The following is a 57,213-nucleotide window of genomic DNA, read 5'->3' as shown; positions in this document are numbered from 1 at the left end:
AGCAGCATGTAGGGGGCGGTGATGCCGAAGGTGATCACGCAGGCCACGACGCGACGGTCGAGCCTCAGGTGGTTCATCAGCTTGAGCAGCGGTGGCACCAGCACCGGGATGAAGGCGATATGCACCGGGATCAGGTTCTGGGAGCTGATCGAGAAGGCCAGCAGCACGCCGAGCAGGGTGAGGACGATGGTCTGGCGATGGGGGATGCCCTCGTCGAGATGCAACCCGGCGATGGCCTTCTGGGAGAGCAGCTGGGTGATCCCCGAGCGCGACAGGGCCACGGCGAAGGCGCCGAGCACGGCGTAGGAGATGGCCACGGTGGCGCCGTTGCCGAGGCCCTCGTTGAAGGCGTCCATGATCTCGCCGATCGGCATGCCGGCGTAGAGGCCGCCGGCCAGGGTGGCGGCGATCAGCGCGAAGACCACGGAGACCCGCATCAGGCTGAGGGTGACCATGATCAGGATGGAGAGCACGATGGCGTTCATGTGGGGTCCTTGCTCGAAGGGTGGGCGGGGCGACTGCAAAAGCCGCACATTGTAACGGCGCTGTGGCTGGGTGCCAGTCGTCACCCGGCGTCCGGCGGCGATCCGGCCAGCGTAGTCGAGCGAGGCGGGGGTGGAACGCGGCCGGCCTGCCCTCGGGCAGGCCGGCGTCTGGCGTCTCAGAGGGTCATGGCGGCGAGCCAGCCGAAGGCGATCAGCGGGATGTTGTAGTGCAGGAAGGTCGGCACCACGCTGTCCCAGATATGGTCGTGCTGGCCGTCGGCGTTGAGGCCGGCGGTGGGGCCGAGGGTGGAATCCGAGGCCGGCGAGCCGGCATCGCCCAGCGCCGCGGCGGTGCCCACCAGGGCGATGGTGGCCATCGGCGAGAAGCCGAAGTTGATGGCCAGCGGCACGTAGAGCGAGGCGATGATCGGGATCGTCGAGAAGGACGAGCCGATGCCCATGGTGATGAACAGGCCGACCAGCAGCATCACCAGGGCGGCGAGGCCCTTGTTGTCGCCGATCAGCTCGGTGGAGCTCGTCACCAGGGTCTCGACCTGGCCGCTTTCCTGCATGACGCTGGCGAAGCCGGCCGCCGAGATCATGATGAAGCCGACCAGCGCCATCATGCGCATGCCCTCGGTGAAGATGCCGTCCTGCTCGTGCCAGCGGAAGACGCCGCTCACCGAGAGCAGGGCGAAGCCGAAGATGCCGCCCAGAACCATCGAGCCGGTGACCAGCTGGGTGGCCACGGTGCCGCCCAGGGCGATGGCCAGCACGCCGAGCTGCCAGGGCTTGAGGTGCCCGGCCGCCTGGGCCTGGCTCTCGTCGCCGTGGGCCAGGTCCAGGTCCCGGTACTCCCGCTGGTCGCGATAGCTGAACAGCAGGGCGGCCAGCAGTCCCACTCCCATGCCGCCGATGGGCACGATCATGGCCATCGGCACCATGCTCGCCGACACCTCGAGGCCGAGGCTGGCGCCACTCTCGTTGATGTTGGCTAGCAGGATGTCGTGGAGGAAGATCGAGCCGAAGCCTACCGGCAGCAGCATGTAGGGCGCGGTGATGCCGAAGGTGATCACGCAGGCCACGGCGCGACGGTCGAGCTTCAGGTGGTTCATCAGCTTGAGCAGCGGCGGCACCAGCACCGGGATGAAGGCGATATGCACCGGGATCAGGTTCTGGGAGCTCACCGCGGCGGCCAGCAGCATCCCCAGCAGCCCGAAGCTGATCAGCCGACGCTTGGGGATGCCTTCATCGAGCCGGAGGCCGGCGATGGCCTTACGGGAGAGCAGCTCGGTGATCCCCGAGCGCGACAGGGCCACGGCGAAGGCGCCGAGCACGGCATAGGAGATGGCGACGGTGGCGCCGTTGCCCAGGCCGTCATTGAAGGCGTCCATGATCTCGCCGATCGGCATGCCGGCATAGAGCCCGCCGACCAGGCTGGCGACGATCAGGGAGAAGACCACGGAAACGCGGGCGAGACTCAGCGTGACCATCACCAGGATGGCCAGGACGACAGCATTCATGAAGGGTCCTTGGAAGAGCGGTGTTGTTGTTGGCACTCGAGCGAGCGTCCGCCCGCCCCCGGCCGGGGACGAGCGGGCGTGGAGAGCATCCTCAGTGGCTGGGCAGCAGCTCGGCGGGCACCAGCTGGCTCAGGGTGCGCTCGGCCAGCAGGGCCGTGGCGGCCTCGATGTCCGGGGCGAAGAAGCGGTCGCGGTCGTAGTGGGCGACGCGCTCGCGCAGTGCACGGCGGGCCTCCTCCAGGGGCTCGGTGGTCGCGAGGCCCCGGCGGAAGTCCAGCCCCTGGCAGGCGGCCAGCCATTCGATGGCCAGGATGCCGCGCACGTTGTCGGCCATCTCCCACAGGCGCTTGCCGGCGGCCGGAGCCATGGAGACGTGATCCTCCTGGTTGGCCGAGGTGGGCAGGCTGTCGACGCTGTGCGGGTGGGCCAGGGCCTTGTTCTCGCTGGCCAGGGCGGCGGCGGTGACCTGGGCGATCATGAAGCCGGAGTTGACCCCGCCGTTCTCCACCAGGAAGGGCGGCAGCTGGGACATGTGCTGGTCCATCATCAGCGAGACGCGGCGCTCGGTGAGCGAGCCGATCTCGGCGATGGCCAGTGCCAGGTTATCGGACGCCATGGCCACCGGCTCGGCATGGAAGTTGCCGCCGGAGATGATGTCGCCCTGCTCGGCGAACACCAGGGGATTGTCGGAGACCGCATTGACCTCGACGGCCAGCACCTCGGCGGCCTGGCGGAGCTGGGTCAGGGCGGCGCCCATCACCTGGGGCTGGCAGCGCAGGGAGTAGGGGTCCTGGACCTTGCCGCAATGGGCGTGGGAGTCGCTGATCTCGCTGCGACTGCCCAGCAAGTGGCGATAGGCACCGGCGGCGTCGATCTGGCCGCGCTGGCCGCGCACCTCGTGGATGCGCGCATCGAAGGGCGAGCGCGAGCTCAGGGTCGCCTCCACGGTCAGCGAACCGCACACCGTGGCCGCCGCGAACAGGTCCTCGGCCTCGAACAGGCCCTTGAGGGCGTAGGCGGTGGACACCTGGGTACCGTTGAGCAGCGCCAGGCCCTCCTTGGGCGCCAGTCGGAGCGGCTCGAGGCCGGCCACGGCCAGTGCCTCCGTGGCCGCCAGCCATTCGCCCTGGTGACGGGCCTTGCCCTCGCCGAGCAGCACCACGCTCATGTGGGCCAGCGGGGCCAGGTCGCCGGAGGCGCCGACCGAGCCCTTGAGCGGGATATGCGGATAGACCTCGGCGTTGACCAGGGCCACCAGGGCGTCCAGCACCTCGCGGCGGATGCCGGAGTAGCCTCGGGCCAGGCTGTTGACCTTGAGGACCATGATCAGCCGCACCAGCGCATCACTCATGGGCTCGCCGACGCCGGTGGCATGCGACAGCACCAGCGAACGCTGCAGGTCCTCGAGGTGGTCCCTCTCGATGCGGGTCTGGGCCAGCAGGCCGAAGCCGGTGTTGATGCCGTAGACGGTACGGTCTTCCTCGACCACCCGGTTGACGCAGTCGACGCCCTGCTGGATGTCGGCATTGGCGCTCGCGGGCAGGCTGACCTGCACCGGGGCCTCGAAGGCCTGGCGCGCCTGGGCCAGGATCATCTGGCCGGGATGGATTTCGAGATGGTTCATAGGGGAGTTCCTTGACTGTGCCGGGTCGGAACCTGGCCGGGGCCGGTCGTCGCGAGGGCGCCAGGACCCTGCGCATCGACCCGCCCCGGCGCGTCTTGCCCCGGCGGTCCTTAGGGGAAGACGCTGTTACTGGTTGACCATCGGCAGGTCGAGACCGTTCTCGACGGCGCAGCGCCTGGCGATGTCGTAGCCGGCGTCGGCGTGACGCATCACCCCGGTGCCCGGGTCGTTGCGCAGTACCCGGCCCAGGCGGGCGTGGGCGTCGTCGCTGCCGTCGGCGACGATCACCACCCCGGCGTGCTGCGAGTAACCCATGCCCACGCCGCCGCCGTGATGCAGCGACACCCAGGTGGCGCCGCCGGCGGTATTGAGCAGGGCGTTGAGCAGCGGCCAGTCGGAGACCGCATCGGAGCCGTCCTGCATCGCCTCGGTCTCGCGGTTGGGGCTCGCCACCGAGCCGGAGTCCAGGTGGTCGCGGCCGATGACCACCGGCGCCTTGAGCTCGCCGCTGGCGACCATCTCGTTGAAGGCCTGGCCCAGGCGGGCGCGGTCCTTGAGGCCGACCCAGCAGATGCGCGCCGGCAGGCCCTGAAAGGAGATCCGCTCGCGGGCCATGTCCAGCCAGTTGTGCAGGTGCGGATCGTCCGGGATCAGCTCCTTGACCTTCTGGTCGGTCTTGTAGATGTCCTCGGGATCGCCGGACAGCGCCGCCCAGCGGAAGGGGCCGATGCCCTGGCAGAACAGCGGGCGGATGTAGGCCGGCACGAAGCCGGGGAAGTCGAAGGCGTGCTCGACACCTTCCTCGAGGGCCATCTGGCGGATGTTGTTGCCGTAGTCGAAGGTCGGGATGCCCTGGGCCTGGAAGTCGAGCATGGCACGCACGTGGACGGCCATGGAGTGCTTGGCGGCCTTGACCACCGCCTCGGGCTCGGCCTCGCCGCGGGCCACGTACTCGTCCCAGGTCCAGCCGGCGGGCAGGTAGCCGTGCAGCGGGTCGTGGGCGCTGGTCTGGTCGGTGACCATGTCCGGCCTCACGCCGCGGCGCACCAGCTCGGGGAGCACGTCGGCGGCATTGGCGCACAGGCCGATGGAGATCGCCTTGCCCTCGGCAGTGTAGCGCTCGAGGCGGGCCAGGGCGTCGTCCAGGTCCGTGGCCTGCTCGTCCAGGTAGCGGGTGCGCAGGCGGAAGTCGAGGCGCGACTGCTGGCACTCGATGTTCAGCGAGCAGGCGCCGGCGAGCGTGGCGGCCAGCGGCTGGGCGCCGCCCATGCCGCCGAGGCCGGCGGTGAGGATCCAGCGGCCGGTGAGCTCGCCGGCGTAGTGCTGGCGGCCGGCCTCGACGAAGGTCTCGTAGGTGCCCTGGACGATGCCCTGGGAGCCGATGTAGATCCACGAGCCGGCGGTCATCTGGCCATACATCATCAGGCCTTTCCTATCCAGCTCGTTGAAGTGCTCCCAGGTGGCCCAGGCCGGCACCAGGTTGGAATTGGCGATGAGTACCCGGGGGGCATCCTTGTGGGTCTCGAATACGCCCACCGGCTTGCCGGACTGGATCAGCAGGGACTGGGTGTCCTCCAGGCGCTGGAGGGTCTCGACGATCCGGTCGAAGCATTCCCAGTCGCGGGCGGCGCGGCCGATGCCGCCGTAGACCACCAGGTCCTCGGGGCGCTCGGCGACGTCCGGGTGCAGGTTGTTCATCAGCATGCGCAGCGGCGCCTCACAGAGCCAGCTCTTGCAGGAGAGCTCGGGCCCGGTGGGGGCGGCGATCCGGCGGCCGGGGTCGTGACGGGGATCGGTGGGCAGGGGGTGGTGCTGGGTCATGGCGAGTGTCCTCTCGGGGTAGGGATATCGGGTAGAGGTGCGGAATCGGCCTAGCCGTTCAGGGTCAGCAGATGGACAAGCCGTGCCGCCGCCCTGGCGGTACGGTTGTCGATGTCGTAGGCGGGGTTGAGCTCGGCCAGGTCGGCCAGGCGCAACTTGCCGCTGTCACGGATCACCTCGATCAGCGGCTCGAGCAGCGCCAGCGACACGCCACGGGCGGCGGGAGCGCTGACCCCCGGCGCCTCGGCGGCGGGCAGCACGTCCAGATCGATGGTCAGGTAGAGGTGGTCGCAACGGGCCGCGAAGCGCCCGAGGTCTCGGACGATGGCGTCGAGGCGCTGCGGGACGAAGTCGCGATCCTCGCGGATCAGCACGTCGAGTTCCTCGGCCCGGCGGAACAGTGCCCGGGTGTTGGCGGCCCGGCTGGCGCCCAGGCAGGCATAGCGGAAGGGCCAGCCCCGGGCCCGGCACTGCTCGGCGATCTGGGCGAAGGGCGTGCCGGACGAGCGCACCTGCGACGGGTCGCGCAGGTCGAAGTGGGCATCGAGGTTGACGATGCCGATCCGCGGGGCGCTCTCCCGCGCCGCAACGTGCCGGGCCAGGCCCGACCAGCTGGCATAGGCGACCTCATGGCCGCCGCCCAGCACGATGGGCAGGTGGCCGCCGTCGAGCAGCGGGGCCAGTCGCGCGGCCAGTGCTTCCTGGGCGGCCTCGAGGGCATCGCCCTCGCAGCTCACGTCGCCGGCATCGAAGGCGGGGCCCTGGCGGTGCCAGGCCAGCGGGGCCAGGGCCCGGCGGATGGCCGCCGGGCCGGCCGCGGCGCCGGTCCGTCCCTGGTTGCGAGCCACGCCGGCGTCGCTGGCGAAGCCGACCAGCACGGTGCCGGGGGCGGCCCCGGCCTCGATCGGACGGATGCGCTGATGCCAGCGCTCGCTGTCCGGTTCCGGGTCGGTGCGGCCCTGCCACGGGGTCATGTCGAGGGTCGCGGTGTTGTCGCGCTTAGTCGTCATGGCTGAGGACTCCGTTGAAGACACGCTGACGTAGGCGGCCCGGCTGGACGGCGTAGGCCAGCTCGGCCGGGGCGTCGATGTTCCACACGCAGAGATCGGCCGGCGCCCCCTCGCGGAGCCGCCCCAGTTCCGGCCGGCCCAGGGCCGCGGCGCCGTGGGCGCTCATCCCGGCCAGCGCCTCCGAGGGAGTGAGACGAAACAGGGTGCAGGCCAGGTTGAGCATCAGGGTCGGCATGAACAGCGGCGAGCTGCCCGGATTGGCGTCGGTGGCCACGGCCATGGGCACCCCGGCCTCGCGCAGGGCGGCGATGGGCGGCACCCGGGTCTCGCGCAGGGTGTGGAAGGCGCCGGGGAGGATCACCGCCACGCTGCCGGCCTCGCGTAGGGCCCGGACCCCGGCCTCGTCCAGGTATTCGATATGGTCCGCGGACAGGGCGCCGTGGCGGGCCGCCATGGCGCTGCCGCCGAGATTGGAAAGCTGCTCGGCATGGGCCTTGATAGGCAGGCCGTGGGCCTCGGCGGCCCGGAAGACGCGCTCGCACTGGGCCACCGAGAAGGCGATCGTCTCGCAGAAGACATCGACGGCATCGGCCAGACCCTCGGCGGCGGCCGCCGGGATCATCTCGTCGCAGACCAGGTCGATGTAGCCATCCGGGTCGTCCCGGTATTCCGGCGGCAGGGCATGGGCACCTAGCAGGGTGGTGACGACCCGCACAGGCAGGGCCTCGCCCAGGCGGCGGGCGACGCGCAGCATCTTCAGCTCATCGGCCACCGTGAGGCCGTAGCCCGACTTGATCTCCACCGTGGTCGCGCCGTCGGCGAGCATCGCCTCCAGGCGGGGCAGGGCGGCGGCGAACAGGGCATCCTCGTCGGCCTGGCGGGTGGCCGCCACGGTGCTCAGGATGCCGCCGCCGCGACGGGCGATCTCCGCGTAGCTGGCTCCTTCGAGGCGGGCCTCGAACTCCCCGGCGCGGCCGCCGCCAAAGACGAGGTGGGTATGGCAGTCCACCAGGCCGGGGGTCATGACCCCGCCGTGGCCCATGTCCCGGCAGCCCTCGGCCAGGGCGGCGTCGAGCTGGCGCATCGGGATCAATCGGGCGATGTGCTCCCCCTCGACGATGACTGCCATGGGCTCGGGCCGCGTCGCCAGCCCGTCGAAGACGGTGACGTCGCGCCAGAGCAGGCGGGTCGGCGTTGCCTGAGTCATGAGAAGGTCTCCGGGTTGCTTTGTATATACAAATGCTAGCCGAACTCTCGGTCCGCGTCACCCCCTCGTGGCGAGAACCTGGATCGGGCTTGGCGAGGCGCAGTAGGACGCTAGCCTTATATTTAAAACCTGTAAAAACAAATGTATAAGATGTGATTTGCTTGAGTGGGCACGCGGAGGAGGGTCTCGGGTAGACCAAAGTATAAGGGGGTGGCGCGGGTCTTGGTTGGCGCCGTGAGACAACATATTGTATATACATTACACGGCACCCCGAGGCCGTCCTCACAACGACAACCCAGGAGCCTTCCATGTCTGTTCCCCCCTCCCTTCCCCAGGCCGAGCGACGGCATTCGGCCGCCACCGTGCTGAAACTCTTCCTGCCCAGCCTGCTGGGCGTGCTGATCTTCTTCGTGCCGCTGACCCTCGCGGGTAAGACCACCATCCCGCTGGACCACATGGTCACCGGGGCCAAGGCGCTGCTGGGCGAGGCCAGTGGCGTCTACGCCCTGGCGCTGATCGTGGCGGGGGCCCTCTACCCGCTCTATACGGGCAGCTGGCGGCGCAGCCTGACCGACCGGATCTTCACCGTGCTCAAGTTCGCCGGCATCGCGACCGCGGTGCTGGCGCTGACCGGCTGGGGGCCGGCCTTCCTGCACACGCCGGACATGCTGCCTTTCCTGTTCGAGAAGCTGGTGATCCCGGTGGGGCTGATCGTGCCGATCGGCGCCATCTTCCTGGCGCTGCTGATCGGCTTCGGGCTGCTCGAGCTGATCGGGGTGCTGGTCCAGCCGGTGATGCGCCCGATCTGGCGGACGCCGGGGCGCAGCGCCATCGACGCCGTGGCCTCCTTCGTGGGCAGCTATTCCATCGGCCTGCTGATCACCAACCGGGTCTACCAGGCCGGCGAGTATTCCGCTCGCGAGGCGGCGATCATCGCCACGGGCTTCTCCACCGTCTCGGCGACCTTCATGATCATCGTCGCCAAGACCCTGGACCTGATGGCCGTGTGGAACGCCTACTTCTGGCTGACCCTGGTCATCACCTTCCTGGTCACCGCCATCACCGTGCGGATTCCGCCGCTGTCCCGCATGGATGACGCCAAGACCGCCCCGGAGCCCGAGGCGGCTCCCGGCAAGCGGCTGGCCACCGCCTGGCAGACCGGGCTGGACGTGGCGGCCAGGGCGCCGAGCCTGCCGTCAAGCGTGGCGCTGAACTTTCGCGAGGGTCTGGTGATGGCGATCAGCATCCTGCCGTCGATCATGTCGGTGGGGCTGGCGGGGCTGCTGCTGGCCAAGTACACCCCGGTATTCGAGTGGCTCGGCTGGCTGTTCTATCCCTTCGTCGCCGTCTGGGGTCTCGAGGAGGCGGCGGGCGTGGCCCAGGCCTCGGCCGCCGGTCTGGCCGAGATGTTCCTGCCGGCCCTGCTGATGGGCGATGCCGGTTTCGTGGCGCGCTTCGCCACCGGGGTGGTCTCGGTGTCCGCGGTGCTGTTCTTCTCCGCCTCGATACCCTGCATCCTCTCCACCAGCATTCCGCTGTCGGTGGGGCGCATCGTCATCGTCTGGTTCCTGCGGGTGGCGCTGAGCCTGCTGCTGGCCGTGCCGGCCGGCTACCTGGTCCAGCCGTTGATCGGCTAGCCGGGGGCTCCGCCAGGTCGGCGGAGAATGACGGGACGGGAGGCCCGGGCGGCCGGAGGCGAGAGGCCTCCGGCCGCGTTGCGTTCAGGGATGGCGTCAGCCGGTATGCAGGGAGGAGCGCAGCTTGTAGCGGTCCCCGGGGTGGAGCAGCCGGGCATAGCTGACCAGGTGATCGCCGGACCAGGTGCGCCGGATCATGCGCAGGCAGGGCTGCTCCGGGCGAATCTCCAGTCGGTCGGCGGTGGCGGCATCCACCAGCACGGCCTCGACGACATGTTCCACGTCGCTGATCGGGCAGGCCGCCACCAGCACCTCATTGGGCGTCACGCGGGTGAAGTCCGTCTCCAGGTAGTGGGGCACATGGCGCGGATTGACATAGCGGTCCTCCAGCTGGATGGGCACGCCGTCCTCGCGATGGATGATCAGGGTGTGGAAGACCCGGGTGCCCAGGCGGACCCCGAGGCGCATCGAGACCTCGTCGCCGGCCTCCAGGGCCTCGGCGGACAGCACCTGGCTGGTGTGGCCATGGCCGCGGCCGGCCACCTCGGCGGCGATGTTGTGGACCTCGACGAGGGAGGACTCCGCCTTGTGGTCGGTGACGAAGGTCCCGACCCCCGGCTGGCGCGTCAGGTAGCCCTGCTGCACGAGGTCGCGGATCGCCTTGTTGGCGGTCATGCGACTGACGCCGAAGTCGCGGGCCAGCCGTTCCTCGGGCGGGATCTGGTGGTGAGGGGGCCATTCGCCGTCGCGAATCTTCTCCAGCAGGTGCTGCTGGATCCTGAGGTAGAGCGGGAGAGTGCTGCCCATGGTCGGCCGCGAATCCTTCACTGGTGGTGTCGATGGCGTCGTGCCGAACAGTCTACCCGGGGGCGTGGCTTGGGGCACCCCATGGCGCCCGCATCGGCGCGACGGCGCCTGCTCTCGGCGGCGCGGCATGGCGGCGTCACTTGCCGGGACGTCGAACTTCCATAATGTTGATACTAGAGCGTCCCCTGACGCGCGGGTCGACGACGTCACCGCAATCATTCCACGGGGAAGTTCGCGACGGGAGGTAACAGGTACAGGGAGGCGTGCACCTTGTGGCGTCGTGTCGCCCGCTCCAGCAAGTGGAGGGCGAGTCATGTCACGTCTGTATTTCCTGACTCCTGACCTGGATACGACCGTCAACATCGCCCAGGAACTCGACGACCTCGGGCTGACCCGCGAACAGGTGCATGTCACCGGGCGCGACTGGCAGCATCTCGAGGAGCGCGGAGTCAACAACGCCACGCTGCGCCAGACCTCGGATGTCGTGCATGCCGCCTATCGGGGGGTGCTCTATGGGGCTCCCCTGGGGGTGGTGCTGGGTGTGCTGGTGTATTTCATCCTGGGGCCGGATATCGGTGTCGGCGCCACGCCCATCATCGTCGGCATGGGCATCGGTGGCGGCCTGTTCGGGGTGTGGGTCAGCACCATGGTCGGCGTATCGGTGCACGACGCCAAGGTCGACAAGTACGAGGACGAGCTCGAGCGAGGCGCCTTCCTGATGATGGTCGACGTCTCCGATCAGCGAGAGGAGCGGATCCGCTCGATCATCCACCGCCACCACCCCGAGGTCACCATCGACAAGGTCACCGCCTGGGAGCGCCAGCATCACCTGGGAACGGGCGACTAGCTCCCGCTGGCACCGCCTCCGGCCGGGACGACGTCGCGGGGTCTGTCGGGTTACCATCGCCTGTTCCAGTGACGCGACAATCGAGGTGACCATGACCGATGCCCGCCTGCAGAGTCCCGCCGCCTCGCGCAATCGTGTCCCGCTTCTCGAGGTGCTGGCCGGGCTGCTGCCCGAGCGAGCCCGGGTACTGGAACTGGCCGCCGGCAGCGGCGAGCACGCGCTCCACTTCGCCCGCGCGATGCCCGGCTGGGACTGGCTGCCCAGCGACCCGCAGCCACGTGCGCGCGCCTCCATCGCCGCCTGGCGGGACGCGCTCGGGCCGCCCAACCTGCGTTCACCCCTCGATCTGGACGTCTTCGGCGACTGGCCCGAGGGCGGGTTCGAGGCGGTCGTGGCCATCAACCTTCTGCATATCGCCCCCTGGGACGTGACCGCGACGCTGATGGCGCGGGCCGCGCGGTACCTGGAGCCGGAAGGCGTGCTCTTCCTCTATGGCCCCTATCGGCGGGGTGGGCGGCATACCTCGGACAGCAACGCGGCCTTCGACGCGGACCTCCGGGCGCGTGATCCACGCTGGGGCATTCGCGACCTGGAGGCGGTCACGGCGGAGGCCGAGGGCCATGGCCTGCGTCTCGAGCGAGTGGTGCAGATGCCGGCCAACAACCTCAGCCTGGCCTGGCGCCGGCCCTGAGACCCTGGTTGGCCAGCCGCGCCGAGAGTGGCGGGCTCCCCGCCGAGTCACTAGAGTGACTAGTACGCATGCCGGGCCGTCTCGGCATGGCATGCGGGGAGGGGCCGTCCATGGCTATCGCGATTGCACTGATCGTTCTGGCCGGGGGCTCGGTACTGTTCTATTTCCTCAGCCCCTGGCACCTCACCCCCCTGGCCTCCAACTGGGGCGCCATCGATGACACCATCATCATCACCTTCTGGGTGACCGGCGTGGTCTTCCTGGCCATTTCCCTGTTCATGGCCGTCGCCCTGATCCGCTATCGCCACCAGCACCACCGGCGCGCCCTCTACGAGCCGGAGAACAAGCGGCTCGAACTCTGGCTGACCGGCATCACCACCCTGGGCATCGCTGCCCTGCTGGCCCCCGGGCTCTTCGTGTGGGGCGATTTCGTGCGTGCTCCGGACGATGCCCACGAGGTGGAGGTGGTCGGCCAGCAGTGGCATTGGAGCTTTCGTTTCCCGGGCCGGGACGGTGTCTTCGGCGACGCCCGCAATGCGCTGATCGATGTGGCCAATCCCTTCGGCCTCGTGGCCGATGACCCGCATGGCCAGGACGATGTGCTGGTGGATCATCCCGCTGTGCTGTTGCCCGTCGACCGCCCGGTGCGGGTGCTGCTGCGTTCCAAGGATGCGCTGCACAACTTCAAGGTGCCGGCGTTCCGCGCCAAGATGGATGCGGTCCCGGGCCAGGTCACCTCCTTCTGGTTCACCCCCACGCGTACCGGCGAGTTCCAGGCGGTGTGCGCCGAGCTGTGCGGCATCGCGCACTTCGCCATGCGCGCCCGCGTCCAGGTGGTCGAGCCGCAGCGCTTCGACGCCTGGCTGGCCGAGCAACCCACCCATGGCGAGCGGATCGCCCGGGGGCCGGGCAATCCCGAGGCGGGCCAGGCGCACTATGCGGCCTGCCAGGCCTGCCACGGGCCCCGGGGGCAGGGCCAGCAAGCCACCAACGCGCCACGCCTCGCCGGCCTGGATGCCAGATACCTGCGCCGCCAGCTGCACAACTTCCGCGTCGGCGCCCGCGGCACCCGGGAGGGTGACGACTTTGGTCGGCAGATGCGGCCCTTCGCCCAGTCCCTGCCGGACGAGGCGGCGATCCGCGACCTGGCCGCCTATATCGAGACCCTGCCGCTGGCGCCCACCGCCGCGACCGTCGAGGGCGATCGGCGGCTGGGAGAGCGGCTCTACCGAAGCTGTGCTACCTGCCACGGTCCCCAGGGGCGGGGGCGGGCAGCCTATCGCGCGCCGCGCCTGGCGGGCATGAGCGACTGGTACCTGGTGCGTCAGCTCGAGCACTTCCGCGCCGGCATCCGCGGGCGGCATCCCCAGGATGCCTATGGCAACCAGATGGTCGACATGGCCCAGGTGCTGGTGGATGACGCCGCCGTGCGCAGCGTGGTGGCCTACATCGGTGGCCTGGCCACGGAGGAATGAACCATGGGCGAACGCGAATACGATGCCAGCTCCCACGCTCCGCCGGCCGAGGTCGAGGAGATGGAACTGGTCCATCCCAGGACCTTCCTCGGCAAGTACATCTGGAGCCAGGACGCCAAGGTCATCGCCGTGCAGTACGCGCTCACCGCCACCGCCATCGGCCTGGTGGCCCTGGTGCTGTCGCTGCTGATGCGCCTGCAACTGGGCTTTCCCAACAGTCTCGCGCTGATCGACCCGGGCAGTTACCTGCAGTACGTGACCATGCACGGCATGATCATGGTGGTCTACCTGCTCACGGCGATCTTCCTGGGGGGCTTCGGCAACTACCTGATCCCGTTGATGTGTGGCGCCCGGGACATGGCCTTTCCGTACCTCAACATGCTCAGTTACTGGGTCTACCTGGCGTCGGTACTGATCCTGGTGGCCGGCTTCTTCGTGGGCGGTGGCAGTTCCGGCGCCGGCTGGACGCTGTACCCGCCTCAGTCGATCACCCCGGGCACGCCGGGGGCCGACGCCGGCATCATCCTGATGCTGGTGTCGCTGGCGGTGTTCATCATCGGCTTCACGATGGGGGGGCTGAACTATGTGGTGACCGTGCTCCAGGGGCGGGCCCGAGGCATGACCCTGATGCGCCTGCCGTTGACGGTGTGGGGGATCTTCATGGCCACGGTGATGGCCCTGCTGGCCTTCCCGGCCCTGCTGGTGGCGGTGCTGATGATGCTCCTCGACCGTCTGCTGGGCACCAGCTTCTTCATGCCGGAGATGCTGTCGATGGGCGAGGGCGGCGAGCACCGCGGCGGCAGCCCGCTGCTGTTCCAGCACCTGTTCTGGTTCTTCGGTCATCCCGAGGTCTATATCGTCGCCCTGCCGGCCTTCGGCATCGTCTCGGACCTGATCGCCGTGCATGCCCGCAAGAACATCTTCGGCTATCGCATGATGGTCTGGGCGATCATCATCATCGGCGCGCTGAGCTTCGTGGTCTGGGCGCACCACATGTACGTCAGTGGCATGAGCCCCTATTTCGGCTTCCTGTTCGCGACCACGACGCTGGTGATCGCCGTGCCCACGGCGATCAAGGTCTACAACTGGGTGCTGACCCTGTGGCGGGGCAACATCCATCTCACCTTGCCCATGCTGTTTGCCATCGGTTTCCTGTTCACCTTCGTCAATGGTGGCCTCAGCGGACTGTTCCTCGGCAACGTCACCGTGGACGTGCCGCTGTCGGACACCTACTTCGTGGTCGGCCACTTCCACATGGTAATGGCGGTGGCCCCGGTCCTGGTGATCTTCGGTGCCATCTACCACTGGTATCCCAAGGTGACCGGCCGCCTTCTCGACACGACGCTCGGCAAGATCCACTTCTGGATGACCTTCCTGGGCACCTATGCCATCTACTACCCCATGCATTTCATGGGGCTGCAGGGGGTGCCGCGGCGTTACTATGCCTACGGCGAGACCGCCTTCGTCTCCGACTCGGTCCAGAGCCTGAACGCCTTCATCACCATAGCGGCCTTCGTGGTGGCCCTGGCCCAGTTGCTGTTCCTGTACAACCTGGCCTGGAGCTACTTCCGGGGACGCGAGGCGGGCCCCAACCCCTGGCGGGCCACCACCCTCGAGTGGCAGACGCCGCACACCCCGCCGCGCCACGGCAACTTCGGCGAGGAGCTGCCGGTGGTCTATCGCTGGCCCTATGACTACAGCGTTCCCGGCGTGAAGGCGGACTTCATCCCGCAGAACGTGCCGCCCGAGGCCGTGGAGCGTGAGGCCCCCGTGGGGCGGGGAGGCGGGTCATGACCGTCTCCCTGGTGCTGATGGCGGCATTGATGGCGGGGATCGCCCTCTGGCTGTTCCGTCAGTCGCTGCATGTGCGGCCCTGGGTGGCCGAGTCGGGGCCCGGGCGCAGCGTGCCGGCCCCGATGACCGCGCCACGCACCGGCCTGGGAGTGTTCCTGGCGGTGGTGACCTCCGTGTTCTCGTTGACGATCAGCGCTTACCTGATGCGACGGGAGATGGGCACCGACTGGCGTTCCCTGGCGGTGCCGGGGGTTCTATGGCTCAACAGCGCCCTGCTGGTGCTGGCCAGCCTGGCCCTGCAGCGCGCCTGGCGGGCCGCCGGACACGGGCAGGAGGGGCGGCTGAGGCGGGCTCTGCTGGCGGGAGGCGGGCTGACGCTCGCCTTCGTGGCCGGCCAGGGCGTCGCCTGGGGGCAACTCGAGGCCGCCGGCTATTACCTATCGGCCAACCCGGCCAATGCCTTCTTCTACCTGCTGACGGTCCTGCATGCGCTGCACCTGCTGGGCGGCCTGGTCGCCTGGGGGCGGGTGCTGGTGCGTGCGCGGAGCGGGGTGCCGGCCGCACAGCTGCGCCCCAGCATCGAGCTTTGCGCGCTCTATTGGCATTTCCTGTTGCTGGTCTGGGTCGTGATCCTCGGCCTGGTGCTGGCGACCTGAGGGGAGGACGACACCATGGTGGAGACGACTCGAGGTCCGACCCTGGAGCCCGGCCTGCGAGGGCTGGTCACGGACCTGGCCTCCGATCAGCGTGCCTTCAAGAACGTGCCATGGAGCAAGGCGATGATGTGGCTGTTCCTGCTCAGCGACATCTTCATCTTCGCCTGCTTCCTGGTCGGTTACATGCAGGTGCGGATCACCACGACGGTGGCCTGGCCGAACGCGAGCGACGTCTTCGCGCTCGAGCTCGGTGGGCGGCACGTGCCGTTGCTGTTGATCGCGATCATGACCTTCATCCTGATCAGCAGCAGCGGGACCATGGCCCTGGCCGTCAAGTTCGGCTACGAACAGCGGCGCCTGGCCACCGGGGGGCTGCTGATCCTGACGGCGCTGCTCGGGGCGTCCTTCGTCGGCATGCAGGCCTTCGAGTGGACCAAGCTGATCGGCGAGGGTGTCCGGCCCTGGTCCAACCCCTGGGGGGCGGAGCAGTTCGGTGCCGCCTTCTTCCTGATCACCGGCTTCCATGGCACCCATGTCAGCATCGGGGTGCTCTTCCTGATCATCATGGCGGTGAAGGTGATGCGTGGTTCCCTGGCGGCGGGCCACCCCGGCTTCCTGACCCGTCGTCGGGGACGCTACGAGATGGTCGAGACGCTGGGCCTGTACTGGCACTTCGTCGACCTGGTATGGGTGTTCATCTTCGCGTTCTTCTACCTCTGGTAGGCGGCGCGGGGGAGGCAGACATGGCACATGGCGAGACACAGCAACATCCCATCGGGATCTATCTGTGGGTCTGGTTCCTGCTGTTCGTGCTCAGCGTGGGCTCCTATCTGGTGGACGTCGTCGGCCTGGAGAGCTACCTGCGCTGGACCCTGATCACCCTGTTCATGCTGCTGAAGGCCGGCCTGATCATCGCGGTGTTCATGCACATGGTCTGGGAGCGCCTGGCGATCATCTGCGTCGTGCTGGTGCCGCCAGGCGTGCTGGTTTTCCTGATGCTGCTGATGGCCATCGAGGGCAACCACGTCCTGCTGAGTCGGCTGGCCTATTTCGGCCCGTGAGTCGCTACTCGGGGATCTCGCCGGGCACCCGGTAGCGCACGCCCTCGGCCTGCCGCTCCTCGCGCGTCTTGGTCTCGTCCTCGGCGGGCACGCCCCACACCGTCTCGCGGCTGCCGTCGGGCCAGGTGTAGGTCGTGCAGCCAGCGGCGGTCGCGGTCAGCAGCAGCGTCGCCAGCAGGAGGACGCGATGGGGGCGGGGCATGGCATGTCTCCGGGGAAAGCGTGAGTGTCGATGGCGGTGACGGCCGGATGCCGTCGTCGGCCGACCGGTAACGTCCGGTGCCGCCATCAAGGGACATTGCCGTGCAGTATCACACGTGTTCGGGATCGTGTGTCCAGACCTTCACGCCGTCCTCCTCGCCGGGCACCACCACCGAGAACTCGCCCGGCCCGAGCAGGGTGACCTCATGGCCGTCACGGGTCTTGAAGGCGGGCAGGCCGCGATTGATCGCCCCACCATGCTGCAGGGTATCGATATCCTTGATGTCGTGGTACTGGTCGATGACGTACTCGTTGCCCTGTTCGTCGAAGGCGATGATGGTCTTCTCGTATTGCCGCACCGGGGTGACCTCCATTCGAGGGTTCGTCATCAGTATCGCAATGGCGTCGCCGAAAGGCGAATGGTGTCGGCCCGCTGCAGGCGGAAGCGGGCGGAGTCGGAACATACGTTTGACTGCAGTCGATCGTGACCGCACCACAGCCCGTCTTCATCCGGGAAGTCCTCGCGTACTGGACCTCCCGTGCGACGCCATCGTCGCCCATATCGGCTGATCTCCTCGCCCACCGCGACGGACGAGGCCGGGAGCCCCTTGTCGCTCCCGGTCTCGTCAGGGGAGGGCGTGACTCCCGGCGCTTCGCTTACCGGAGCGTCGCGGTCCGGCATCCCCAGGCATTCACTAATGGACTCCAGGCCATGACTTGCTAGGATGCAGGGCTCAAGTCATTGCTGGAGAACACGATGCGTCCGATGTTCCTGTTGTTGAGTGTCGCCGTCCTGGTGGGACTGGCGGGGTGCAGCTACGATCCCGCGCGGATTTCCACCGAGCCCCTGGTCATCCTCGATGACGACGGTCATGGTCACGGTGGCGGCGGCGGTTTCTGCCCGCCGGGCCAGGCCAAGAAGGGCAATTGCTGATCTCCCTCCCCGGTGATGACCTCGGCTGGCGCTTACCCGCCAGCCTTGGTGCCTGCCACGAGAAGGCGCCGCGGCACCCCATCGCGAGCGCCGCGTTGCCGGCGACCTGGCTCTACCCCTGCCCGCCAGAGCGGTCGATGTCATCCCCGGTCCTTGAGGAACGCGCCACCCCCTAGCCAAGGCCGTCATCTCTGCGTGGCGACGTCGTTGGTGTCGGCGGGGAGGGCCGAGTGGGCTCGTCGGTCGACGTAAGGCGCCGTTCCGCCAGGCGGATCGCGGGCGGATTGCCGGCATCGAGTGGCTGGTCTCGAGCGACGCACGTCAGGAAGACATGATGTTACCCGACTACACCTGGATCGCCTGGACGCTGATCCTGCTCTCCACCTATCTGACCGGCGTCTCCAAGGGCGGCTTCGCCGGGGGCTTCGGCAGCCTCTCCGTGCCGATCATGGCACTGGCCATCGGCCCCATCGAGGCCGCCGGCCTGCTGCTGCCGCTGCTGCTGGTCATGGACGCCTTCACGGTCAAGGCGTGGTGGGGGCGACAGGACGGGGCCGAGCTCAGGCGGATGACGCCGGGCCTGGCGCTCGGCGTGGTGATCGGCACCCTGCTGATCGGGCGTCTGGATGAGAATGGCGTTCGCCTGCTGCTCGGCGTGATCTCGCTGCTGTTCGCCGTCTACATGGTGGCTCGACCGGCCGCCGGCCGGCCCATCGCGCCCTTCTGGGCCCTGCCGGCGGGGGCCGGCTGCGGCTTCACCAGCTTCCTGGCCCATGCCGGGGCGCCGCCGGCCAACCTCTACCTGATTCCCCGGCGGTTGCCCAAGGAAACCTTCATCGCCACCAGCGCGATGCTGTTCGCGACGGTCAACCTGATGAAGCTGGGACCCTATATCTGGCTCGGCGAGATCAACCTGACCAGCCTCTGGGCCTCCGCACTGCTGGTGCCGGTGGCCTGGCTGGGGGTGAGAAGCGGACTCTGGCTGCAGCATCGCGTCAGCGAGGTGCTGTTCTATCGGCTGGTGATCCTGGCCATGGCCATCGTCGGCGTACAGTTGATGCTCAAGGCCCTGCTGTGAGGCAGCGATGCGTGTCGGCTAGCTAAGGGGATTCGGCCTGTGTCCGCGCTGGGAGGGGCAAGAATTTGAAAGTATTCACCAAAAATGGGCCTTCCCCCAGCCTCGCAGGCCCGAAAAGGTCGCAATGAAGGGTCGCGGTGTGGACCGTCGAGGAACAACAATCGCAAGAAAGTGAAATCCTGCTTTCCGTGTCGCTGGTGTAATGGTGGGTGACTGGGCCGCCGCCCAGGCCTGCCGATACCCAACAACGGAGGCTCCCCCATGAGCATGCGAATCGCCAGCGCACCCTGCTGCTGGGGCGTCGATGATGTCACCAACCCTCATTTGCCGCCCTGGCGGAAGGTCCTGGACGAGGCCGCCGAGGCGGGCTACCAGGGCGTGGAGCTCGGCCCCTACGGCTATCTGCCCCTCGATGTGTCAGTGCTCGGTCAGGCCCTCGATGAGCGTGGCCTGAAGGTGGTTGCCGGCACCATCTTCGACGACCTGGTCGACCCGGCCAACCGGGACCACCTGATCCAGCAGACCCATGAGATCTGCGCCTTCCTCAACCGATTGCCGGCGCCGCCGCGTGAGCCCGGCCAGCACCATTCGGCGCCCTACCTGGTGCTGATCGATCACGTGCATGCCGAGCGCAGTCGCTACGCGGGTCATCCCGACCGGGCGCCACGCCTGAACGACGCCCGGTGGGCCACCCTGATGACGCATATCCGCACCATCGCCGAACTGGCGAGTCGCGAATATGGCATCCGCGCGATGATTCACCCCCATGCCGGCGGCTATATCGAGTTCGACGACGAGATACGCCGCCTGCTGGCGGACATCCCCTATACGACCGCCGGGCTCTGCCTGGATACCGGTCACCTCTACTACTCCGGCATGGACCCGGTGGCCTGGCTCCGCGACTACGCCGGGCGCACGGACTACCTGCACTTCAAGGACATCGCGCCGACGGTCTTCGAGGAGGTCATGGCCGAGCAGGTGGACTTCTTCGCTGCCTGCGCCCGCGGCGTGATGTGCCCCATCGGTCAGGGCGTCGTGGACTACGACGCCATCTATCGGCGGCTCGTCGAGATCGGCTACCAGGGCTACATCACCATCGAGCAGGAGCGCGATCCGCGCGACGCCGATGGCAGCCTCGCCGATGTCACGGCGAGTCTCGAGTATCTGAAACGACGAGGCTTCCAGGCCGACGTCTAAGACGCACTGATTGATGGCTGCGCTCGATGACCCACATGGAGGTGGGAAGTGCGTTGGTTCGTAGGGAGCGAACCTGGCCATCCTGGCCGACGGCGGTGCCGAATCGTCGGACCGCCGCAATCCTCATCGAGCATCCAGTCAACGCCGGTTGCTGCGCTCCGACGGCGGCCAGCCGCTCATCGCTCGCTACATGAAGCAGAGCTTTTCACAAAGGAGATTTGACATGATCCAGGGTGAGCTGAAGACGAATGCCCCGATCCGCTGGGCCATGGTCGGCGGCGGCCGCGGCAGCCAGATCGGCTATATCCACCGCTGCGCGGCATTGCGCGACAACAGCTTCCAGCTGGTGGCCGGTGCCTTCGACCTCGACCCGGCACGCGGTCGCGCGTTCGGCCAGACACTGCGGGTGGCCCCCGAACGCTGCTACCCGGACTACCAGACGCTGTTCGCCGAGGAGGCCAGGCGCGAGGATGGCATCCAGGCGGTCTCCATCGCCACCCCCAACGGCACCCACTTCGCCATCTGCATGGCGGCGCTGGAGGCGGGGCTGCACGTGGTGTGCGAGAAGCCGCTGTGCTTCACCGTGGCCGAGGCCGAGGAACTGCGGTCGCTGGCCGAACGCCAGGGGCGTTTCGTCGGCGTGACCTATGGCTACTCGGGGCACCAGATGATCCGCCAGGCGCGGGCGATGATCGCCAGCGGCGATCTGGGCGAGATCCGCATGGTGCATATGCAGTTCGCCCACGGCTTCCATAGCGAGGCCGTCGAAGAGGCCAACCCCAGCACCCGCTGGCGGGTCGACCCCAGGCAGGCCGGCCCCAGCTATGTGCTGGCGGACCTGGCGACGCATCCCTACTACCTCGCCGAAGCGATGTTGCCGGAACTGAGGGTGCGGCGCCTGCTCTGTTCGCGCCAGAGCTTCGTGGCGAGCCGGGCGCCGCTGGAGGACAACGCTTACGTGCTGATGGAGTACGAGGGCGGGGCCATGGGCCATCTGTGGGCTTCCGCCGTCAATGCCGGCGGCATGCATGGCCAGAAGGTGCGGGTGGTGGGGAGCCGGGCCAGCCTGGAATGGTGGGACGAGCAGCCCAACCAGCTGCGCTACGAGGTGCAGGGACGGCCGGCGCAGGTGCTGGAGCGCGGCATGGACTACCTCTACCCCGAGGCCCTGGAGGACGATCGCATTGGCGCCGGCCACCCCGAGGGGCTCTTCGAGGCCTGGTCCAACCTCTACTATCGCTTCGCGCTGGCCATGGAGGCGATGGATCATGGCGATGCGGCGGCAGTCGCCGCGCTGGGCGTTCCCGGCATCGATGCCGGTGTCGAAGGCGTGCGTTGGGTGGAGAACTGCGTCAGGTCTGCCGATGACGGGGCGGTATGGGTCGACTACGTCTGACAGCCGGAGCCTGATGCTACCGGCTCGCCGCCGTCGGACTGGCAGGCGACGCCGGGGATCGGGGATGATGGCCGGAAAACATCGCCACTGCGGAGGGTCGCCGGTGCTTCAGCGTTTCCTGCAGCCGGGTGCCAGCAGCTCGCTGGTCGTGGAACGGCCTGCCGAGCTGCTCTACATGTGCCGGGTCGAAGGCCGTCACAGCGAGATGCCGCGTGCCATGCACCGCCATGACGACTGTGCCGAGATCGTCTTCATCCGTGAAGGGCAGGGCACCCACATCATCGGCGGACGCGAGTACCGCACCCGTCGGGGTGACCTGCTCATCTACAATGGCGGCACCCTGCACGACGAATCGGCCTGCCCCGGGGCAGGCATCGGCGTCTACTGTTGCGGCTTTCGCGGCCTCAAGCTGCGCGGGCTGCCGGTCAATCACCTGGTGCCCGAGCAGGGCAGTCCGGTGCTGGCCAGCGGCGAGCACCATGATGACTTCGAGGGCCTGATGGGGCTGCTTCACGCACAGGTCGCCACGCGTCAGGACGGCACGGCCGAGATCTGCCACCATCTGCTCCAGGCGCTGATCCTGCTGATGGGGCGGCTGCTCGAGCGGCCGGACCCGCGTCTCGCGGCCCCCCGCTATGAATTGGGCCAGGACGTCAGACGCTACATCGACGAGCGCTACGCCGAGGCGCTCGGCCTCGAAGGCATGGCCGCGCGCTTCAAGGTCAGTCCCTACCACCTCGCCCATCGCTTCAAGGCCACGGTGGGCTGCTCGCCCATCCACTACCTGATCCGGCGCCGGGTCGGCGAGGCGCAGTCGCTGCTGATCAACACCGAACTCAGCGTCGCCGAGATCGCCGAGCGGGTGGGCTATCGCCACCCCAGCTACTTCAACACCGCCTTCAAGAAGGTCGTGGGCGTGACGCCCGGCAGCTATCGCCGGCGCTATCTTGGCAGATGAGTGCTGCCACCAGGAGGGGGCTCGATGGCCTCGAGCCGTTTCCTGTCGCGCCAGGCCGGAGGGGAGCCCGGTGTCGGGAGCCCCTTGGCCATGACGCCTTCCAGGGCGAGGTCCCTGGGTGTGGTTCTCGAAGTGGCGACACGAAACGGGCCGGCCAGCGGCCAGCCCGTCGCGTGCCAGCTGCAGGCTCTCTTAAGCCGTATGCGGCTCACGGCGATTCTTCATCCACAGCGTGGCGGCGACGAAGTAGAGCCCCGTCAACGGCACTACCAGCCACTTGTAGGTCTCGACATAGTCGATGGCACCGGCGCCGCCGCCGGCCCAGGCCCAGAAACTCGCCAGCAGGATCACCACCAGGCAGCCGAAGGCCAGGAAGTACCAGGGATCGCGGCGGTTGACCGGCGACTGCGGCTGGGCGGTGACGCCGGGCAGCTCGGGTGGCTCCACCGGTCCGTAGGCCGCTTCGTAGTAGTCGATAACGGACTCGGTCTCGACCCCCATGACGCGACACAGCAGCGGATAGACGATGAAGGACGTCAGCCACACCGGGATGAACACCGTGAACAGGTGGACCTGGGGCAGGACGATCATGAGGATACCCACTCCCACTCCGGTGACCCAGGTCAGGATGGCGGGCCGGTTGTCCTCGAGGTTCCGATGCTCACGCCACAGCGGGCGGATGCCAAGCCGGGGCAGCACGAAGTGCTCGGCGGCGATGATGGCGCCGATGGGGGCCATGGCCATGATCAGGTAGGACATGACGTCCAGGAGCGAGGTGAAGGCGAACGGGAAGCAGGCGATCACGGTGGTGGCGGCACCCACCGTCAGGCTGACGTTGAAGGGCTTGTGGCGATGGAACACGGACTGGAAGGCCAGGCCCGCCCGATACAGGCTCGGGATGGAGGTGGTCCAGCCGGCGACCACCACGGCCACCAGGCCCATGGCGCCGAGGATGCGATAGGCGATGGCGCCTGGATCCAGGCCAATCAGCTGTTCCTTGAGCAGCAGCGAGGCGGTGGCCCCCAAGATGCCGGCACACACCCAGGCCATGAAGTGGCCGATGTACATGCCTGCCGCGGAGAAGTAGCCATAGGAGGACTTGCGCGCGAAACGCAGGATGCTCATGTCGCTCATGCCCAGGTGCATCGGCAGGTTGACGCCCCAGGCCCAGGCGGCGATCACCCAGATGCTGATCCCCGCTTCGCCGTCCGGCGTCTGCCCGGTCCAGACCAGGCCGTCGAGCACCGAACCCAGGCCGCTCAGGCCCTGCTGGGCGCCCAGTTGGGTGACGATCGGCACGGACAGGATGCCGCTGACCAGGAACATGGTCGCCATCCAGGGCGCGCAGACCGTCGAGAAATTGGCGATCAGCTTGAAGCCCTTCAGGGTCAGAAAGACGGTGAAGGCCCCCACGCCAAGCGCCAGCACCACGAAACTGACGCTGGTCGGGTAGAGCCCGGTCTGCGGCGGAATATCGGTCATGGCCCGAAACGCCGAGGCCGACACCGTGATCATGGCGCCGGCCACCACGGCGTAGAAGATGCCGTTGACGATGTTGTAGATGTAGGAGACCTTCTTGCCCGCCAGCCGGGCCAGATACCAGTAGACCGTCATGCGCGAGCGTGTCGCCACCGGGCTGCAGACCCAGGCCCAGGACAGTACCGCCATCAGGTTACCGAGAATCAGGCCCCAGATCAGGTCGCTGGTCGAGACGCCCAGCGATACCAGGGCGGCACCGATGACGAACTCCGTACCCGCCACGTGCTCGCCGGAATAGGCCCCTAGGAAGTACTTACCGCTCAGCTGCTTGCTGGGCGGGATGCGTTGGTACTCGAGTTCATCGCTCTGCGCGACGTCTTCCCCGGCCGGGGAAGACGATACATCCGTTGCTTGTGTACTCATGACGCTCTCCCGTTGTTCTTGGACGGTTGAGGGTTGTTGAGGTCGGGATCAGGGCAGCGCCCCTGCCGATGCAGGTCGACGGGGTCGTGCCGACCGCAGAACGGAATATATGTTCCATTTATCGTGATTACAAATCTACCATTCTATGCATTTGTATAATGGAATAAGTATTCCGCACAAACTGTCACCCGCGCCTGGCACCGCCGAGGAACTGCGCCTCGCCGTGGCCGAACGACCAGTCGGCGTGCTTTCTCGGTGATCACGATCATCACGACGGCGGGCGTTGGTCGGTCAGGGGAATGGTGACGAGGGCATGGCGTCCTCCCAAAGGCAAGACGCCGGCCCCGTCGGGGTCCGGCGCGGGCGTCGTGTTGCAGCTGAGATGGGCGTTTCCGGCGGCAAGCCTTTGTCCCCGGCGCCCATCACTGCGGGACGTTTGGCAAGCAGCGCTTAGTGGGTCGGCATGGTGAAGTGGTTGGTTTCCTCCCGGATGCCGCTGGGCCAGCGCTGGGTGATGGTCTTCATGCGGGTGTTGAAACGCACGCCGTCGGGGCCGTGCATGTGCAGCGGGCCGAACAGCGAGCGCTTCCAGCCGCCGAAGCTGTGGAAGGCCATGGGCACCGGGATCGGCACGTTGACCCCGACCATGCCGACCTGGATCTGCTCGCAGAATTGGCGGGCGGCATCGCCGTCACGGGTGAAGATGGCGGTACCGTTGCCGAATTCGTGATCGTTGATCATCGACACGGCCTCGTCGAAGCTCGCGGCCCGGGCGATGGCCAGCACCGGGCCGAAGATCTCCTCGCGGTGAATGCGCATGTCCGGCGTGACGTGGTCGAACAGTGAGCCGCCGACGAAGTAGCCGTCGCCGGCCCCCTCGATGGTCGCCTCGCGGCCGTCGACCACCAGTTCCGCGCCTTCCTCGACGCCGGTGGCGATGTAGCCCTTGACCTTCTCGAGGTGCTCGCGGGTGACCAGTGGCCCCATGTCGTTGTCCGGGCCGTCGACGAGCCCCGGGCCGACACTCAGCTTGCCGAGCTCGGCGACAAGCTTCTCGCGCAGGCGGCGGGCGGTGTCCTCGCCGACCGGTACGGCCACGGAGATGGCCATGCAGCGCTCGCCGGCGCTGCCGTAGGCGGCGCCCATCAGCGCGCCGACGGCCTGGTCGAGGTCGGCGTCGGGCATGATCACCATGTGGTTCTTGGCGCCGCCCAGGGCCTGGACCCGCTTGCCGTGGGCCGAGGCGGTGGCATAGATGTACTCGGCGATGGGCGTGGAGCCGACGAAGCTTACCGCCTGGACCCGCTCGTCGGTGAGCAGCACGTCCACCGACTCCTTGTCGCCGTTGACCACGTTGAACACGCCGTCGGGCAGGCCGGCCTCGCTGAGCAGCTCGGCCAGGCGCATCGGCGTGGACGGGTCCTTCTCGGAGGGCTTCATGACGAAGGTATTGCCGCAGGCCAGGGCGATGGGGAACATCCACATCGGCACCATGGCCGGGAAGTTGAACGGCGAGATGCCGGCACAGACGCCCAGCGGCTGCATCATCGAATAGCTGTCCACGCCGGTGCCGACGTTCATCGAGTGCTCGCCCTTCTGCAGGTGGGGAATGCCGCAGGCGAATTCCACCACCTCCAGGCCGCGGGTCACCTCGCCCTTGGCGTCGGAGAACACCTTGCCGTGCTCGCGGGAGATCAGGCGGGCCAGCTCGTCGGCATGCTGCTCGACCAGCGCCTTGAACTTGAACAGGATGCGCGAGCGCTTGAGGGGCGTGACCTTCGACCAGGCGGCGAAGGCCTCATCGGCGATGCGTACCGCCTCGCGGGTCTCGTCGGCGGTGGCCAGGGCCACCCGGGCACTCTGCTCGCCGGTGGCGGGGTTGTAGACCGGCGCGAAGCGTTCGCTGCGGCCCTCGGCGATGCTGCCATTGAGGTAGTGATGGATCTGGTTCATGAGTAAGCCTCGATGTATTCGATGTGGTACGTGAGACGGGACGTCGTCGATTCACTTGGTGACGGCAAAGCCTGCCCGCTCGGCGAGATCGCGCAGGTTGCGATAGCCCAGGCGGGCATAGGTCAGCGGATGGGCCACCTTGGGGTCCTGTTCGGCCTCCACCACCAGCCAGCCCTGGTAGCCGCTCTCGCTGAGCTGCGTCAGGGTGGGCAGGAAGTCGATGTCACCGTCGCCGGGCACGGTGAACAGGCCGTCGAGGACGCCGTCCAGGAAGCTCTTGTCGCGGTTGCGCAGCTCATCCAGTACCGCGAAACGCATGTCCTTGCAGTGCACGTGCTTGACGCGGGAGGCGTAACGCTCGGCGATGGCCAGCGGGTCGCCGCCGGCCCCCACCAGGTGACCGAGGTCGAGCAGCAGCCCCACCGAGTCGCGGGTGTTGTCCATCAGCCGCTCCACATCGGCCTGGCTCTCGACCAGCGTGCCCAGGTGATGGTGATAGGCCAGGTGCACGCCCTGTTGCTTGAGGTAGTCGCCGACGATGTTCAGGCCCTCGGTGAGGCGCTGCCAGTCGGCATCGCTGAGGTGCGGCCGCCGGGACAGCGGGGTGCGCTGGTCGCCGTGGACGCAGCGACTGACCTCGCAGAACACCATTGCCGTGGCGCCGCACTGCTTGAGCAGGGCGAGGTGGTCCTTGACCGCCTCGATCTCCTCCTCGGGGCTGCGTTCCAGCAGTTGGCTGGAGTACCAGCCGGAGACCAGCGACAGGTCGTACTCGCCGAGTACCGTGGACAGCGCCTCCGGGGTACGCGGGAACTTGTGACCCAGCTCGAAGCCACTGAAGCCGGCCTCTCGTCCCTCCGCGAGGCAGACCTCGAGCGGGGTGTCACCGCCGAGGCTCGGCAGGTCGTCGTTGGTCCAGGTCAGGGGGTTGATGCCGAGTCTAACGCTCATGACGTGCTCCTGATGGGGAATCCTGTGGTTCGTTGTGCTGTGTCGCCGTATCAGAGGTTCTGCCACTGGCGAGCCTTGTGACTCTCGTAGCGCCGGCGCGCCTCCTCGACCTGGGAGCGTTCGGAGACCTCGGGGACCGCCACGTCCCACCAGGAACCGCTCTCCCCGGTGTCGAGCAGCGGGTCGGTGTCGAGGGTGATCACGTAGCTGATGTCGGCAGCCTTGGCGCGCTCCAGCGCCTGTTCCAGCTCGGCGATGTTGCCCACCTTCTCGGCCTTGGCGCCCAGGGCCCGGGCATGGGCGGCGAAGTCGGTCCTGGGGGCGCCGCCCTCGACGGTCCGGCAGTCGTCGAGCAGGTTGTTGAAGCCGGGGCCGCCGCAGAACTGCTGAAGCCGGTGGATGCAGCCGTAGCCACGGTTGTCGAGCACCACCGCGACGATCTTGTGGCCCAGCATCACCGAGGTGGCGATCTCGGAGTTGAGCATCAGGTAGGAACCGTCGCCGACCATCACGAACACCTCGGCGTCGGGCTTGGCCATCTTGGTGCCCAGCCCGCCCGCCAGCTCATAGCCCATGCAGGAGTAGCCGTACTCCATGTGGTAGCCGCGGTCATGGCGGGTGCGCCACAGCTTCTGCAGCTCGCCGGGCAGGCCGCCGGCGGCACACACCACGATGTCGCGCTCGCCCGCGGCGCGGTTGACCGCGCCGACGACCTCGGCATCGCTGGGCAGGTCGGTGCCGCGGTCGGTGGTGGCGATGTCCACCGCCTGATGCCACTCGCCACGCAGTCGGGCGGCCTGCTCGATCCAGGCGCCCTCGGGCTGCCAGCCGGCCAGCGCATCGGTGAGCTCGGGCAGCGTCAGGCGGGCGTCGCCGACCAGCGCCTGGCCCTTGTGCTTGACCGCATCGAAGGAGGCCACGTTGAGGCACAGCAGCCTGGCCTCGGGGTTGAACATGGCCCGCGAGCCGGAGGCGAAATCGCCCAGCCGGGTGCCCACGGCGATGATCAGGTCGGTCTCGGCGGCCAGCGCGTTGGTGGAGGCCGCGCCGGTGACGCCGATGGTGCCCATGTTCTGCGCGTGGTCCCAGGGCAGGGCGCCCTTGCCGGCCTGGGTCTCGCCCACCGGGAGGTGATAGCTGGAGACCAGGCTGTCGAGCTCGGCCAGGGCGCCGGCGTAGTGGACCCCGCCGCCGGCGACCACCAGCGGTTTCCTGGCCTGGCGGATCAGCTCCACGGCGGCGGCCAGCTCGTCGCGGTCCGCCGCCTGGCGACGCAGGCGATGGATCGTCTCGGCGAAGAAGTGCGCCGGGTAATCGAAGGCCATGGTCTGCACGTCCTGGGGCAGGGCCAGCGTCACCGGTCCGCATTCCACCGGATCGGTGAGCACGCGCATCGCCTGCGGCAGCGAGGTCAGCAGCTGCTCGGGCCGGGTGATGCGGTCGAAGAAGCGGCTGACCGGCTTGAAGCAGTCGTTGGAGGTCAGGGTGTGGTCGTGGAAGTTCTCGACCTGCTGCAGCACCGGGTCCGGCATGCGGGTGGCGAAGGTGTCCCCGGGCAGGAACAGCACCGGCAGGCGGTTGACGTGGGCCACGGCGGCGGCGGTGACCATGTTGGTCGAGCCCGGTCCCGCGGAGGCGGTACAGGCCATCATCTGCCGGCGGTTCAACGTCTTGGTGTAGGCGATGGCGGCATGCGCCATGCCCTGCTCGTTGTGGGCGCGATACGTCGGCAGCTCGTCCTGGACGTGGTAGAGCGCCTCGCCCAGGCCGGCGACGTTGCCGTGCCCGAAGATGGCCCAGACCCCGGCGAACATCGGCTGGATCTCGCCGTCGATGTCCACCTTCTGGGCCATCATGTAGCGCACGACGGCCTGGGCCATGGTCAGTCGAATGGTATTCATGACAGGACTTCCTCCGTGGTGGGTTCGGCCTGGCGCAGCCGCTGCCATTCGTCGATCAGTTCCGCATAGTTGCTGGCCACGCTGTCGACCAGTTGGGCATCGTCGATGCGACCGGCGAGCCAGTCACGGCTGGGGCCGGCGAACAGGGTGCGACCCACGGTGAAGCCCTTGCACTGGGCGTTGCGGGCCGCGGCGGCGAAGCCGCGCTTCATCTCGTCCATGGGCGCGTCCAGGCCCAGCAGCACCACGCCACGGCAGTGCGGGTCCTGCTCCTCGATCGCCCGGCTGACCTCGGCCCAGGCGGCGTCCGACATCGACGGCAGCTTCCACCAGTCGGGACGGATGCCGAGGTTGTAGAAGCGCTGCAGCGAGCGGGCCAGGGTATGGTCGTCGACCTCCCGATGATTGGGGGGGATGACCTCGATCAGCAGCTCCAGGCCGTTGCCACAGGCGGCCTGGTAGAGCTGGCGCAGGTGGGCTTCCTGGTCGAGGCGCAGGGAGACCGGGTCGTCGGGGTGGTAGAACACCAGGCACTTGATGATGTGCTCCCGCGGCCAGTGGCGCAGGCGACTGCCCAGGTCGTCCCCGTGCTGGAAACGCAGCGGCCGGGAACTGGGCAGCTCCACCGGACGGCCGATCCACCAGCCCTTGCCGGTGGCATCGTTCAGCGCGTCCTGGCCGAAGACGTCGTCGACCAGGATGGCCGGCTTGGCGAGCCCGGTGCGGCGCGCGCCTTCCTCGGCGGCCTGGACCAGCAGCTGCTTGAGCACCGGGATCCGGGCGGGGTCGGCCTGGACGTCCCGGGCCATGTCGGTGAGCTGGCGGCGATGGTCGAAGGCCAGGCCGCAGACCTGGGACCACTCGGCCGGGGTGCGCGTGGTCACCCGGTGCAGGTGGTTGAGCTGGGCATCCTGGTCGGGGCGCGGCACCGAGGCGCGACGCGCCAGGTAGTCGAACAGCTCCTCCTCGGTGGGCATGGCCGGGGCACAGCCGTGGCGCGACACCACCAGGGCGCCGCAGGCGTTGGCATAGCTGGCGCTGGTCTCCCAGTCTTCCCCACGTAGCCATCCCCTCAGGAGACCGCTCATGAAGGCGTCGCCGGCGCCGAGCACGTTGAGCACCTCGACCTTGACGCCCTCGACCAGGATGCCGTCCTCGATGCGCGCCGGGATCTCGCCCTCGAGGACCACGCAGCCCAGCGCGCCGAGCTTGCAGACCAGGGTGGCATCGCTGCCCCGGCGCACCGCACGCAGCGACTCCAGGGTGTCGGTGCTGCCGCCGGCGATATGGAATTCTTCCTCGGTGCCGACGATCAGGTCGAAGTCACCTAGCCAGGCTTGCAGGTCGGTAGTCACCTTGTCGTCGGCGATGAAGCGCGTCTCGCCGTCGCCGGGAGTGGTCAGCCCCCACAGCACCGGTCGGTAGTCGATATCCAGCACCCGCTTGACGCCATGCTCGGCGGCGGCGTCCAGCGCCTTGCGGCAGGCTCGGGCGGTGGTCTCGGTGGACAGGTGGGTGCCGGTGATGGCGAGCGCCTTGGCACGGGCGATGAAGGCCGGGTCGATGCTCTCGGCGTCGATGGCCATGTCGGCGCAGTCGCGACGATAGAACAGCAGCGGGAAGCTGTCGCGGTCCTTGAGGGCCAGCAGCACCAGGCCGGTGTGACGCTCGGGATCGGTCTGCAGGGCGCTGACATCGACGCCGGCGCGCTCGAGCTCCTCGCGGACGAAGCTGCCCATCTGCTCGTTGCCGACTCGCGACAGCATGGCCGACTTCAGGCCCAGCCGTGCGGTGCCGTAGGCCATGTTACCGGAGCTTCCGCCCAGGTACTTGGCGAAGCTCGAGACGTCTTCCAGGCGACTACCGATCTGTTCGGCATAGAGGTCGACGGCGACCCTGCCGAGACAGATCAGATCCAGGGTATTGGCATTGTTCATAAGTCACTTCCTGCTTGAGACCGAAACCCGGGTGACTGCGTTGCTGCGTGCGAGTGAGCGGGCTCAGCCGGCCATGGGTTCCGTGAACGGGTTCTGATGGTGCTATTCTAGAAATTAAAGAATAAAAATTCCAATAGAACTATAGTTGGAATAATGATTCCTCTTGAGGCGAATGCCCTCCACCACCGCTCGCCCGCGCGTTGCCGGGAGGGCAGACGACCCGACGCGACCCATCGGACATCGACCTCGACCGGAATGCACGTTCCAACAGGCGGCCGGACACTGTCCGCTCGGCCAGCTGGCCGGCATGCCGCCCTTGCAGAAAAATGCCCTGCCTCCGGCCACGCCGGCGGAGAACAGGGCACAGGGTCAACCGTTGGCGGTCATCGGCGGTGGTCGGCCATCAGCCATAGAAGGCCGGGCGCTCGGGCATGGCGATCGCCTCGATCTGTCCGCTTTCCTGGGCCTTGACGCAGGCATCGCTGGCGATGGCCGCGGCATAGCCGTCCCAGGAGGAGGGGCCAGCGAGCTCGCCTGCGGCCGCGCCGTCGATGAAGGCCTGCAGCTCGACGTCGAAGGCCGCGCCGAAGCGCTTCTTCCAGTCCTGGAGGATCTCGTTGGAGCGCTGGCCGGCCTGGCGGAAGGACAGGCTCTGCGGCTCGGGCAGGCGGGCGATGCCGTCCTCGCCGACCACGTCGCACTGGATGTCGTAGCCGTACCGGCAGTTGACGAACACCTCGACGTCGATGCGCACGCCCTGGGTGGTCTCCAGCAGGATGATCTGGGGATCTTCCACCTTGCCGTGGGCGTGGCGCGTCTTGCGCGGGAAGATCACCTGGGCGCTGGCATAGTCGTCGTCGAGCAGCCAGCGAAAGGTGTCCAGCTCGTGGATCAGGGTGTCGTGGATGGCCATCGGCGTGACATAGCGCTCCGGCACCTCGGGATTGCGATGGGCCGCATGGACCATCAGCGGCTCGCCCAGGCGATTGGCGTCGATGGCGTCCTTCATCAGCTTGTAGCCGCTGTCGTAACGACGCATGAAGCCCACCTGGACCAGGCGTTTGCCGGCCTCGATCTCGGCGTCGATGATGTGTCGGCAGCCTTCGGCGCTGGTGGCCAGCGGCTTCTCGCAGAACACGGACTTGCCGGCGGCGATGGCGGCGAGCACGTATTCCTCGTGGGTGGGGCCCCAGGAGGTGACCAGGATGGCATCCACGTTGTCGGCCTGGATCAATTCGAGGCCGCTATCGTAGACCCTGGCGTCGAGTCCGAGACGGTCGACGACGGCACGCGCCTGGTCGGCGTTGACGTCGCTGACGGCGACGATCTCGCCGCCGGTGAGCGACTGGGTGATGCGGCGGGAATGTTCCTCGCCGATCATCCCGGTTCCGATGACACCGATTCTGACGGTCATGAGGATGTCCTTGTGCATTGGCTATAAGGAGGTGAGGGGAGCGCGGGGGCTCCCCGTCGGCTGTTACTGGTTCCAGTACTTGTCCACGTAGCGCTGGATCTCCTCGCGCATGAAGCGCGAGGACGCCACGGCGCGTTCCTCCCAGCCGAACACGCAGCTCGACAGCACGCCGTCGAAGCCGATCTCGTGGAGGGTCTTGAAGAAGACGTCCCAGTCGATCTCGCCCTCGCCGATGTCCAGGTGCTGGTGGACGCGGGCGGTGGAGCTCGGCGGATTGACGATGTAGCGCAGCCCGGAGGAGGCCTTGTGGTTGAAGGTGTCCGCCACCCGGGCGTGGACCAGCACGTCCCTGGCGCAGCGGATCGACTCGGCCAGGTCGTCGCCGTAGTAGAAGGAGTGGGGGGCGATATAGGAGGCCTTGACCGCCTTGGAGTCGATGGTCTTGATGATGTCCACCGCCGGCTCGATGGTCTCGACCCAGTCCTCCGGATGCGGCTCCACGCTCAGGGTCAGGCCCTCGCGCTCGAGCAGCGGCACCAGCACGTCCATCGAGCGCCAGAAGGCGTTCTCGCAGGCCTCCGGGGAATGGCGACCCTCGCGGTCGGCGTTGGAGCGCTCGTCGGAGCCGCCGCGGCCGAACTCGGAGACCAGGGTGTCGCATTCCATCTCCACGGCGATCTGGATGACGCGCTTCCAGTTGTCCATGGCCATCTCCCACTCGTCGGGGTAGGGGCTGGACCAGCGGTACATCGGCTGCAGGGTGGCGAGACTGACGCCATGGTCCTTCATCGCCTTCTTGAACGAGCGGACGCGCTCGGGGAAGACGCGCGGGCGCGTCCACCACTGCAGGAAGTCGGGGCGCGGGGACAGTTCGATATAGTCGTAGCCGAGCTCGGCGGTCAGCCGGCAGGTGTCCTCCAGGGACAGGTGGCGGTGCATATGGGGGTCGAGTGCGATCTTCATGCTGCGCTCCTCCGGAAGTCGTTGGCGTGCATCGGGAGTCTGGGGTGGTAGTGGCCGGTACGCTGCCTCAGCGGGCCAGGTGCTCGCGGAGATAGTCCATGCTGCCCTTTACGGCGGCCAGCGGATCGGCCAGTTGATGAACTTCCTCCGCGAAGGGCTCGAAGGACACATGGCCACCGTAGCCGTCGGCCAGCAGTTGCCTAAGCTGGCCGATGTTGTCCAGGCGATCCCGGGGGCCGACCAGCAGGCGGTGGGCATCCAGCATGTCCGCGAAGCCGATCGCCGGGTCCTCGACGCCGGAGATATGCACCAGGCCGGTGTTGGCGGCGAAGAAGGCCTGCTCGCCGACGCCGACATGGTGGAAGGTGTCGTGGACCAGGCCGAAGCGCTGCTCGAGGCCCAGCTCGCGAATGGCCGTCATGGCCGCCTGCTTGGTCCGCAGGGTGGAGATGGGAAAGCCCAGGGGCTCGACGAAGCCCTGCAGGTCATGCTGACCCAGGATGCCGTCCAGCGCGGTCAAGGCCTGCTTCAGGCCGGCAGTCTTGTCGTCCTCCGAGCCCGGGTAGTCGCCATCCACCAGCGGGCAGAGCACCAGGCCGCGGCCGCCGCAGGCCGCGACCAGTCGGGCCAGGTTCTCGGCCTGAGCGGCACGCTCCGCGTTCCAGATGTTGAACGGGTAGAGGGCATTGATGCTGAGGATCTCGATGCCCAGTTCCTTGGCCCGGTCGCCGATGGCCCTGGCCTGATCGGCATCGGTTACGCTGTTGTCGTGGACATCGTTGCGCAGTTCGACGGCGCCAAGGCCGAGTTCCGCTGCCGCTTCGACCAGTTGCCGGGGGCTCAGATGCGGGCAGGCCATGTGATTGAGGGAAAACTTGAGGGGCTGCTGGGACATGGAGAATCCACCATTGCTTGAAGACTGTCTTGGATGACGTCCGCCTCGAACGTCCTCCGATCCATGGGTGCCGCCATCGCTGCCGCAGCAGCACCGCATGACGTGACGTCTGACCTTCCCGGGACGGACGAGCCCCGACAGGTGGGGCAGCGGAGCCGTTGGCGGCGGAGTGATTCGAAGGCTAGAACAAACATTCCATGGATTCAATAACGGGAAATTTCTATTTCTAGAGCGCCAGTCATGTGCTGACGTCTCGTCGTTATTCCATGAAATCAATGAGATGTGATTATCTTGCGCCGCTCGCTCGGACGTTCCGGCAGCGCCTCCAGCGACGCCGTGCGACCAAAGGAGTAGGGCGAGCGACGCGCTCTTGGCGGCGTGCGGTCCGCGGACGCGGACGAAATTCAATGTTCTATACTTTTGTATGAATGGAATTTTCATTCCATGGCGGCTAGACTGCGCAGACACCATCCCGCTGTCGGGCGCTGCTGTGGCCTCGTAAGGAGAGCAGAACCTTGAGCCAGACACCTCAGGACTACAACGAACTCGAGAGCCTCATCACGGAGGAGTATGCCTCCTTGAGTCGGCGGCTCCAGCAAACGGCTCGCTTCCTGCTGGACCATCCCCAGGAGGTCGCGTTCGCCACCGTCGCCAAGCTGGCCGAACAGGCCGGTGTGACGCCGTCGACCCTGATCCGTTTCGCCAACAGTTTCGGTTTCAAGGGCTTCTCGGAGATGCAGCAGTTGTTCCGCTCGCGGCTGGTGGACGAATTGCCCAACTATGCCGAGCGTATCCGGGCGGTGAGGGCGGCCACCGGCGAGACGCCGGGCAGTGACGAGCTGCTCTGGGAGTTCGCCGAGGCCAACCGCGAGGTCCTCGAGCAGCTCCCCGGGCGCATCGATCCCCAACTGCTGGAGCGGGCCCTGGATATCTTCGAACGGGCCGAGATCGTCCACGTGATGGGCGCCCGGCGCAGTTTCGTGGTGGCCAGCTACTTCACCTATGCCCTGCATCACATCGACAAGCGAGCCTGCCTGATCAATGGCCTCGGCGGCATGCAAGGCGAGCAGATGAAGGCGGTCGGTCCCGGGGATGCCCTGATGCTGGTGAGCTTCTCACCCTATGCCCAGGAGGCCCGGGACGTGGCGGCCGAGGCCAGGGAGCGGGGGATTCCGCTGGTGGTGATCACCGACTCCAACCTCAGCCCTCTGGCCCGTCTCGCCGATGTCTCGCTGGTCGTGCATGAGGCCGAGGTGAAGAGCTTCCGCGGCCTGACGGCCTCGCTGTGCCTGTCCCAGACGCTGGCCATCGCCCTGGGGGTTCGCCAGGACGAGGCGAGTGAGGGGGCCCCGAAGGGAACCGCTTCCCCCTGAACGGCCGGCACCGCCCGCGACACCCACCGACGCACTCCGAATCACGAGGAGGAACACACGATGACTTCACTTCTGGTCAGGCCCCAGCAGCCCGATCCCCAAGGCAAGGTGCTCGAGGTCACCCCGGAATCTGCCGGCTGGGAGCATGTCGGCTTCCGAGTCCACACGCTCGCCAAGGGCCAGCAGCTCGAGGGCCATACCGGCGATCGCGAGCACTGCCTGGTGCTGCTCTCCGGTCGTGCCACCGTGACCAGCGGCGACAATCGCTGGGAAGACATCGGCGAGCGGATGGACATCTTCGAGAAGGTGCCTCCCTATGCGGTCTACTTGCCCGATGGCGTCAGCTTCAGCGTCGAGGCGACCACCGACATGGAGCTAGCCGTGTGCAGTGCGCCGGGACACGGCAACCATGCGGCTCGCCTGATTACCCCCGACCAGATCAAGCAGAGCTCTCGAGGCACCGGCAGTAACACCCGGCACATCCAGGATGTGCTGCCCGATTCCGAGCCGGCCGACAGCCTGCTGGTGGTCGAGGTCTATACGCCTGCGGGCAACTGGTCGAGCTATCCGCCCCACAAGCACGACGTCGACAACCTCCCCGAGGAATCGATCCTCGAGGAGACCTATTACCACCGGCTGAAGCCATCCCAGGGCTTCGCCTTCCAGCGGGTCTATACCGACGATCGCTCGCTGGACGAGACCATGGCCGTGGAAGACGGCTGCTGCGTGATGGTGCCGCGCGGCTACCATCCGGCCGGTGTGCCCCATGGCTATGAACTCTATTATCTGAACGTGATGGCCGGTCCCAAGCGCGAATGGAAGTTCCAGAACGACCCGGCCCACGAATGGATCGTCAAGCAATGACGTGATCCACCGCCTGGGCGGTCTCACCCGGGCGGCCGCGATCGTCTCTCCTTGCCCCGCCTTGCGCGGGGCTTTTTTTGGTTCATCGCACTCCGTCGTCAAGCGCGGCATGCAGCCTCGGTGAGCCGTTCGACGGCGCGCGGCGCCCGCACAAGGCCGTGATGGATCGGAACAAAAATTCCACTTATACCAAAGTATAGAACAATCCTTTTGCAAAAGAGCAAAATGGAATCTAAATTCTAAACACGGTCCCGCCAGGCACAAGCGATCCATTCCCTGGCGGCCGAAGCCTCCCGCCTCGCCGGCCGGTTCGGCTGAACAATCACAACAATGTCTGAAGAGGAGTCCGCTCAATGAAACGCCTGTTACTCGGCGCCGCCATCTTCACTACCTGCACGTCCTCTGCCATGGCCGCGACCATCGGTGCCTCCGTCGCCTGGTTCGACGACAACTTCCTCACCACCATGCGTAACGCCATGCAGGCCGAGGCCGAGGCCCAGGGGCACGAGATCCAGTTCCTCGACGCCCAGGGCGACATCGGTCGCCAGCTCAGCCAGACCCAGTCCCTGGCCGCCCAAGGGGTCGATGCCATCATCATCAACCCGGTGGACACCGCCGCCACCCAGATGATGACCAAGGTCGCCGTCGACAACGGCATCCCGCTGGTCTACGTGAACCGCCAGCCGGAGGGCAACGACCTCGACAACGACGACGTGGTCTTCGTGGGCTCGGACCAGAAGCGCTCCGGGACCCTGCAGATGGAGGCCATCGCCGAGCAGCTCGGTGGTGAGGGGAATGTGGCCATCATGCTCGGTGAACTCTCCTCGGGCGCCACTCACAAGCGCACCGCGGGGGTCAAGGAGGTCGCGGCCGAGTACCCGGACATCCAGATCGTCGAGGAGCAGCCCGCCGACTATCAGCGCACCGAGGCCATCAACCTGATGAACAACTGGGTCGTCGGCGGCCAGCAGATCGATGCGATTGCCGCCAACAACGACGAGATGGCGCTGGGGGCCCTGATCGCCATGAAGCAGTCGGGCATCTCGCCCGACGACATCCTGGTGGGGGGCATCGACGCCACCCGTGATGCCCTCGAGGCCATGCAGCGTGGTGAACTGGCGGTCACCGTCTTCCAGGACGCCGAGGGGCAGGGTGGCGGCGCCGTCCAGGCCGCCATCGGCATGATCGACGGCGAGCCCGTCGACGATATCAACCTGGTCCCCTTCCAGCTGGTCACTCCCGAGAATCTCGACGACTTCCTCAACTGATGCCGCCCGTCCCGCCCGTTGCCAGGGGCGGGACCCGTCGAGTTTCACTGGAGTGTGCGCAATGACAACGAACAACACCCAACGACCCGCCGCCGACACCTCCCCGCGATACCTGCTGGAGGTGGTCGATGCCCGCAAGACCTTTCCTGGGGTCGTGGCGCTGGACAATGTCCAGCTCAGGATTCGGCCGGGCACCGTGCATGCCCTGATGGGCGAGAACGGCGCAGGCAAGTCGACCCTGATGAAGATCATCGCCGGCATCTACATCCCCGATCAGGGGGAAGTGCGCCTGCATGGCAGGCCGCTGACCCTGAATGGCCCGCTCGATGCCCTCGAGGCCGGCATCGCCATGATCCATCAGGAACTCAACCTGATGCCCTACATGACCATCGCCGAGAACATCTGGATCCGCCGGGAGCCGCTCAACGCCTTCGGTCTGGTCGACCACCAGCGGATGCACGAGATGACCTCGTCGCTCTTCCGGCGCCTGGGCATCGACATGGATCCCGACATGGAAGTCCGTCACCTGACGGTGGCCGGACGCCAGATGATCGAGATCGCCAAGGCGGTGTCCTACGAGTCCGATGTGCTGATCATGGACGAGCCGACCTCGGCGTTGACCGACCGGGAAGTGGAGCATCTGTTCCGGATCATCAACGATCTGCGTTCCCAGGGTAAGGGCATCATCTACATCACCCACAAGATGGACGAGGTCTTCGAGATCTCCGACGACATCTCGGTGTTCCGCGATGGCCAGTTCATCCACTCGGCACCGGCCAGCGAGCTCTCCTCCGACGAGATCATCAAGCTGATGGTCGGCCGCGAGGTCACCCAGATGTTCCCCAAGCAAGAGGTACCGATCGGCGATGTGATGCTCTCGGTCAGGAACCTCGGCCTGGAGGGCGTCTTCGAGGACGTCAGCTTCGACGTGCGCGGCGGCGAGATCCTCGGCATCGCCGGGCTGGTGGGCTCTGGCCGCACCAATGTGGCCGAGACCCTGTTCGGGGTGACACCCGCGACCGCGGGCAGCATCGCCCTCGACGGCCGGGAGACCGTGATCAGCTCGCCCCACCAGGCGATGTTGCGAGGCCTGGCACTGCTCACCGAGGACCGCAAGGAAACCGGCCTGTTCCTGGGGCTCTCGGTGCTGGAGAACATGCAGATGGCCGTCCTGCGCGATGGCTACACCAAGGGCCCCTTCGTCGAGCAGCATCGCCTCGATCATCAGTGCGACGAGATGACGGAACTGCTGCGGGTCAAGACGCCTTCCCTGGAGGAGCGGATCGGCAACCTGTCCGGTGGCAACCAGCAGAAGGTCCTGATCGGCCGCTGGCTGATGACCAAGCCCCGCATCCTGATCCTCGACGAGCCCACGCGTGGCATCGACGTGGGCGCCAAGGCCGAGATCCACAAGTTGATCACCAAGCTCGCCGGCGAGGGGGTGGCGGTGATCATGATCTCCTCCGAACTGCCCGAGGTGCTCGGCATGAGCGACCGGATCATGGTCATGCACGAAGGGCGAGTCACCGGTTTCCTCGACCGCGACGAGGCCAACCAGGTCAGCATCATGGAACTCGCCTCCTCGCCGGCCGCCAGTGCCTGAGACAGGTCCCCATGCCCGCAATCCGAAGGACACCGTCATGACGACTACAACCGACAAGACCCATGAAGTGGTGACGCCCAAGGCGCGTCGCAAGAAGCTGCCTACCGAGGTCAGCATCCTGATCGTATTGATCGGCATCGCCGTGTTGTTCGAGATCCTAGGCTGGATCGTACGCGGCGACTCCTTCCTGATGAATCCCCAGCGCCTGCTGATCATGATCCTGCAGATGTCGATCATCGGCATCATCGCCATCGGCGTCACCCAGATCATCATCACCGGCGGTATCGACCTCTCGTCCGGCTCGGTGTTGGCCCTGACGGCCATGGTCACGGCGAGCCTGGCCCAGTCGTCCGACTACATGCGGGCGGTCTATCCGGCGCTGACGGACCTGCCCTGGCTGATCCCGCTGGCGGCCGGCATGCTGGTCGGTGCGCTATGCGGCCTGGTCAACGGCGCCTTGATCTCCTTTGCCGTGATCCCGCCGTTCATCGCCACCCTGGGCATGATGGTCAGTGCCCGCGGCCTGGCGCGCGCCTACACCGACGGCCAGCCGGTCAGCATGCTCACCGAGCAGTTCACCTGGATCGGCTCCGGCGCCAACCCGGTGATCATCTTCCTCGCCGTGGCGGTGCTCTTCCATATCGCGCTCAAGCACACCCGGTATGGCAAGTACACCTATGCCATCGGGGCCAACCCCCAGGCGGCCCGCGTCTCGGGCATCAACGTGCGTCGTCACCTGGTGCTGGTCTACACCATCGGCGGCCTGCTGGCGGGACTGGCCGGTGTGGTGGCCTCGGCCCGGGCCGGCACCGGCCAGGCCGGCATGGGGCTCATGTATGAGCTCGACGCCATTGCCGCCGCCGTCATCGGCGGGACCAGCCTCGCCGGTGGGGTGGGGCGCATCACCGGGACCGTGATCGGCGCGCTGATCCTGGGCGTGATGCTCAGCGGCTTTACCTTCCTCGGTGTGGATGCCTACTACCAGGACATCGTCAAGGGCGCGATCATCGTCGCGGCCGTGATCACCGACCAGTACCGTCAGCGCAAGCGCAACAAGACTGCCTGATGTCGATCCCGCCCCATCCGACCTTCGGTCGGGTGGGGCGTGCTTTCTTCTGCTGTCCTCTTGTTTCGCCCCAAGCCGCCTCGGGTGCGCTTCCCGGGAAAGTCCCGTTCTGAACAGGGGGGTAGGAGGGGCAGGGGGCGCTTTGCCATGCTTGCCGGCGCGTAAGCAAAAACTGCTATCGGGCATGAGGGGCGGGAGAAGTGATGTTCGACGATCGCCAAGCCCGATAACACCGCTTGCAACACCCCGTCGGGCCGATCCTCTAGCGATAAGTCAAACGACCGCTTCAACGCTTGCAACGGGCACAGGCTGCTACATTGAATTGTGCAGTGCAATATCGGACGTGATGGCCGCCTCCCTCGGTCGTCGCCACCATGGAGGGTGTGAGCACTGTAGCGTGATGATTCACGGATGGGCATTCGGCCAGGGATGGCCACCTCGCTTCCCTCGCGCGTCATGCTCTTGCCTGGCTTCTCGGTCGCTCGAGGAGCATGCCGTGGCCATCGGGGGCATCTCGTCCTGGCCAGGGGCACGATGATCTGGCCGGGGACCACGGAGATCCTGTTATCGAACGCTATCGTCTCCGGCACTGTCTAATATAGATATTTCGACATTCTGTCAGCAGGGACGTCATCATGCGCAATTTCCGGCAAGGCCTGGGACTGTCCATCACCACGCCCAGGCAGAAGCGGATGCAGTACCATCGCTCGTTGGACCGGCTCAATGACAGGGTCATGACCCTGAGGCACGAATTCCTGCAGTGCCAGGGCGCGCTTCTCGCCGCGCTCTGGCGCGACCCGCCGTCGCTTCTCAAGGAGCATCTGGCGGAGACGCTCGGGCGGTTGTCCCACAAAGAGCGCCATCTCACGCGCCTGCTGGAGAGCACCGAGCAGCGCCGGCTCGCGGTACATCGACGCCGCTGGGCCTCCACTCGCTATCGTCGGGCGGTGGAGCAACTGGAGCAGCTGTATGCGACCCGCGGCCAGGAAGCCAGGGGGCTCCTCGCCGATATCGGGCGCCTCATGACATTGACCCGCGAGCTGGCACAAGGTGGTCGTCGGGAACAGGCCATTGCGGCGCTGGGGGAAGTGGCCAGCCACTATACTCCCGGGCTCTCGCCGTCGAGGCCCTGGTGGCCCTTCCAGACCGGCCCCGTGCATCGCCCGGGGTTTGGCTTCGTGGTCGAGACGATACCCAAATCGGAGTGGGAGCGGCATGCCGCGGTGACCGCCGGGGGAGCCCGATGAGGTGGCGTCACGCCGCTTGGCGGCGCTGCTCGCGCGGCGGTTGTCGGTCGTGATACTCGATCGATTGGGGTCGTGATCGGGAACGCGACGAGATGGAGTCGCCAGGACCGAACCTTCCCCTCGTGACGTCAAGGTCCCCGCCGGGGGCGCGCGGGTGAGCGTCCCAGGCCGCGGCCAGGAGCGCGGCATCGGCGGCGAGTTGCAGCGATGACGCCTCCTGGCGGGTGGCGGCGCTACACTGGGAGGACGTCGCCGTGGGGGATCGCCAATGCCGCTTGCCGCCTTCCATCCCGCCGTCGAGAGCTGGTTCCAGCATGAGCTCGGCTCGCCCACCGAGGTCCAGGCCCGCGCCTGGCCGGCGATCGCCGCCGGCGGCCATGTGCTGATCGCCGCGCCCACCGGGTCCGGCAAGACCCTGGCGGCCTTCCTCGCCGCCATCGACGCCCTGGTGCGGCGCGGCCTGGAAGAGGGCCTGCCCGACGAGACGCGCGTGCTGTATGTCTCGCCGCTGCGGGCGCTCTCCCACGATATCCAGCGTAATCTCCAGGCACCGCTGGCCGGCATCGCCGAAACCCTGGCCGTGCGCGGCCTGTCGGCGCCGGAGATCCGCGCCTGGGTGCGCACCGGCGATACCCCGCCCGCGGAGCGCGAGCGGATGCGCAAGCGACCGCCGCATATCGTGGTCACCACCCCGGAATCGCTCTACCTGCTGCTGACCTCGGCCTCCGGGCGGCGGATGCTGGCCGGCGTGCACACGGTGATCGTCGACGAGATCCACGCCGTCGCGGCCACCAAGCGCGGCGCGCATCTGGCGCTGTCGCTGGAGCGCCTGGCCGGCCTGACCGGGGTGGCTCCCCAGCGCATCGGCCTCTCGGCCACCCAGGAGCCGGTGGAAACGGTCGCCGACTTCCTCACCGGCGGTGGCGCCTGCCAGTTGATCGATATCGGCCATCGTCGCCAGCGTGACCTGGCCATCCGGGTACCCGGCTCGCCGCTGACCGCGGTGATGGCCAACGAGGTGTGGGAAGAGGTCTACGACCGCCTGGCGAGCCTGGCGGCGGCCCATCGCACCACCCTGATCTTCGCCAACACCCGGCGAGTCTGCGAGCGGGTGGCGCGACACCTGGCGGAGCGCCTGGGCGAGGACGCCGTCACCTCCCATCACGGCAGTCTGGCTCGCGAGCACCGACTGGAGGCAGAGCGGCGCCTCAAGGGCGGCGAGCTGCGCGCCCTGGTCGCCACCGCCTCGCTGGAGCTGGGCATCGACATCGGCGACATCGAGCTGGTCTGCCAGCTCGGCTCGCCGCGTTCCCTGAACGCCTTCCTGCAGCGGGTGGGGCGCTCCGGCCATGGGGTCGGCCGCCTGCCCAAGGGGCGGCTCTTCCCGCTGACCCGCGACGACCTGCTGGAGTGCACGGCGCTGCTGGCGGCGGTGCGCGACGGCGAGCTGGATCGGCTTCACATCCCGGCGGGCGCACTCGATGTCCTGGCCCAGCAGCTGGTGGCCGAGGTCGCTGGCGCCGGGGAGTGCGAGGAGGGCGCCCTCTATCGGCGGCTGACCGTGGCCTGGCCCTATCGCGAGCTGACTCGTGAGCGCTTCGAGGCGGTCCTGCAGATGCTCGCCGATGGCTACACCACCCGGCGCGGGCGGCGCGGCGCCTATCTGCACCGCGACCGGGTCAACGGCCGCCTGCGGCCACGTCGCGCCGCCCGGCTGGTGGCGCTGACCAATGGCGGGGCCATTCCCGACCACTTCGACTACGACGTCATCCTGCAGCCCGAGGAGCTCAGGGTGGGCACGGTCAACGAGGACTTCGCCTTCGAGAGCTTGCCGGGGGACGTCTTCCAGCTCGGCAACCAGGGTTACCGCATCCTCAGGGTGGCCACCGGTCGGGTGTTCGTCGAGGACGCCAAGGGTGCGCCGCCGAGTGTTCCCTTCTGGTTCGGCGAGGCGCCGGGGCGCAGCACCGAGCTTTCCGCGGCGGTGTCGCGGCTGCGCGCCGGCGCCGATACCCGCCTGGCGCAGGGCGGGGCCGCGGCCGTGCGTGACTGGCTGGCAACGGCCTATGGCCTGCCTTTCGAGGCCGCCGAGCCGTTGGCGACCTATCTCGCCGTGGCGCGGGCGGCCCTGGGCGTGGTGCCGAGCCAGCAACACCTGGTGCTCGAGCGCTTCCTCGACGAGGCCGGCGACATGCACCTGGTGCTGCATGCCCCCTTCGGTTCGCGGCTCAATCGCGCCTGGGGGCTGGCGCTGCGCAAGCGCTTCTGTCGCAAGTTCAACTTCGAGTTGCAGGCGGCGGCCCTGGAGGACAGCATCGTGCTGTCGCTGGGGCCCACCCACAGCTTTCCCCTCGAGGAGGTATGGCACTACCTGAGTGCCGCGACGGTGCGCGACGTCCTCACCCAGGCGCTGCTCGACGCGCCCATGTTCGGCCTGCGCTGGCGCTGGAACGCGTCCGTCGCGCTGGCGGTGCCTCGCACCCGCAATGGCCGGCGCCGGCCGCCCCAGCTGCAGCGCCAGGACGCGGAGGACCTGCTGTCGCTGGTGTTCCCCGACCAGCTCGCCTGCGCCGAGAACCTGGCCGGCGTCCGGGAGATTCCCGACCACCCGCTGGTCGAGCAGACCCTGCAGGACTGCCTGTTCCAGGCCATGGACCTGGCCGGCCTGGAAGACCTGCTGGCGCGCCTGGCCCGAGGCGAGATCGACGTGAGCGCTCGGGATCTCGCCGCGCCCTCGCCGCTGGCGGAAGAAGTGGTCAACGCGCGGCCCTATGCCTTCCTCGACGACGGGGCCCAGGAGGAGCGTCGCACGCTCAGCGTGCGCACCGGCGAGGCACGGGAGGTGACCGAGGCGGCGGCCACGGCGTGCTACGCCCCCGAGGTCATCCGCCGCGTGCGTGACGAGGCCTGGCCGTCGCCGCGCGATGCCGACGAGTTGCACGAGGCCCTGGTGCTGTGCGGCTTCATCACCGCCGAGGAGGTCGAGCGCCAGGGGGCGCAGGGGAAAGGCGAGTGGCAGGCCTGGTTCGGCGAATTGATCGAGGCACGGCGCGCGACACGCCTCGACCTGTCGTGCGCCGATCCTCCCGGCGCGGCGCTGTGGGTCGCCGCGGAGCGGCTGGCCGAGGTCCGCGCGGTGTGCCCCGGGATCACGCCGGCCCCCGCCATCGTGGCGCTGGATCCGCCTCCCGACAGCGCCGATGAGGCCCTGGTCGAGCTGCTGCGCTCGCGGCTGGAGGCGCTCGGCCCGGTGACCGCCGCGGCATTGGTCGCGCCCTTGGGGCTGGCCCCGCCGCGGGGCAGGGCGGCGCTGGCCCGGCTGGAGGGGGAGGGCTTCGTGCTTCAGGGGCGTTATAGCGATGCCGACCCCGATTCCGGGGGCGAGGTCGAATGGTGCACGCGGCGCTTGCTGTCACGCCTGCATCGCTATGCCATCGAGCGCAAGCGGGCCGAGATCGCCCCGGTCAGCGTCCAGACCTACCTGCGCTTCCTGCTCGACTGGCACGGCCTGACGGAACGGCCGGAGGGGCCGGAGGCCCTGGCCGGGGCGGTGGAGCGCCTGGAGGGCTTCCCGATGGCGGCGGGGGCCTGGGAAGAGGAGGTCTTGCCGGCCCGGGTGGCGGACTATGCGCCCCAGGGGCTCGATCGGCTGCTCGCCAGTGGCCAGGTGGTCTGGCTGCGCCTGGTGCCGCCACGGCGAGCGACGGACGAGAAGCGCCAGCGCCCGGGGCCGCTGCGCAACACGCCGATCGCCCTGCTGACCCGCGAGGCGCTGGTCGACTGGCGCGCCGTGGCACCGGCGCCGGAGCCCCAGGAGCTACCGCTGTCGGGCGGTGCCCGCCGCGTCCTGGAGGAACTGCAGGCCGGTGGGGCGATGTTCTTCGCCGACCTGCCTGCGACTACCCACCTGCTGCGCACCCAGGTGGAGGAGGCGCTGGGCGAGCTGGCCGCCTGGGGGCTGGTGACCTCGGACAGTTTCACCGGGTTGCGCGCGCTGATCGCCCCGGCTCACAAGCGACCGCCGATCGACGTGCGCCGGCGGCGGCGTCGCCACCAGGCACCGGGCGTGGCGGCCGCCGGTCGCTGGTCCTGGCTGTCGTCCCCGCCAGCCGTCGAGGCCACCGAACAGCGACGTATCACCACCGATATGGCGAGCCTGGAGCATATCGCCTGGGTGCTGCTCGGCCGCTACGGGGTGGTGTTCCGCCAGGTGCTGGTGCGTGAAGCGGCGCTGCCGCCCTGGCGCGAGTTGCTCTACGCCTATCGGCGCCTGGAGGCACGCGGCGAGATTCGCGGCGGACGCTTCGTGGAACAGTTCGCCGGCGAGCAGTTCGCCCTGCCGGAGGGGGTAGGCGCACTCAAGGCAATGCGCCGGCGCGAGCCGGACGGCACCCGGCTGGTGGTGGCCGCCGCCGACCCGCTCAACCTGCTGGGCGTGCTCACCCCCGGCAATCGCCTGCCGGCGGTGGCGGGCAACCGACTGCTGTATCGCGACGGCGTACCGGAGGCGATTCTGCAGAATGGCGAAGTGCACTGCCTGGAGGCGCTGCCCGAGGCCGACCGCTGGGAGGTGACGCAACGGCTGCGCCGCGGCCCGGGCTATCGCCCGGCGGCAGCCGTCGCGTTGGCTGGTGTGGAGGCGCTGCCGCCCGGCGAGTGAGCATCCGGCGGCCCGCACCGCGTCTGCCGGCATCGGCGGGACTCCCTTCCCGAGTCGCTTGTCGACCGTCTTCGGCACTCTTCGCCAGGATCACAAGGCGCGTGGTGCGCTCCACCGGCGTACCGACGGCAGAGCGAATATCGGCCCCCATGATGAGATCGCCCTCCCAGTGGCCAGGCATCAGGCGGTCTTCGACCTCAGTCGGCCGCATGTGGAGGCGCGCCTCGCGGCCGGACGATCAGCCCATCGGTCTCGGGCTGGGGGCGCTGGCCGCGTCGGTCTTGGCTTCGGGGAGCGCGGCCTCGGCGGCGGCACCGAGGGCTTCGCGACTGGCGATGGCCTCGTCCTGGGCTTGCCACAGCTCGCGCTCCGCCTCGCTGGCCTTGGGCGAGAACAGTCCGAACTGGGCGTACAGAATGCCGATCACCGGCGACAGCCAGCAGGCGAAGGCCAGCGGGATGTACAGCAGGTTCTCGACATTGCCCTCGACGATGCCCAGCCCCAGTGCGCTGATCACGAAGGCCCCGCCGGCGTTCCAGGGAATCAGCGGGGAGACCAGGGTGCCGCCTTCCTCGATCGCCCGGGACAGGTTCAAGGTCGAGTAGCCCAGGCCCCGGTAGGTGGGCGCGTACATGCGACCGGGCAGGGCGATGGAGAGGTAGGGGTCGCCGGCGACCAGGTTGGTGGAGACCGAGGTCAGCACCGCCGAGGTCTGCACGCCGCGGAAGCTGCGCACCCGGGTCATGATGGCGCGGATGATCGCCTCCAGGCAGCCGGTCTTCTCCAGCGCGCCGCCGAAGCCCAGGGCGATGAGCACCAGCGAGATGGTCCACATCATCGACTGGATGCCGCCACGGTTGAGCAGGCTGTCGATGGTGGCGATGCCGGTCTCGATCCCGTAGCCACTGTTGGCGTAGGTGATCACCTCATGGACGCCGGCTCCCTGCACGAGAATGGCGGTGACCGCCCCGGCCAGCGCGCCGGCGAACAGCGAGGGGATAGGGGGCATGCGCTTCACGGCGAGCACGATCACCAGTAGCGCCGGCAGCAGCAGCCAGGGCGAGATGGTGAAGTTGGCCTCCAGCGCGGCGGTGATGGCAGTGATCTTGTCGAAGGAGGCGGCCTGGTCATCGATCAGGGTGAAGCCCGCCACCAGGTAGATGACGAAGGCGATCAGCATCGACGGGATGGTGGTCGGCATCATGTTCTTGATATGCGAGAAGACGTCGGTACCGGTGACGGCCGGGGCGAGGTTGGTGGTGTCCGACAGTGGCGAGACCTTGTCGCCGAAGAAGGCGCCCGAGACGACGGCGCCGGCGGTCCAGTACATGGGGATGTCGAAGCCCGCGCCGATGCCCATCAGCGCCAGGCCCACGGTGCCCACGGTGCCCCAGGAGGTGCCCAGCGAGAGCGAGACCACCGAGCAGAGCAGCATGGCCGCGGCCAGGAAGATGGTCGGCGAAAGCAGCGTCAGGCCGTAGTAGATCAGGCTCGGCACGGTGCCGCTGGCGATCCACACGCCGATGATCATGCCCACGCAGATCAGTACGGACACGGAGGGCAGCGAGACATGGATGACGTGGAAGATTCCCTCCTCGATGCGTTTCCATCGAAAGCCGAGCTTGATGCCCACCAGAGAGGTGATCGCCAGGCCGATGGCCAGGGGAATATGCGGGGTAAAGTCGCCGAAATAGAACAGCTGGATGCCGAGCACCAGCAGGGTCAGAACCACGGGGGTCAGGGCCAGAAGCAGGCCCGGCTTGCGATAGCGGGTTGTTGTTGTTGGATCTGTCATCTTGAAGTCCTCGATCGTGATGGATGGCTCTTGTTCAGACAACCATGTCGTGTGCGGTGAACGGCTCCTTGAAGCACCGGGCAGGGGCCTTGCAACGGGTGCCCCCCTAGATCAATACCCTCAGGCACTGGCCCGTGTGATAGAGCGTGAAGCCGCCTTCATAGCTGCCGCTCCATAGCGGCTTGACCCTGATCGGTGCCGGCGAGCGGATCGGCAATGGCAGCAGAGCATCCTCGCCGGTGGTCAGGTAGTGGGCGAAGCCCTTGCCGACCACCGTGCCGGTGGTCACCCCGCGGCCGTTGTAGCCGGAGACCCCGAGAATGCCGGGCGCCGGCTCGAAGAGCCGCAGCGTGTGGTCCGGGGTGAAGGCGATCCTGCCGGTCCAGGTGGTCTGCCACTCGAGCTTGCCAAGCTGCGGGAAGTAGTGGCGCTGGACGCGATCCGCCCAGCAGTGGACATAGGCCCTCGGCCGGCGATCGCCGCGTCCCAGGCTGCCCAGGATCAGACGTCCCTCGCCATCGCGCCGCATGCTGCTGAGCACCATCCGGGTGTCCCAGGCGCCCTGGCGCTCGGGCAGGATGTCGCCGGCGAGCTCCTCGGGCAGCGGGGGCGAGGCGACCTGGAAGAAATGGCCGGGGAAGAAGTGGTCCTTGACCCGGTTCCAGTCGTCCTCGGTATAGGCGTTGGTGGCCACCACCACCCGCGGCGCCAGGACACTGCCCTGGGGTGTCGTGACTCGCCAGTCGTCGCCCTCGCGGGCCACGCCCAGCGCCGGGCTATGGGTGTAGAGGTTGGCCCCGGCGGCGATGGCGGCCCGGGCCAGCCCCCGGGTATAGGCGGTGGGATTGAGGGTGCCGGCGCGACGGTCGAGCAGGGCGCGGCGAATCCGCTGCGTACCGACCCTCTGCCGGCAGTCCCGATCCTCGAGCAACGCCACGGGGGCGCCGCGGCGCTGGAACTGCTCGGCACGCCGCGCCAGCTCCTCTTCCCCCTTGGCGTTGTGCGCCAGGTGCAGGGTGCCGGTGCGGGTCGCCTGGCAGTCGATGGCATGGCGCTCGATCAGCGCGAAGACCTCGGCGGGGGCCTCCCCGAGGATGGCGTTGACGCGTTCGCCGTGCGCCTCGCCCAGGGCCTCGCGGATGTCGTCCGGCGGGATCCACAGGCCGGCATTGACCAGGCCCACACTGCGCCCCGAGCCTCCGCTGGGAATCTCCCCCGCCTCGATCAGGCTTACGGAGGTGCCCGCCTCGGCGAGATGCAGCGCGGTGGACAACCCGGTGATGCCGCCGCCGATCACCACCACCTCGGCCGACCGGTGGCCAACGAGAGCCGGCGCCTCCGGCGCTGGCTCCGGGGACGTGTCGTGCCACAAGCACCCTTCCTTCATGACGCCTCCTTGTTGTTGTCGGGCTCGGCTCCTGCCGCCGGCATGGCCTGGCGCCCCGGCGCGGGCACGCGGGTCCGGTCGAGGCGGGGCGTCACGGCACGAGGGTCAGGAGTCGTCAGGGCATGAACGGCCATGGCCGTCCCCGAGGCGGGGACGGCCGGTCGGGGTCAGTCGAACTTGATGCCCTGGGCCAGGGGAAGCTCGCGGGAGTAGTTGACGGTGTTGGTCTGGCGCCGCATGTAGCTCTTCCAGACATCCGAGCCGGACTCGCGGCCGCCGCCGGTCTCCTTCTCGCCGCCGAAGGCGCCGCCGATCTCGGCACCGCTCGGGCCGATGTTGACGTTGGCGATGCCGCAGTCGCTGCCGACATCCGAGACGAAGGCCTCGGCCTCGCGCACGTCGGTGGTGAAGACGCAGGAGGACAGCCCCTGAGGCACGTCGTTCTGCAGGGCCAGCGCCTCGTCGAAGTCGCGGTAGCTCATCACGTAGAGGATCGGGGCGAAGGTCTCGTGCTTGACCAGCTCGTCCTGGCGGTCGACCTCGACGATGGCCGGTGCCACGTAGTAGCCGTCGGGGTATTCGTCGGCCAGCCGGCGCTCGCCGCCGAAGACCTTGGCGCCCTGCTCGCGGGCCTTGCCGAGCACCGACTGCATCTGGTCGAAGGCCTGGGCATCGATCAGCGGGCCGACCAGGCTGCCGCCCATCGGATCGCCGATGGTCACGCCGGCATAGGCTTTCTTGATGCGCTCGACGACCTCGTCGCGCACGGACTCGTGGACGATCAGCCGGCGCAGGGTGGTGCAACGCTGGCCGGCGGTGCCCACCGCGGAGAACAGGATGGCGCGCACGGCCATGTCCAGGTCGGCGCTGGGGGCGAGGATCATGGCGTTGTTGCCGCCGAGTTCTAGGATGCTGCGGCCGAAGCGGGCGGCGACGCGCGGGGCGACCTCGCGCCCCATGCGGGTGCTGCCGGTGGCGCTGATCAGCGGCACGCGGGGATCGTCGGTGAGCACCTCGCCGGCCTCGCGCTCGCCGATGATGACCTGGCTGAGATCCGCCGGCGCCTCGTCGCCGAACGCGGCCATGGCGCGCTCGAGCAGTGCCTGGCAGGCCAGTGCGCAAAGCGGGGTCTTCTCGGAGGGCTTCCACAGCAGGCTGTTGCCGCAGACCAGCGCCAGGGCGGCGTTCCAGGCCCAGGGCGCCACCGGGAAGTTGAAGGCGGTGATCAGGCCGATCGGGCCCAGCGGATGCCAGCTCTCGCGCATGTGGTGGCCGGGGCGCTCGGAGGCGATGGTCAGGCCGTACAGCTGGCGGGACTGGCCGACGGCGAGATCGCAGATGTCGATCATCTCCTGCACCTCGCCGAGGCCTTCCTGGTAGATCTTGCCGCACTCCAGGGTCACCAGGGTGCCCAGGTCCTCCTTGTGGCGACGCAGCTGCTCGCCGAACAGCCGCACCAGCTCGCCACGGCGCGGCGCGGGCACCCGGCGCCAGGCCTCGAAGGCGGCCTGGGCGCGATCGATGCGCGCCTGGACCCGCTCACCGCTCTCCAGTTGCACCCGGCCGAGCTCGCTGCCGTCGGTGGGCGAGGTCACGGCATGGTCGCCGCCACGGTACAGGGTGTCGGTGACCCCGAGGCGCTGCATGATGGACTCGATCATTCTTCCTCCTACTGCTGATAGGCGTGTGCTAAGAACACAAGCAGTATTGCGGGGGTGATTGACGGGGCTCAAACGACGTTTTATACCGAGGTCATTCCATTTATTCTTGTTGAGGCCGAAATGAGCCGTCGTCACCTGCCGACCCTGACCGCCATGCAGTGCTTCGAGGCCTCGGCGCGTCACCTCAGCTTCACCCGCGCCGCCGAGGAGCTCAGCCTGACCCAGAGCGCCGTGAGCAAGCAGGTCGCCCAGCTCGAGTCGGTGCTCGAGCACCCGCTGTTCCGGCGCGTGCGCAAGCGCCTGCAGGTCACCCCGGAGGGCTCGCTGTACCTGACCGAGGTACGCAAGATCATGGCCCAGGTCGAGATGTCCACCCGCTACATGCAGTCCTACGGGGGCCAGAGCGAGGTGCTCAACGTCACCACCCTGCCGACCTTCGGCGCCCGCTGGCTGATCCCCCGACTCAACGGCTTCCGCTTCCGTCATCCCGGGGTGTACCTGAACATCGCCAACCGGGTGGAACCCTTCGACCTCGAGGAGCAGCGCGTCGACGTGGCCTTCTTCTTCGGCCACGGTGCCTGGCCGAAGGCGGAATGCATCAAGCTGCTCGACGAGACCATGGTGCCGGTGTGCGCGCCCTCGGTGGTACCCGACGGCGGCATCGGCGACCCGCTGGCGCTGACCGACCTGGTGCTGCTGCAGAGCGCGACGCGGCCGGAAGCCTGGCACGACTGGTTCGCCGCCCAGGACTGCTACACCGCCCACAGCTACCACGGGCCGCGCTTCGATACCTTCTACATGGCGATGAGTGCCGCCCGGGCGGGCTGTGGCGTGGCCCTGGTACCCCACTTCCTGGTCCAGGAGGAGCTGGCCGCCGGCCAGCTGACGATCCCCTGGGCGTTCTCGCTGACCAGCCGGGATGCCTACTACCTGGCCTATCCCGAGTACAAGGGCGAGGTGGCCAAGGTGAGAGGCTTCATCGACTGGATCCTCGAGCACCGGGACGCACCGGCCCGCGTGGACGGTGCCCGGCCGGCGAGCTAGCCGATCCGCGGACCGGCCTCGGCGCAGGCCAGGACATGCGTCACGAAATGGCGGACCTTGGCGAGTTCGCCGAGCGGCTCGGGGTACACCAGGTAATAGGCATCGGGGCTGCGCAGCACATGGGGCCAGGCGAGGCGCAGGCGTCCCGCGGCGAGCTCGTCGTCGACCAGGAAACGCGGCACCAGCGCCAGCCCGCCCTCCGCCATCACCGTGCGGATCAGCATCTGGAAGGTCTCGAAGCGCGTACCGTGATAGCTGCGGTCGCTGCCGACCCCCTGATCGGCGAACCAGCGATGCCAGGCGTCGGGGCGTGTCGAGAGGTGCAGCAGGCGGCAGTCGGCCAGGTCCGCGGCGCACGACGGCGCCTGGCGCGCCAGGTAGCCGGGGGCGCCGATCGCGACCACCTGCTCGTCGAACAGCTTGTGACACTCCAGGTTGGGCCAGCGGCCATGGCCATGGAAGACGGCCACGTCGATGTCCTGCTCCTCCAGGTCGAAGGCCTGCACCCGGTCGGTGATGCTCAGGTTGATGCGTGGGTAGGCCGCGAAGAAGGCCGGCAGATGGGCGCTCAGCCAATGGCTGCCGAAGGTCGGCAGGGTCGCCACCCGCAGCACCTCCTCGTGACCGCTGTAGGTCATGATGGCGTTCGCCGACATCTCGATCTGGGCGAGGATCTTGCGCACCTCGCTCAGGTACAGCGAGCCCTCCGGGGTGAGCACCAGGCTGCGGCGCACGCGGCGGAACAGCTTGTGCTGCAGGTAGTCCTCGAGCTGGGCGACCTGCTTGCTGATGGCGCTCTGGGTCATGCTGAGCTCCTCGGCGGCCCGGGTGAAGCTCATGTGTCTCGCGGCCGCCTCGAAGCATTGCATGGTGGTGGTCGATGGCAGGTGGCGTGCCGTCATGGTGTCTCGGCTCCCGCGCAAAACCGCCATTCTAGCCAATCCGGCGCCGGCATGCCGCCGCGTGTCTCTGCTGACCCATTCTTTCCAGGCATTTATCACCCCAAAGGGGCGGCAGGATATCGGTGTGTCTCGGGTTTTGCATGAATTGCTGGAATGGATAGCGCGCTTTTTTTCGTTTGAAGCCCCGGCGGGGCGCTGGTTTCATCGTGGCCATGACAATTCCCCCGATGAACCGACAGGAACCGGACATGGACTTTCCTCACGTCAGTGGCTCGCTGGGTATCGTGCACCCCCTGTGCATCGCGCGAGGGCGCAATGCCGAGGTGTGGGACGAGCAGGGGCGGCGCTACATCGACTTCATCGGCGGTATCGGCGTGCTCAACCTGGGGCATGGCCATCCAGCCGTCGTCGAGGCCGTCAAGGCCCAGGCCGAGACCCTGATGCACTCCGCCTTCAACGCCTTGCCGCACCGCGGCTACCTCGAGGTGGTCGAGGCCCTGGATGCCTTCGTGCCGGTCGGCTATCCGCTGTCCTGCATGCTGACCAACAGCGGCGCCGAGGCCACCGAGAACGCCCTCAAGGTGGCGCGCGCCGCCACCGGCCGGCAGGCGATCATCGCCTTCGATGACGGCTTCCACGGCCGCACCCTGGCGGCGCTGAACCTCAACGGCAAGGTCAAGCCCTACAAGACCCGCCTCGGCGCACTGCCCGGACCGGTGTTCCACCTGCCGTTTCCCAGCCGCGACAGCGACGTGAGCGCCGACGAGGCCCTGGCGGCCCTGGCGCGGTTGTTCGAAGTGGAGGTGCCGAGCGACGAGGTGGCGGCGATCATCGTCGAGCCGGTGCAGGGGGAGGGCGGCTTTCGCCTGCTCGATGCCGACTTCGCCGCCCACCTGCGGGCCCTGTGTGATGAGCACGGCATCGTGCTGATCCTCGACGAGATCCAGTCCGGCTTCGGTCGCACCGGTCGGCGCTTCGCCTTCTCCCAGCTGGGCATCGAGCCCGACCTGCTGCTGATGGGCAAGAGCATCGCCGCCGGCCTGCCGCTGGCGGCCCTGGCCGGCAGGGCCGAGCTCATGGATGCCCTGCCCAAGGGCGGGCTTGGCGGCACCTACTCCGGCAACGCCGTGGCCTGCGCCGCCGCCCGGGCGGTGATGGACCTGATGAGCGAGGACAGCCTGCAGCGCTGGGGCGAGGCTCAGGAGGCGGCCATCGTCGCTGCCCACCGCGCCTGGCGGGAGCGCTTCCCCATGGTCGGCGCCCTGACCGGCATCGGCGCCATGCGTGGCATCGTCCTTGAAGACACCGCGCATGCCACCGGGGCCGAGCATCTGGCGGCGCTGCTGGCCGCCGGCCGTGAGGAGGGCGTATTGCTGATGCCCAGTGGTCGCCGGCGCAACGTGCTGCGCCTGCTGGCCCCGCTGACCGCCGAGCCCGAGGTGTTAAGCGAGGGCCTGGCGCGCATCACCCGGTCCCTGGAGACGCTGCACCCGTGATCGCCCGGCTCGACGCGGGGGAGGCCGCCGCCGGGGCCTACCGGCACTTCCTCGAGGCCCTGGCGGACGACGGCCTAGAGGGCGAGATCGCCCCGGACCACGCCGACCGCACGGTGCTGGCCACCGACAACGCGCTCTACCGGCGCCGGCCCCGGGATCCGCTGCAGGCACAACTCGAGGCACCGCGTCGAGCGACCCCGTCCCGACCCCATCCTGACCCCGTCAACCAGACCCCCAAGGAGGCATGACCATGACCCACACGCCGCTCGTTTCTCCCGATGACATTCGCGACCGCTTCTCGAAGGCCATGTCGGCCATGTACCAGGCCGAGGTGCCCCAGTACGAGACCCTGCTCGCGCTGGTCGAGCAGGTGAACCGCGAGACCCTCGAACGCGACCGCGCCCTGACCGAGCGTCTCGAGGCCCACGACGAGCTGGCGCGCCTGGATGTGGAGCGCCACGGCGCCATCCGGGTGGGCACCGCGGCGGAGCTTTCCATGCTGCGCCGCCTGTTCGCCGTGATGGGCATGCACCCGGTGGGCTACTACGACCTCTCCGCGGCCGGCGTGCCGGTGCATTCCACGGCGTTTCGCCCCGTCGACGACGCCGCCCTGGCCCGCAACCCCTTCCGCATCTTCACCTCGCTTCTGCGCCTGGAGCTGATCGAGTCACCCGCGCTTCGCGAGCGCGCCGCGGCGATCCTGGCCGAGCGCGATATCTTCACCCCCGGCGCCCGGGAGCTGATTGCCTGCCACGAGGCCCAGGGCGGGCTCACCCGTGATCAGGCCGAGCGCTTCGTCGCCGAGGCCCTGGAGACCTTCCGCTGGCACCGCGATGCCACGGTGGACCTGGACACCTACGACGCCCTGCACGCCGAGCACCGGCTGATCGCCGACGTGGTCTGCTTCCGCGGCCCGCATATCAATCACCTGACCCCGCGCACCCTGGACATCGACGAGGTGCAGCGCCGCATGCCGGCGGCCGGCATGAACCCCAAGGCGATCATCGAGGGGCCGCCTCGTCGCGACTGCCCGATCCTGCTGCGCCAGACCAGCTTCAAGGCGCTGGAGGAGGCGACCCGCTTCCTCGGCGAGCGTCAGGGCACCCATACCGCCCGCTTCGGCGAGATCGAGCAGCGCGGCGTGGCACTCACCGCAGAGGGCCGGGCCCTCTACGACAGCCTGCTCGGTGAGTCCCGGCGCCAGGCCGCCGGGCCCGGCAATGCCGAGCACCAGCAGCGCCTGGCGGCGGTCTTCGCCGACTTCCCGGACAGCGAGGAGGCGCTGCGCCGCCACGGGCTGGCCTTCTTCGAGTACCGTCTCACCGAGGCCGGTCGTGCCGCCGGGCGGGGCGAGGAGACCGACCTGGAGGCGCTGATCGGCAAGGGCCTGGTGGTCGCCCGACCGATCACCTACGAGGACTTCCTGCCGGTCAGCGCGGCGGGCATCTTCCAGTCGAACCTGGGCGGTGGCGAGAACGCGGCCTATGACGGCAATGCCAACCGCGAGGCCTTCGAGGCCGCCCTGGGCGCGTCGGTGACCGACGAGCTGGCCCTCTATGCCGAGCGCGAGCGGGCCTCGAGGGCCGTGGTTCTCGAGGCGCTGAGCGGCTGAACGTGGACGCTCCGTAATCCCTTCGCCGAGGGCGGGCGTAGCGCGTTGCTTGCCGATGCCTGTCTTATCCTGCCGTGAGGCCACAAAGTAGAGACGGTTTCTTGGGTTGTGTACGAAAAGCCGGCACGTGGGCAGCGGCCTTTGCAAGCCAGGCATACCATGGCGTGAAAGCTACGGGCCAACTTGCCATAGCGCGTGGCGATTCGCCGGAGTTCCTTGAGCCAGCCAAAGGCGCGCCCAACGGTAGGCGCATCCCTATGCTCCCCGGCAGCCAATGCCGGGAGTGTAGAAGCCCGTGGGGGCCTCATGATGGTCGACTCGATGGGAGCGAAGTCGGATGTTCGCACAGTGTCTCGTCGTGTCGATTGTGCTGGTTCTCTCAACGGCTGCCGATGGAGGCGTGAGACAATCCAAGGATTGTGAGTCAGAGGGACGGGCAGGGCGCTGATGGGGGAAGGGATTCCACGGCGGCTGTGGCTCTACCATTGAGCACTTGGCCTGGCAGGAGTGCATCCGCCGCTACGACAGAGTGAGTCATGCGGTCCGCTACACTTGGGAAAGACCCCGGATGCGACTCGGCATGCTCGACGAAGTCAGGACTGAATCCCGATGCCGAAGCAGCGAGGGGAACGCGGAGGTTAGCGATCGCGCAGTTCGTCACAGACGATCTTAAAATGGATGATCACGGAAGCGTCGCGCTGATGAGTGAGGATCTCAAAGTGTCGGGCTGGTTCTTCCCTCTCCTCCTCCTTGTGGCCTCGCCGGAACGCTTTGACGGCTTCGGTGATGTCGTAGTGGACCTGATCTAGGAGGCCAGCCTTGTCAAGGTGGTCGGCAAGGTTGACGTCGACCAAGGGAAACGCTGCATAAATCCTGCCGCAGCTGCCTGACCGGCGCCGGCGGGGTAGAATCTGACC

General features: G+C 67.9%; 46 protein-coding genes and 1 pseudogene (1 of these 47 only partly in view). 24 read left to right on the top strand and 23 right to left on the bottom strand.

Going from position 1 to position 57,213, the window contains the following annotated elements; all coding sequences use genetic code 11:
• The 6 genes from QWY76_RS17980 to hutI all read right to left on the bottom strand — a co-directional run.
• On the bottom strand, positions 1-485 hold the 5' end (the start) of the coding sequence (locus tag QWY76_RS17980; RefSeq protein ID WP_290312851.1) for a Na+/H+ antiporter family protein. It extends 850 nt beyond the left edge of the window; 485 of the gene's 1,335 nt are visible here — the first part of the coding sequence; its start codon is at positions 483-485; its stop codon lies beyond the left edge, outside the window.
• Between the two features lie 176 nt (positions 486-661).
• Positions 662-2,008: a Na+/H+ antiporter family protein gene (locus QWY76_RS17975; RefSeq protein ID WP_290312848.1), complete on the bottom strand. Its 1,347-nt coding sequence runs from the start codon at positions 2,006-2,008 to the stop codon at positions 662-664.
• 91 nt (positions 2,009-2,099) lie between these two features.
• Positions 2,100-3,632, bottom strand: coding sequence for a histidine ammonia-lyase (gene hutH, locus QWY76_RS17970; RefSeq protein WP_290312847.1), 1,533 nt, complete (start codon positions 3,630-3,632; stop codon positions 2,100-2,102).
• Between the two features lie 126 nt (positions 3,633-3,758).
• Positions 3,759-5,453, bottom strand: a complete 1,695-nt coding sequence (hutU, locus tag QWY76_RS17965; protein WP_290312845.1) for a urocanate hydratase — start codon at positions 5,451-5,453, stop codon at positions 3,759-3,761.
• A 50-nt stretch (positions 5,454-5,503) separates the two neighbouring features.
• Entirely contained in the window at positions 5,504-6,463 is a 960-nt protein-coding gene (hutG, locus tag QWY76_RS17960; protein ID WP_290312843.1) for a formimidoylglutamase, read from the bottom strand.
• Entirely contained in the window at positions 6,453-7,670 is a 1,218-nt protein-coding gene (hutI, locus tag QWY76_RS17955) for an imidazolonepropionase (RefSeq protein WP_290312842.1), read from the bottom strand. Before hutI ends, hutG begins: the two co-directional genes overlap by 11 nt.
• 308 nt (positions 7,671-7,978) lie before the next feature.
• Between hutI and QWY76_RS17950 the strand changes: the two genes are divergently transcribed.
• Positions 7,979-9,307, top strand: coding sequence for a YjiH family protein (locus QWY76_RS17950; protein ID WP_290312841.1), 1,329 nt, complete (start codon positions 7,979-7,981; stop codon positions 9,305-9,307).
• 96 nt (positions 9,308-9,403) lie between these two features.
• Here the strand turns inward: QWY76_RS17950 and hutC are convergent, their stop codons facing one another.
• Positions 9,404-10,114: a histidine utilization transcriptional repressor HutC gene (gene hutC / locus QWY76_RS17945; RefSeq protein ID WP_290312838.1), complete on the bottom strand. Its 711-nt coding sequence runs from the start codon at positions 10,112-10,114 to the stop codon at positions 9,404-9,406.
• Positions 10,115-10,427: 313 nt separating this feature from the next.
• Here hutC and QWY76_RS17940 point away from each other — a divergent pair, with 313 nt between their 5' ends.
• The 7 genes from QWY76_RS17940 (at position 10,428) to QWY76_RS17910 (ending at position 16,638) form a co-directional block, all read left to right on the top strand.
• Entirely contained in the window at positions 10,428-10,961 is a 534-nt protein-coding gene (locus QWY76_RS17940; protein WP_290312837.1) for a DUF1269 domain-containing protein, read from the top strand.
• 91 nt (positions 10,962-11,052) lie between these two features.
• Positions 11,053-11,652 carry a DUF938 domain-containing protein gene (locus tag QWY76_RS17935; RefSeq protein WP_290312836.1) on the top strand — a complete coding sequence of 200 codons (600 nt, stop codon included), beginning with the start codon at positions 11,053-11,055 and terminating at the stop codon, positions 11,650-11,652.
• 110 nt (positions 11,653-11,762) lie between these two features.
• Positions 11,763-13,127, top strand: coding sequence for a c-type cytochrome (locus QWY76_RS17930; RefSeq protein ID WP_290312835.1), 1,365 nt, complete (start codon positions 11,763-11,765; stop codon positions 13,125-13,127).
• 3 nt (positions 13,128-13,130) lie between these two features.
• Positions 13,131-14,921, top strand: coding sequence for a cytochrome c oxidase subunit I (locus QWY76_RS17925; RefSeq protein WP_290312834.1), 1,791 nt, complete (start codon positions 13,131-13,133; stop codon positions 14,919-14,921).
• Positions 14,918-15,577 (top strand): cytochrome c oxidase subunit 3, encoded by a 660-nt coding sequence (locus QWY76_RS17920; RefSeq protein ID WP_290312832.1) that lies wholly within the window; start codon positions 14,918-14,920, stop codon positions 15,575-15,577. The genes QWY76_RS17925 and QWY76_RS17920 overlap by 4 nt, the downstream gene beginning before the upstream one ends.
• A 15-nt stretch (positions 15,578-15,592) precedes the next feature.
• Positions 15,593-16,300 (top strand): heme-copper oxidase subunit III family protein, encoded by a 708-nt coding sequence (locus QWY76_RS17915; protein ID WP_290312830.1) that lies wholly within the window; start codon positions 15,593-15,595, stop codon positions 16,298-16,300.
• A 20-nt stretch (positions 16,301-16,320) separates the two neighbouring features.
• Positions 16,321-16,638: a cytochrome C oxidase subunit IV family protein gene (locus QWY76_RS17910; RefSeq protein WP_290312829.1), complete on the top strand. Its 318-nt coding sequence runs from the start codon at positions 16,321-16,323 to the stop codon at positions 16,636-16,638.
• A gap of 4 nt (positions 16,639-16,642) precedes the next feature.
• Here QWY76_RS17910 and QWY76_RS17905 read toward each other — a convergent pair whose 3' ends face one another.
• On the bottom strand, positions 16,643-16,840 hold the full coding sequence (locus QWY76_RS17905; RefSeq protein ID WP_290312827.1) for a hypothetical protein: 198 nt from the start codon (positions 16,838-16,840) through the stop codon (positions 16,643-16,645).
• A 109-nt stretch (positions 16,841-16,949) separates the two neighbouring features.
• Positions 16,950-17,228: a hypothetical protein gene (locus QWY76_RS17900; RefSeq protein WP_290312825.1), complete on the bottom strand. Its 279-nt coding sequence runs from the start codon at positions 17,226-17,228 to the stop codon at positions 16,950-16,952.
• A 368-nt stretch (positions 17,229-17,596) separates the two neighbouring features.
• Between QWY76_RS17900 and QWY76_RS17895 the strand changes: the two genes are divergently transcribed.
• The 5 genes from QWY76_RS17895 (at position 17,597) to QWY76_RS17875 (ending at position 22,402) form a co-directional block, all read left to right on the top strand.
• The gene (locus QWY76_RS17895) at positions 17,597-17,773 is read left to right on the top strand and encodes a hypothetical protein (protein WP_290312824.1); all 177 of its coding nucleotides are present in this window, start codon (positions 17,597-17,599) and stop codon (positions 17,771-17,773) included.
• Between the two features lie 334 nt (positions 17,774-18,107).
• Positions 18,108-18,851, top strand: a complete 744-nt coding sequence (locus QWY76_RS17890; protein WP_290312822.1) for a sulfite exporter TauE/SafE family protein — start codon at positions 18,108-18,110, stop codon at positions 18,849-18,851.
• Between the two features lie 261 nt (positions 18,852-19,112).
• On the top strand, positions 19,113-20,048 hold the full coding sequence (locus tag QWY76_RS17885; protein WP_290312821.1) for a sugar phosphate isomerase/epimerase family protein: 936 nt from the start codon (positions 19,113-19,115) through the stop codon (positions 20,046-20,048).
• Between the two features lie 223 nt (positions 20,049-20,271).
• Positions 20,272-21,444, top strand: a complete 1,173-nt coding sequence (locus tag QWY76_RS17880) for a Gfo/Idh/MocA family protein (RefSeq protein WP_290312820.1) — start codon at positions 20,272-20,274, stop codon at positions 21,442-21,444.
• Positions 21,445-21,547: 103 nt separating this feature from the next.
• Positions 21,548-22,402, top strand: coding sequence for a helix-turn-helix transcriptional regulator (locus QWY76_RS17875; protein ID WP_290312819.1), 855 nt, complete (start codon positions 21,548-21,550; stop codon positions 22,400-22,402).
• A gap of 192 nt (positions 22,403-22,594) precedes the next feature.
• Here QWY76_RS17875 and QWY76_RS17870 read toward each other — a convergent pair whose 3' ends face one another.
• The 8 genes from QWY76_RS17870 to QWY76_RS17835 form a co-directional block, all read right to left on the bottom strand.
• On the bottom strand, positions 22,595-24,304 hold the full coding sequence (locus QWY76_RS17870; RefSeq protein WP_290312817.1) for a purine-cytosine permease family protein: 1,710 nt from the start codon (positions 24,302-24,304) through the stop codon (positions 22,595-22,597).
• 450 nt (positions 24,305-24,754) lie between these two features.
• Positions 24,755-26,257, bottom strand: coding sequence for a CoA-acylating methylmalonate-semialdehyde dehydrogenase (locus QWY76_RS17865; RefSeq protein WP_290312815.1), 1,503 nt, complete (start codon positions 26,255-26,257; stop codon positions 24,755-24,757).
• A gap of 51 nt (positions 26,258-26,308) precedes the next feature.
• A complete protein-coding gene (gene iolE, locus QWY76_RS17860) occupies positions 26,309-27,208 on the bottom strand; it encodes a myo-inosose-2 dehydratase (RefSeq protein ID WP_290312813.1) in 900 nt (299 codons plus the stop codon).
• A 50-nt stretch (positions 27,209-27,258) separates the two neighbouring features.
• Positions 27,259-29,109, bottom strand: a complete 1,851-nt coding sequence (gene iolD / locus QWY76_RS17855) for a 3D-(3,5/4)-trihydroxycyclohexane-1,2-dione acylhydrolase (decyclizing) (protein ID WP_290312812.1) — start codon at positions 29,107-29,109, stop codon at positions 27,259-27,261.
• On the bottom strand, positions 29,106-31,046 hold the full coding sequence (locus QWY76_RS17850) for a bifunctional 5-dehydro-2-deoxygluconokinase/5-dehydro-2-deoxyphosphogluconate aldolase (protein ID WP_290312810.1): 1,941 nt from the start codon (positions 31,044-31,046) through the stop codon (positions 29,106-29,108). The genes iolD and QWY76_RS17850 overlap by 4 nt, the downstream gene beginning before the upstream one ends.
• A gap of 403 nt (positions 31,047-31,449) precedes the next feature.
• Entirely contained in the window at positions 31,450-32,460 is a 1,011-nt protein-coding gene (iolG, locus tag QWY76_RS17845) for a bifunctional inositol 2-dehydrogenase/D-chiro-inositol 1-dehydrogenase (RefSeq protein WP_290312809.1), read from the bottom strand.
• A gap of 63 nt (positions 32,461-32,523) precedes the next feature.
• Positions 32,524-33,423: a sugar phosphate isomerase/epimerase family protein gene (locus tag QWY76_RS17840; RefSeq protein WP_290312808.1), complete on the bottom strand. Its 900-nt coding sequence runs from the start codon at positions 33,421-33,423 to the stop codon at positions 32,524-32,526.
• Positions 33,424-33,490: 67 nt separating this feature from the next.
• On the bottom strand, positions 33,491-34,318 hold the full coding sequence (locus QWY76_RS17835) for a TIM barrel protein (protein ID WP_290312807.1): 828 nt from the start codon (positions 34,316-34,318) through the stop codon (positions 33,491-33,493).
• A gap of 515 nt (positions 34,319-34,833) precedes the next feature.
• Here QWY76_RS17835 and QWY76_RS17830 point away from each other — a divergent pair.
• From QWY76_RS17830 to QWY76_RS17800, 7 genes are all read left to right on the top strand, one after another.
• On the top strand, positions 34,834-35,691 hold the full coding sequence (locus QWY76_RS17830) for a MurR/RpiR family transcriptional regulator (RefSeq protein WP_290312806.1): 858 nt from the start codon (positions 34,834-34,836) through the stop codon (positions 35,689-35,691).
• A gap of 60 nt (positions 35,692-35,751) precedes the next feature.
• Positions 35,752-36,555, top strand: a complete 804-nt coding sequence (gene iolB, locus QWY76_RS17825) for a 5-deoxy-glucuronate isomerase (RefSeq protein WP_290312804.1) — start codon at positions 35,752-35,754, stop codon at positions 36,553-36,555.
• A gap of 353 nt (positions 36,556-36,908) precedes the next feature.
• Positions 36,909-37,823 carry a sugar ABC transporter substrate-binding protein gene (locus tag QWY76_RS17820; protein WP_290312803.1) on the top strand — a complete coding sequence of 305 codons (915 nt, stop codon included), beginning with the start codon at positions 36,909-36,911 and terminating at the stop codon, positions 37,821-37,823.
• 61 nt (positions 37,824-37,884) lie between these two features.
• Positions 37,885-39,426, top strand: a complete 1,542-nt coding sequence (locus tag QWY76_RS17815; protein ID WP_290312802.1) for a sugar ABC transporter ATP-binding protein — start codon at positions 37,885-37,887, stop codon at positions 39,424-39,426.
• 37 nt (positions 39,427-39,463) lie between these two features.
• Complete coding sequence (locus QWY76_RS17810; protein WP_290312801.1) at positions 39,464-40,492, top strand: ABC transporter permease; 1,029 nt, start codon at positions 39,464-39,466, stop codon at positions 40,490-40,492.
• A 635-nt stretch (positions 40,493-41,127) separates the two neighbouring features.
• Positions 41,128-41,739: a hypothetical protein gene (locus tag QWY76_RS17805; RefSeq protein WP_290312800.1), complete on the top strand. Its 612-nt coding sequence runs from the start codon at positions 41,128-41,130 to the stop codon at positions 41,737-41,739.
• A gap of 268 nt (positions 41,740-42,007) precedes the next feature.
• Positions 42,008-46,399, top strand: coding sequence for a DEAD/DEAH box helicase (locus tag QWY76_RS17800; protein WP_290312798.1), 4,392 nt, complete (start codon positions 42,008-42,010; stop codon positions 46,397-46,399).
• 31 nt (positions 46,400-46,430) lie between these two features.
• Here the strand turns inward: QWY76_RS17800 and QWY76_RS20180 are convergent.
• From QWY76_RS20180 to amaB, 4 genes and pseudogenes are all read right to left on the bottom strand, one after another.
• Positions 46,431-46,607, bottom strand: a pseudogene (locus tag QWY76_RS20180) (IS30 family transposase); the annotation flags it as partial.
• Positions 46,608-46,637: 30 nt separating this feature from the next.
• Positions 46,638-48,194 (bottom strand): Na+/H+ antiporter NhaC, encoded by a 1,557-nt coding sequence (gene nhaC, locus QWY76_RS17790; protein WP_435389000.1) that lies wholly within the window; start codon positions 48,192-48,194, stop codon positions 46,638-46,640.
• Between the two features lie 106 nt (positions 48,195-48,300).
• Entirely contained in the window at positions 48,301-49,581 is a 1,281-nt protein-coding gene (gene amaA / locus QWY76_RS17785; protein ID WP_290312796.1) for an L-pipecolate oxidase, read from the bottom strand.
• Positions 49,582-49,748: 167 nt separating this feature from the next.
• Positions 49,749-51,242, bottom strand: coding sequence for an L-piperidine-6-carboxylate dehydrogenase (gene amaB / locus QWY76_RS17780; RefSeq protein ID WP_290312794.1), 1,494 nt, complete (start codon positions 51,240-51,242; stop codon positions 49,749-49,751).
• 120 nt (positions 51,243-51,362) lie between these two features.
• Between amaB and QWY76_RS17775 the strand changes: the two genes are divergently transcribed.
• Complete coding sequence (locus tag QWY76_RS17775) at positions 51,363-52,286, top strand: LysR family transcriptional regulator (RefSeq protein ID WP_290312793.1); 924 nt, start codon at positions 51,363-51,365, stop codon at positions 52,284-52,286.
• Here QWY76_RS17775 and QWY76_RS17770 read toward each other — a convergent pair.
• Complete coding sequence (locus QWY76_RS17770; protein WP_290312792.1) at positions 52,283-53,188, bottom strand: LysR substrate-binding domain-containing protein; 906 nt, start codon at positions 53,186-53,188, stop codon at positions 52,283-52,285. The genes QWY76_RS17775 and QWY76_RS17770 overlap by 4 nt on opposite strands.
• A 248-nt stretch (positions 53,189-53,436) precedes the next feature.
• On the opposite strand from QWY76_RS17770, the gene QWY76_RS17765 reads away from it, so the two are divergent.
• Genes QWY76_RS17765 through hglS form a run of 3 tightly spaced genes read left to right on the top strand, consistent with a single transcriptional unit; the run spans position 53,437 to position 56,296 of the window.
• Entirely contained in the window at positions 53,437-54,684 is a 1,248-nt protein-coding gene (locus tag QWY76_RS17765) for a 2-aminoadipate transaminase (protein ID WP_290312791.1), read from the top strand.
• Positions 54,681-54,932, top strand: coding sequence for a hypothetical protein (locus tag QWY76_RS17760; protein ID WP_290312790.1), 252 nt, complete (start codon positions 54,681-54,683; stop codon positions 54,930-54,932). The genes QWY76_RS17765 and QWY76_RS17760 overlap by 4 nt, the downstream gene beginning before the upstream one ends.
• A 2-nt stretch (positions 54,933-54,934) precedes the next feature.
• Positions 54,935-56,296: a 2-oxoadipate dioxygenase/decarboxylase HglS gene (hglS, locus tag QWY76_RS17755; protein ID WP_290312788.1), complete on the top strand. Its 1,362-nt coding sequence runs from the start codon at positions 54,935-54,937 to the stop codon at positions 56,294-56,296.
• A 638-nt stretch (positions 56,297-56,934) separates the two neighbouring features.
• On the opposite strand, the gene QWY76_RS17745 is transcribed toward hglS, so the two are convergent.
• On the bottom strand, positions 56,935-57,213 hold a 279-nt coding region (locus QWY76_RS17745; RefSeq protein WP_290312786.1), incomplete at its 5' end, for a hypothetical protein.

This window comes from Halomonas maura (assembly GCF_030409305.1).
GTDB classification, from domain to species: Bacteria; Pseudomonadota; Gammaproteobacteria; order Pseudomonadales; family Halomonadaceae; genus Halomonas; species Halomonas maura.
Note: the sequence above shows the minus strand (reverse complement) of the source record. Positions and strands in the feature narration are given on the sequence as shown.

What these genes read in the sequence shown, in the direction of transcription:
- QWY76_RS17975 (WP_290312848.1), bottom strand. Translation starts at nt 2,008, where the DNA reads ATGAATGCTGTCGTCCTGGCCATCCTGGTGATGGTCACGCTGAGTCTC.
- hutH (WP_290312847.1), bottom strand. Translation starts at nt 3,632, where the DNA reads ATGAACCATCTCGAAATCCATCCCGGCCAGATGATCCTGGCCCAGGCG.
- hutU (WP_290312845.1), bottom strand. Translation starts at nt 5,453, where the DNA reads ATGACCCAGCACCACCCCCTGCCCACCGATCCCCGTCACGACCCCGGC.
- hutG (WP_290312843.1), bottom strand. Translation starts at nt 6,463, where the DNA reads ATGACGACTAAGCGCGACAACACCGCGACCCTCGACATGACCCCGTGG.
- hutI (WP_290312842.1), bottom strand. Translation starts at nt 7,670, where the DNA reads ATGACTCAGGCAACGCCGACCCGCCTGCTCTGGCGCGACGTCACCGTC.
- QWY76_RS17950 (WP_290312841.1), top strand. Translation starts at nt 7,979, where the DNA reads ATGTCTGTTCCCCCCTCCCTTCCCCAGGCCGAGCGACGGCATTCGGCC.
- hutC (WP_290312838.1), bottom strand. Translation starts at nt 10,114, where the DNA reads ATGGGCAGCACTCTCCCGCTCTACCTCAGGATCCAGCAGCACCTGCTG.
- QWY76_RS17940 (WP_290312837.1), top strand. Translation starts at nt 10,428, where the DNA reads ATGTCACGTCTGTATTTCCTGACTCCTGACCTGGATACGACCGTCAAC.
- QWY76_RS17935 (WP_290312836.1), top strand. Translation starts at nt 11,053, where the DNA reads ATGACCGATGCCCGCCTGCAGAGTCCCGCCGCCTCGCGCAATCGTGTC.
- QWY76_RS17930 (WP_290312835.1), top strand. Translation starts at nt 11,763, where the DNA reads ATGGCTATCGCGATTGCACTGATCGTTCTGGCCGGGGGCTCGGTACTG.
- QWY76_RS17925 (WP_290312834.1), top strand. Translation starts at nt 13,131, where the DNA reads ATGGGCGAACGCGAATACGATGCCAGCTCCCACGCTCCGCCGGCCGAG.
- QWY76_RS17920 (WP_290312832.1), top strand. Translation starts at nt 14,918, where the DNA reads ATGACCGTCTCCCTGGTGCTGATGGCGGCATTGATGGCGGGGATCGCC.
- QWY76_RS17915 (WP_290312830.1), top strand. Translation starts at nt 15,593, where the DNA reads ATGGTGGAGACGACTCGAGGTCCGACCCTGGAGCCCGGCCTGCGAGGG.
- QWY76_RS17910 (WP_290312829.1), top strand. Translation starts at nt 16,321, where the DNA reads ATGGCACATGGCGAGACACAGCAACATCCCATCGGGATCTATCTGTGG.
- QWY76_RS17905 (WP_290312827.1), bottom strand. Translation starts at nt 16,840, where the DNA reads ATGCCCCGCCCCCATCGCGTCCTCCTGCTGGCGACGCTGCTGCTGACC.
- QWY76_RS17900 (WP_290312825.1), bottom strand. Translation starts at nt 17,228, where the DNA reads ATGACGAACCCTCGAATGGAGGTCACCCCGGTGCGGCAATACGAGAAG.
- QWY76_RS17895 (WP_290312824.1), top strand. Translation starts at nt 17,597, where the DNA reads ATGCGTCCGATGTTCCTGTTGTTGAGTGTCGCCGTCCTGGTGGGACTG.
- QWY76_RS17890 (WP_290312822.1), top strand. Translation starts at nt 18,108, where the DNA reads ATGTTACCCGACTACACCTGGATCGCCTGGACGCTGATCCTGCTCTCC.
- QWY76_RS17885 (WP_290312821.1), top strand. Translation starts at nt 19,113, where the DNA reads ATGAGCATGCGAATCGCCAGCGCACCCTGCTGCTGGGGCGTCGATGAT.
- QWY76_RS17880 (WP_290312820.1), top strand. Translation starts at nt 20,272, where the DNA reads ATGATCCAGGGTGAGCTGAAGACGAATGCCCCGATCCGCTGGGCCATG.
- QWY76_RS17870 (WP_290312817.1), bottom strand. Translation starts at nt 24,304, where the DNA reads ATGAGTACACAAGCAACGGATGTATCGTCTTCCCCGGCCGGGGAAGAC.
- QWY76_RS17865 (WP_290312815.1), bottom strand. Translation starts at nt 26,257, where the DNA reads ATGAACCAGATCCATCACTACCTCAATGGCAGCATCGCCGAGGGCCGC.
- iolE (WP_290312813.1), bottom strand. Translation starts at nt 27,208, where the DNA reads ATGAGCGTTAGACTCGGCATCAACCCCCTGACCTGGACCAACGACGAC.
- iolD (WP_290312812.1), bottom strand. Translation starts at nt 29,109, where the DNA reads ATGAATACCATTCGACTGACCATGGCCCAGGCCGTCGTGCGCTACATG.
- QWY76_RS17850 (WP_290312810.1), bottom strand. Translation starts at nt 31,046, where the DNA reads ATGAACAATGCCAATACCCTGGATCTGATCTGTCTCGGCAGGGTCGCC.
- iolG (WP_290312809.1), bottom strand. Translation starts at nt 32,460, where the DNA reads ATGACCGTCAGAATCGGTGTCATCGGAACCGGGATGATCGGCGAGGAA.
- QWY76_RS17840 (WP_290312808.1), bottom strand. Translation starts at nt 33,423, where the DNA reads ATGAAGATCGCACTCGACCCCCATATGCACCGCCACCTGTCCCTGGAG.
- QWY76_RS17835 (WP_290312807.1), bottom strand. Translation starts at nt 34,318, where the DNA reads ATGTCCCAGCAGCCCCTCAAGTTTTCCCTCAATCACATGGCCTGCCCG.
- iolB (WP_290312804.1), top strand. Translation starts at nt 35,752, where the DNA reads ATGACTTCACTTCTGGTCAGGCCCCAGCAGCCCGATCCCCAAGGCAAG.
- QWY76_RS17820 (WP_290312803.1), top strand. Translation starts at nt 36,909, where the DNA reads ATGAAACGCCTGTTACTCGGCGCCGCCATCTTCACTACCTGCACGTCC.
- QWY76_RS17815 (WP_290312802.1), top strand. Translation starts at nt 37,885, where the DNA reads ATGACAACGAACAACACCCAACGACCCGCCGCCGACACCTCCCCGCGA.
- QWY76_RS17810 (WP_290312801.1), top strand. Translation starts at nt 39,464, where the DNA reads ATGACGACTACAACCGACAAGACCCATGAAGTGGTGACGCCCAAGGCG.
- QWY76_RS17805 (WP_290312800.1), top strand. Translation starts at nt 41,128, where the DNA reads ATGCGCAATTTCCGGCAAGGCCTGGGACTGTCCATCACCACGCCCAGG.
- QWY76_RS17800 (WP_290312798.1), top strand. Translation starts at nt 42,008, where the DNA reads ATGCCGCTTGCCGCCTTCCATCCCGCCGTCGAGAGCTGGTTCCAGCAT.
- nhaC (WP_435389000.1), bottom strand. Translation starts at nt 48,194, where the DNA reads ATGACAGATCCAACAACAACAACCCGCTATCGCAAGCCGGGCCTGCTT.
- amaA (WP_290312796.1), bottom strand. Translation starts at nt 49,581, where the DNA reads ATGAAGGAAGGGTGCTTGTGGCACGACACGTCCCCGGAGCCAGCGCCG.
- amaB (WP_290312794.1), bottom strand. Translation starts at nt 51,242, where the DNA reads ATGATCGAGTCCATCATGCAGCGCCTCGGGGTCACCGACACCCTGTAC.
- QWY76_RS17775 (WP_290312793.1), top strand. Translation starts at nt 51,363, where the DNA reads ATGAGCCGTCGTCACCTGCCGACCCTGACCGCCATGCAGTGCTTCGAG.
- QWY76_RS17770 (WP_290312792.1), bottom strand. Translation starts at nt 53,188, where the DNA reads ATGACGGCACGCCACCTGCCATCGACCACCACCATGCAATGCTTCGAG.
- QWY76_RS17765 (WP_290312791.1), top strand. Translation starts at nt 53,437, where the DNA reads ATGGACTTTCCTCACGTCAGTGGCTCGCTGGGTATCGTGCACCCCCTG.
- hglS (WP_290312788.1), top strand. Translation starts at nt 54,935, where the DNA reads ATGACCCACACGCCGCTCGTTTCTCCCGATGACATTCGCGACCGCTTC.